This is a genomic window from Paractinoplanes brasiliensis, from assembly GCF_004362215.1.
Lineage (GTDB): Bacteria > Actinomycetota > Actinomycetes > Mycobacteriales > Micromonosporaceae > Actinoplanes > Actinoplanes brasiliensis.
In genome coordinates, this window is record NZ_SNWR01000001.1 from 5,087,635 (window position 1) to 5,144,680 (window position 57,046).

47 protein-coding genes and 2 tRNA genes (2 of these 49 running past the window's edge) are annotated in these 57,046 nt (G+C 70.7%); 30 read left to right on the top strand and 19 right to left on the bottom strand.

All coding sequences use genetic code 11. The features are described 5' to 3' along the window. On the top strand, nt 1-35 hold the final stretch of the coding sequence (locus tag C8E87_RS23200; RefSeq protein ID WP_239079889.1) for a TetR/AcrR family transcriptional regulator. It extends 583 nt beyond the left edge of the window; 35 of the gene's 618 nt are visible here — the last part of the coding sequence; its start codon lies beyond the left edge, outside the window; its stop codon occupies nt 33-35. On the opposite strand, the gene C8E87_RS23205 is transcribed toward C8E87_RS23200, so the two are convergent. Then, nucleotides 25-663, bottom strand: a complete 639-nt coding sequence (locus C8E87_RS23205; RefSeq protein WP_133875052.1) for a class I SAM-dependent methyltransferase — start codon at nt 661-663, stop codon at nt 25-27. The two genes, C8E87_RS23200 and C8E87_RS23205, sit on opposite strands and share 11 nt — an antisense overlap. A gap of 86 nt (nt 664-749) precedes the next feature. Here C8E87_RS23205 and C8E87_RS23210 point away from each other — a divergent pair, with 86 nt between their 5' ends. Beyond that, nucleotides 750-3,785 (top strand): EAL domain-containing protein, encoded by a 3,036-nt coding sequence (locus tag C8E87_RS23210; protein ID WP_133875053.1) that lies wholly within the window; start codon nt 750-752, stop codon nt 3,783-3,785. A 168-nt stretch (nt 3,786-3,953) separates the two neighbouring features. On the opposite strand, the gene C8E87_RS23220 is transcribed toward C8E87_RS23210, so the two are convergent. Then, entirely contained in the window at nt 3,954-4,190 is a 237-nt protein-coding gene (locus C8E87_RS23220; RefSeq protein WP_166661215.1) for a hypothetical protein, read from the bottom strand. A 480-nt stretch (nt 4,191-4,670) separates the two neighbouring features. Next, nucleotides 4,671-5,810 (bottom strand): glycoside hydrolase family 12 protein, encoded by a 1,140-nt coding sequence (locus C8E87_RS23230; RefSeq protein WP_133875055.1) that lies wholly within the window; start codon nt 5,808-5,810, stop codon nt 4,671-4,673. A 279-nt stretch (nt 5,811-6,089) separates the two neighbouring features. Here C8E87_RS23230 and C8E87_RS23235 point away from each other — a divergent pair, with 279 nt between their 5' ends. Beyond that, on the top strand, nt 6,090-6,434 hold the full coding sequence (locus C8E87_RS23235; RefSeq protein ID WP_133875056.1) for a histone-like nucleoid-structuring protein Lsr2: 345 nt from the start codon (nt 6,090-6,092) through the stop codon (nt 6,432-6,434). Between the two features lie 76 nt (nt 6,435-6,510). Next, nucleotides 6,511-7,251 (top strand): SDR family NAD(P)-dependent oxidoreductase, encoded by a 741-nt coding sequence (locus C8E87_RS23240; protein WP_133875057.1) that lies wholly within the window; start codon nt 6,511-6,513, stop codon nt 7,249-7,251. Between the two features lie 117 nt (nt 7,252-7,368). Here the strand turns inward: C8E87_RS23240 and C8E87_RS23245 are convergent, their stop codons facing one another. The 5 genes from C8E87_RS23245 to C8E87_RS23265 all read right to left on the bottom strand — a co-directional run bounded on the left by C8E87_RS23245 (nt 7,369) and on the right by C8E87_RS23265 (nt 13,229). After that, complete coding sequence (locus C8E87_RS23245; protein ID WP_133875058.1) at nt 7,369-7,881, bottom strand: pyridoxamine 5'-phosphate oxidase family protein; 513 nt, start codon at nt 7,879-7,881, stop codon at nt 7,369-7,371. A gap of 117 nt (nt 7,882-7,998) precedes the next feature. Continuing rightward, nucleotides 7,999-9,627: an FAD-dependent oxidoreductase gene (locus C8E87_RS23250; protein WP_133875059.1), complete on the bottom strand. Its 1,629-nt coding sequence runs from the start codon at nt 9,625-9,627 to the stop codon at nt 7,999-8,001. A 117-nt stretch (nt 9,628-9,744) separates the two neighbouring features. Further along, on the bottom strand, nt 9,745-10,764 hold the full coding sequence (locus C8E87_RS23255) for a zinc-dependent alcohol dehydrogenase (protein ID WP_133875060.1): 1,020 nt from the start codon (nt 10,762-10,764) through the stop codon (nt 9,745-9,747). A gap of 123 nt (nt 10,765-10,887) precedes the next feature. Next, nucleotides 10,888-12,501: an ArnT family glycosyltransferase gene (locus C8E87_RS23260; RefSeq protein ID WP_133875061.1), complete on the bottom strand. Its 1,614-nt coding sequence runs from the start codon at nt 12,499-12,501 to the stop codon at nt 10,888-10,890. Nucleotides 12,502-12,560: 59 nt separating this feature from the next. Beyond that, nucleotides 12,561-13,229: a dioxygenase family protein gene (locus C8E87_RS23265; protein WP_133875062.1), complete on the bottom strand. Its 669-nt coding sequence runs from the start codon at nt 13,227-13,229 to the stop codon at nt 12,561-12,563. Between the two features lie 335 nt (nt 13,230-13,564). On the opposite strand from C8E87_RS23265, the gene C8E87_RS23270 reads away from it, so the two are divergent. The 5 genes from C8E87_RS23270 to C8E87_RS23290 all read left to right on the top strand — a co-directional run bounded on the left by C8E87_RS23270 (nt 13,565) and on the right by C8E87_RS23290 (nt 17,904). Continuing rightward, nucleotides 13,565-15,661, top strand: coding sequence for a TRAP transporter permease (locus C8E87_RS23270; RefSeq protein WP_133875063.1), 2,097 nt, complete (start codon nt 13,565-13,567; stop codon nt 15,659-15,661). A gap of 1 nt (nt 15,662) precedes the next feature. Further along, nucleotides 15,663-16,667: a TAXI family TRAP transporter solute-binding subunit gene (locus C8E87_RS23275; protein ID WP_133875064.1), complete on the top strand. Its 1,005-nt coding sequence runs from the start codon at nt 15,663-15,665 to the stop codon at nt 16,665-16,667. Nucleotides 16,668-16,731: 64 nt separating this feature from the next. Then, nucleotides 16,732-17,538, top strand: coding sequence for a DUF6745 domain-containing protein (locus C8E87_RS23280; RefSeq protein ID WP_133875065.1), 807 nt, complete (start codon nt 16,732-16,734; stop codon nt 17,536-17,538). Between the two features lie 104 nt (nt 17,539-17,642). Then, a tRNA-Trp gene (locus C8E87_RS23285) sits at nt 17,643-17,715 on the top strand. A 117-nt stretch (nt 17,716-17,832) separates the two neighbouring features. Next, nucleotides 17,833-17,904, top strand: a tRNA-Met gene (locus C8E87_RS23290). Between the two features lie 63 nt (nt 17,905-17,967). On the opposite strand, the gene C8E87_RS23295 is transcribed toward C8E87_RS23290, so the two are convergent. Further along, nucleotides 17,968-18,651: a TetR/AcrR family transcriptional regulator gene (locus C8E87_RS23295; RefSeq protein WP_133875066.1), complete on the bottom strand. Its 684-nt coding sequence runs from the start codon at nt 18,649-18,651 to the stop codon at nt 17,968-17,970. 27 nt (nt 18,652-18,678) lie between these two features. On the opposite strand from C8E87_RS23295, the gene C8E87_RS23300 reads away from it, so the two are divergent. Further along, nucleotides 18,679-19,509 carry an alpha/beta fold hydrolase gene (locus C8E87_RS23300; RefSeq protein ID WP_133875067.1) on the top strand — a complete coding sequence of 277 codons (831 nt, stop codon included), beginning with the start codon at nt 18,679-18,681 and terminating at the stop codon, nt 19,507-19,509. Here the strand turns inward: C8E87_RS23300 and C8E87_RS23305 are convergent. Both C8E87_RS23305 and C8E87_RS23310 read right to left on the bottom strand, forming a co-directional pair. Continuing rightward, nucleotides 19,493-20,278 carry an SDR family NAD(P)-dependent oxidoreductase gene (locus C8E87_RS23305; RefSeq protein ID WP_133875068.1) on the bottom strand — a complete coding sequence of 262 codons (786 nt, stop codon included), beginning with the start codon at nt 20,276-20,278 and terminating at the stop codon, nt 19,493-19,495. The genes C8E87_RS23300 and C8E87_RS23305 overlap by 17 nt on opposite strands. Before the next feature lie 57 nt (nt 20,279-20,335). Next, nucleotides 20,336-21,328 carry a fatty acid desaturase family protein gene (locus C8E87_RS23310; protein ID WP_133875069.1) on the bottom strand — a complete coding sequence of 331 codons (993 nt, stop codon included), beginning with the start codon at nt 21,326-21,328 and terminating at the stop codon, nt 20,336-20,338. A 101-nt stretch (nt 21,329-21,429) separates the two neighbouring features. Here C8E87_RS23310 and C8E87_RS23315 point away from each other — a divergent pair, with 101 nt between their 5' ends. Both C8E87_RS23315 and C8E87_RS23320 read left to right on the top strand, forming a co-directional pair. Next, entirely contained in the window at nt 21,430-22,725 is a 1,296-nt protein-coding gene (locus tag C8E87_RS23315) for a sensor histidine kinase (RefSeq protein ID WP_133875070.1), read from the top strand. Continuing rightward, nucleotides 22,677-23,312 (top strand): response regulator transcription factor, encoded by a 636-nt coding sequence (locus C8E87_RS23320; RefSeq protein WP_133875071.1) that lies wholly within the window; start codon nt 22,677-22,679, stop codon nt 23,310-23,312. Before C8E87_RS23315 ends, C8E87_RS23320 begins: the two co-directional genes overlap by 49 nt. On the opposite strand, the gene C8E87_RS23325 is transcribed toward C8E87_RS23320, so the two are convergent. After that, nucleotides 23,297-24,229, bottom strand: a complete 933-nt coding sequence (locus tag C8E87_RS23325; RefSeq protein ID WP_133877019.1) for an LLM class F420-dependent oxidoreductase — start codon at nt 24,227-24,229, stop codon at nt 23,297-23,299. The genes C8E87_RS23320 and C8E87_RS23325 overlap by 16 nt on opposite strands. Before the next feature lie 263 nt (nt 24,230-24,492). Here C8E87_RS23325 and C8E87_RS23330 point away from each other — a divergent pair, with 263 nt between their 5' ends. Together C8E87_RS23330 and C8E87_RS23335 are read left to right on the top strand one after the other, a co-directional pair. Then, nucleotides 24,493-25,473: an ABC transporter substrate-binding protein gene (locus C8E87_RS23330; protein ID WP_133877020.1), complete on the top strand. Its 981-nt coding sequence runs from the start codon at nt 24,493-24,495 to the stop codon at nt 25,471-25,473. A gap of 65 nt (nt 25,474-25,538) precedes the next feature. Beyond that, the gene (locus C8E87_RS23335; RefSeq protein WP_133875072.1) at nt 25,539-26,366 is read left to right on the top strand and encodes an ABC transporter permease; all 828 of its coding nucleotides are present in this window, start codon (nt 25,539-25,541) and stop codon (nt 26,364-26,366) included. 14 nt (nt 26,367-26,380) lie between these two features. Here C8E87_RS23335 and C8E87_RS23340 read toward each other — a convergent pair whose 3' ends face one another. After that, complete coding sequence (locus C8E87_RS23340) at nt 26,381-28,078, bottom strand: alpha/beta hydrolase (protein WP_239079890.1); 1,698 nt, start codon at nt 28,076-28,078, stop codon at nt 26,381-26,383. Nucleotides 28,079-28,399: 321 nt separating this feature from the next. Here C8E87_RS23340 and C8E87_RS23345 point away from each other — a divergent pair, with 321 nt between their 5' ends. From C8E87_RS23345 to ligD, 3 genes are read left to right on the top strand one after another with little or no spacing between them, the layout of a single operon-like run. Then, entirely contained in the window at nt 28,400-30,187 is a 1,788-nt protein-coding gene (locus C8E87_RS23345; protein WP_133875073.1) for a sensor domain-containing diguanylate cyclase, read from the top strand. 42 nt (nt 30,188-30,229) lie between these two features. Further along, on the top strand, nt 30,230-31,963 hold the full coding sequence (locus tag C8E87_RS23350; RefSeq protein WP_166661216.1) for an acyl-CoA dehydrogenase: 1,734 nt from the start codon (nt 30,230-30,232) through the stop codon (nt 31,961-31,963). A 9-nt stretch (nt 31,964-31,972) separates the two neighbouring features. Further along, nucleotides 31,973-32,944 carry a non-homologous end-joining DNA ligase gene (gene ligD / locus C8E87_RS23355; RefSeq protein ID WP_133875075.1) on the top strand — a complete coding sequence of 324 codons (972 nt, stop codon included), beginning with the start codon at nt 31,973-31,975 and terminating at the stop codon, nt 32,942-32,944. On the opposite strand, the gene C8E87_RS23360 is transcribed toward ligD, so the two are convergent. Then, on the bottom strand, nt 32,933-33,484 hold the full coding sequence (locus tag C8E87_RS23360) for an antibiotic biosynthesis monooxygenase (protein ID WP_133875076.1): 552 nt from the start codon (nt 33,482-33,484) through the stop codon (nt 32,933-32,935). The genes ligD and C8E87_RS23360 overlap by 12 nt on opposite strands. Before the next feature lie 83 nt (nt 33,485-33,567). Here C8E87_RS23360 and C8E87_RS23365 point away from each other — a divergent pair, with 83 nt between their 5' ends. Then, on the top strand, nt 33,568-34,605 hold the full coding sequence (locus tag C8E87_RS23365) for a beta propeller repeat protein (RefSeq protein ID WP_203720448.1): 1,038 nt from the start codon (nt 33,568-33,570) through the stop codon (nt 34,603-34,605). Here the strand turns inward: C8E87_RS23365 and C8E87_RS23370 are convergent. Continuing rightward, complete coding sequence (locus C8E87_RS23370; protein ID WP_133875077.1) at nt 34,602-34,940, bottom strand: hypothetical protein; 339 nt, start codon at nt 34,938-34,940, stop codon at nt 34,602-34,604. The two genes, C8E87_RS23365 and C8E87_RS23370, sit on opposite strands and share 4 nt — an antisense overlap. Further along, nucleotides 34,937-35,320 (bottom strand): OsmC family protein, encoded by a 384-nt coding sequence (locus tag C8E87_RS23375; protein WP_133875078.1) that lies wholly within the window; start codon nt 35,318-35,320, stop codon nt 34,937-34,939. Before C8E87_RS23375 ends, C8E87_RS23370 begins: the two co-directional genes overlap by 4 nt. A 106-nt stretch (nt 35,321-35,426) precedes the next feature. Between C8E87_RS23375 and C8E87_RS23380 the strand changes: the two genes are divergently transcribed. Further along, nucleotides 35,427-37,235, top strand: a complete 1,809-nt coding sequence (locus tag C8E87_RS23380; RefSeq protein ID WP_133875079.1) for a penicillin acylase family protein — start codon at nt 35,427-35,429, stop codon at nt 37,233-37,235. Between the two features lie 15 nt (nt 37,236-37,250). Here C8E87_RS23380 and C8E87_RS23385 read toward each other — a convergent pair whose 3' ends face one another. Further along, entirely contained in the window at nt 37,251-38,414 is a 1,164-nt protein-coding gene (locus tag C8E87_RS23385; RefSeq protein ID WP_133875080.1) for a hypothetical protein, read from the bottom strand. A gap of 222 nt (nt 38,415-38,636) precedes the next feature. On the opposite strand from C8E87_RS23385, the gene C8E87_RS23390 reads away from it, so the two are divergent. Continuing rightward, nucleotides 38,637-40,319 (top strand): alpha/beta hydrolase, encoded by a 1,683-nt coding sequence (locus C8E87_RS23390; protein WP_133875081.1) that lies wholly within the window; start codon nt 38,637-38,639, stop codon nt 40,317-40,319. 21 nt (nt 40,320-40,340) lie between these two features. Here the strand turns inward: C8E87_RS23390 and C8E87_RS46400 are convergent, their stop codons facing one another. After that, entirely contained in the window at nt 40,341-40,463 is a 123-nt protein-coding gene (locus C8E87_RS46400; RefSeq protein WP_275408936.1) for a hypothetical protein, read from the bottom strand. Between the two features lie 93 nt (nt 40,464-40,556). Between C8E87_RS46400 and C8E87_RS23395 the strand changes: the two genes are divergently transcribed. The 7 genes from C8E87_RS23395 (at nt 40,557) to C8E87_RS23425 (ending at nt 49,550) form a co-directional block, all read left to right on the top strand. Next, nucleotides 40,557-41,516: a GlxA family transcriptional regulator gene (locus C8E87_RS23395; RefSeq protein ID WP_133875082.1), complete on the top strand. Its 960-nt coding sequence runs from the start codon at nt 40,557-40,559 to the stop codon at nt 41,514-41,516. A 30-nt stretch (nt 41,517-41,546) separates the two neighbouring features. Further along, the gene (locus C8E87_RS23400; protein ID WP_133875083.1) at nt 41,547-42,947 is read left to right on the top strand and encodes a glucose-6-phosphate dehydrogenase; all 1,401 of its coding nucleotides are present in this window, start codon (nt 41,547-41,549) and stop codon (nt 42,945-42,947) included. A 178-nt stretch (nt 42,948-43,125) separates the two neighbouring features. Further along, a complete protein-coding gene (locus tag C8E87_RS23405; protein ID WP_239079891.1) occupies nt 43,126-44,757 on the top strand; it encodes a ferredoxin reductase family protein in 1,632 nt (543 codons plus the stop codon). A 16-nt stretch (nt 44,758-44,773) separates the two neighbouring features. Beyond that, nucleotides 44,774-45,289, top strand: coding sequence for an FMN-binding protein (locus C8E87_RS23410; protein ID WP_133875084.1), 516 nt, complete (start codon nt 44,774-44,776; stop codon nt 45,287-45,289). Nucleotides 45,290-45,321: 32 nt separating this feature from the next. Then, nucleotides 45,322-46,050 (top strand): FAD:protein FMN transferase, encoded by a 729-nt coding sequence (locus tag C8E87_RS23415; RefSeq protein ID WP_133877024.1) that lies wholly within the window; start codon nt 45,322-45,324, stop codon nt 46,048-46,050. A gap of 231 nt (nt 46,051-46,281) precedes the next feature. After that, nucleotides 46,282-47,847, top strand: coding sequence for an ABC transporter transmembrane domain-containing protein (locus C8E87_RS23420; protein WP_239079916.1), 1,566 nt, complete (start codon nt 46,282-46,284; stop codon nt 47,845-47,847). Next, nucleotides 47,844-49,550, top strand: a complete 1,707-nt coding sequence (locus tag C8E87_RS23425) for an ABC transporter ATP-binding protein (RefSeq protein WP_133875086.1) — start codon at nt 47,844-47,846, stop codon at nt 49,548-49,550. The genes C8E87_RS23420 and C8E87_RS23425 overlap by 4 nt, the downstream gene beginning before the upstream one ends. A gap of 140 nt (nt 49,551-49,690) precedes the next feature. On the opposite strand, the gene C8E87_RS23430 is transcribed toward C8E87_RS23425, so the two are convergent. Then, entirely contained in the window at nt 49,691-50,176 is a 486-nt protein-coding gene (locus C8E87_RS23430; protein WP_239079892.1) for a TetR/AcrR family transcriptional regulator, read from the bottom strand. A gap of 417 nt (nt 50,177-50,593) precedes the next feature. Between C8E87_RS23430 and C8E87_RS23435 the strand changes: the two genes are divergently transcribed. The 3 genes from C8E87_RS23435 to C8E87_RS23445 form a co-directional block, all read left to right on the top strand. Beyond that, nucleotides 50,594-52,237: a CocE/NonD family hydrolase gene (locus C8E87_RS23435; RefSeq protein ID WP_133875088.1), complete on the top strand. Its 1,644-nt coding sequence runs from the start codon at nt 50,594-50,596 to the stop codon at nt 52,235-52,237. A 342-nt stretch (nt 52,238-52,579) separates the two neighbouring features. After that, nucleotides 52,580-56,806 (top strand): LamG-like jellyroll fold domain-containing protein, encoded by a 4,227-nt coding sequence (locus C8E87_RS23440; protein ID WP_133875089.1) that lies wholly within the window; start codon nt 52,580-52,582, stop codon nt 56,804-56,806. A 14-nt stretch (nt 56,807-56,820) separates the two neighbouring features. Continuing rightward, a protein-coding gene (locus tag C8E87_RS23445) for a polymorphic toxin-type HINT domain-containing protein (protein WP_133875090.1) crosses the window boundary here: on the top strand, nt 56,821-57,046 show its 5' end (the start). 6,506 nt of this gene lie beyond the right edge of the window; 226 of the gene's 6,732 nt are visible here — the first part of the coding sequence; it begins with the start codon at nt 56,821-56,823; the stop codon falls past the right edge of the window.

Here is a 57,046-nt window from a genome sequence, read left to right on the forward strand (position 1 = left end):
GGGTGGACATCTTCCTACGCGGGATCAGCGGTTGATCAGCTGCCAGACCTTGGTGTGGCGGGCCGGGACGCTCTCCAGCGAGACCGGCACCGGGATGTCGTACGCGGCCCGCTCGATCAGGCCCGAATCGGGCAGGTAGGCCCGGCCCGGGTCGCCCACCAGCACCAGGGCGCCGCGGCCGGCCGCCCGGCGCAGGAAGGGCAGCACGCGGGCGGCCATCTCGCGGCTGTAGAAGACGTCGCCGGCCAGGATCACCCCGTACTCGTCGTTGGCCGCGTCGAGGATGTCCTCCTCCAGCGCGATGACGTCGACGTTGTTGGCGGCGGCGTTCGCGGCGGCCGCGGCCAGCGAGTACGGGTCGATGTCGTTGGCTGTCACCGGGTGGGCGCCGGCCACCGCCGCGGCCACGGCGACCAGGCCCGAACCGGTGGCGAAGTCGAGCACCGATCGGCCCGCGACCAGCTCCGGGTGGTCGAGCACATGCCGGGCCAGGGCCTGACCGCCGGCCCAGGCGAACGCCCAGAACGGTGGCGGCTGGGCCACGCCGGCGGCCTCGGTCTTTTCCCAGAGCGCTATCGGCTCGTCCGCCTGAAAAAGGGTGATCTCGGGGACGAACGGGACGGGGGCGGGGGTCGTGTTGCCGCGAATGAACTCCAGGAGCACCAGACGATTGTGCCCGGTTCCTCAAGCCGGGCCGCGCCGGACCGATCAGATGACACAGCAGGTCACCCCACGGAAAAGGAACCCCCATGCCGGCTCGCTGGGCCGCCGCCCTCTTCGGCGGCTGGATGGCGGTGCTCGCGGTGCTGTTCGTGCTGGTTCCGGCCGGCGCGCAGACACCGGTGCGCCTGCTCGCCGGGATCACCGCCGCGGTCGTGGTGACGCTCGGGGTACGCCGGAACCGGCCCGCCCACCGCTTCCCGTGGGTCATGCTGACCACCGCGATCACCCTCTCGGTGGCCGGCACGGCGATGTACCGCGCGCCCGGTTCGGTGCACGCCAGCCTGCCCGGCCTGGCCGACATCGGCTCGCTGCTGGTGCTGGCCGGATACCCCGCGCTCGCCGTCATGCTGGTGGCCTTCCTGCGCCGCCGCCCCGGCGACCCCCGCGATCGGGCCGCGGTCCTCGACTCGCTCACCGTCACGGCCGCTGTCGCGCTGCTCACGTGGAGCTTCCTGATCGGCCCGAACGTGCAGGCGGCGACGGCACCGGCCTGGCAGCGGATCGCGTTCCCCCTCGGCGACCTGGTGCTGGTCGGCATGCTGGCCCGGTTCCTCGTCAGCGGCGTCACCGCCCGCGCCGGCCGCCTGCTCGGCGCGGGGCTGGTGCTCCTGCTGCTCGGCGACATCGGGTACGAGATGTCGCTGCTCGACGGCCCCACCACCGTGCTCGGCCTGGGCCGGATCGCGCTCTACGCCGCGGCCGGCCTGGCTGCCCTGCACCCGTCGATGGCCGAGCTCGACCGGCCCGCCGGGCTGCCCGTGGCCCAGCTCGGCCGGGGCCGTCTCGCCCTGCTCGGGGTCGCCTCGATGGTGGCGCCGGTCGTGCTGGTGGTGCGCATGGGGCGCGACGGCGAGGTGCCCGACCTGACCGTCGTGGCCACGCTCAGCGCCCTGACGTTCCTGCTGGTGCTCGTGCGGATGGCCGACATCATGGCCGGCCACCGGCAGGCGCTGGCCCGGGAACGGGCGCTGCGCGGGGCGTCGGCGGCGCTGGTCTCCGCGGCCGACACCGACCAGGTCGCGGACGCCGTCCGTACGGCGGTGGCTCATCTGCTGCCCCCGGACACCGGGCATGCCGTCGTGCTGGCCGTGACCATCGCCCAGCACGGGCCGCTCGCCCCCGAGGCGGCCCAGCAGGCGGCGATCGACAGGTCGGCCGGGACAGCCGCGCGGATGATCCCCACCCGCGACGTCGACTGGGCGGTCTCGGTGCGGCTGGCCAACTTCCCGATGACGCTGCGCTGCCCGCTGGTGCTGGCCGACCGGCCGACCGGTGACCCGCTGCTGGGCGTGCTGCACGTCGCCGCCCCGACACCGGCCCTGTCCGGGCTGTCGCGCTCGATCGAGGTGCTGGCGACCCAGGCCGCCCTGGCCCTCGAACGGATCGGGCTCAGCCAGGAGGTCATCCGCCGCAACAGCGAAACCTATTTCCGTACGCTCGTGCAGAAGACCTCCGACGTGATCCTCATCGTCGACGAGGAGGACCTGGTCCGGTACGCGAGCCCGTCCGCCACGGCCGTGCTGGGCGGGGACCCGACGGGGCTGCTGCTGCCCGCCGTGATCCACCCGGCCGAGCGCTCCCGCCTGACCGAGGTGCTGGCTTCCCTGCGTACGGGGGAAGGTTTCAAGGAGGGTCTGGATTTTCACGGCCTGGCCGACGTCGTGCTCGAAATGCACGGCCAGGACCTGCGCTCCGACCCGACCGTGGCCGCGCTCGTGATCACCCTGCGGGACGTGACCGAGCGGCGCCGGCTCGAGGCCGAACTGACCCACCGGGTGTTCCACGACGCGATGACCGGGCTGGCCAACCGGGTGCTGTTCCACGACCGGCTCGGCCACGCCCTGGCCCGCGGCGCCCGCGACGGCTCGGTGGTGGGCGTCCTCTTCATCGACCTCGACGACTTCAAGAAGGTCAACGACACGCTCGGGCACGCGGTCGGCGACCAGCTGCTGATCGGCGTGGCCAACCGGATCGCGGGCGCGCTGCGGGCCGACGACACCGCGGCCCGGCTCGGCGGCGACGAGTTCGCCGCGCTGGTCGAGAACGTGCAGGACCCGGGCGCGGTCGAGGAGACGGCCCAGCGGATCCTGGCCGCGATGGCCGAACCGATCGTGCTCGACGACGGCTCCGAGCTGACCGCGGTCGCCAGCATCGGCATCACCACCACGCCCGAGGCCGACACCGCCGATGAGCTGCTGCGCCAGGCCGACCTGGCCCTGTACGTGGCCAAGGGCGCCGGCAAGAACCAGTGGCGCCGCTACCAGGCCCACCTGCACAACGCGATGGTGGCGCGGCTGGAACTGCGCTCGGCCCTCGACCACGCGGTGCACGAGGGGCACTTCCTGCTGGCGTACCACCCGGTGGTCGACCTCACGACGGACCAGGCGGTGGGCTTCGAGGCGCTGGTGCGCTGGCACCACCCGACCCGCGGGATCATCGCGCCGGCCGAGTTCCTGGAGGTCGCCGAGGAGAGCGGGCTGGTCGTGCCGATGGGCCGCTGGGTGCTCGACCAGGCCCTGCACACGGTGGCGCAGTGGTGGCGCACGCTGCCGCGCAGCCGGCGCCCGTACGTGAGCGTCAACGTCTCGGCCCGCCAGTTCCGCGACGGCGCCTTCGTCGAACAGGTCAAACAAGCGCTCGCGTACGCCGGTGTGCCGCCGCAGGCCCTCATGCTGGAGCTCTCGGAGCACCTGCTGGCCGGCGAACACGACGCGATCTGGGAAGATCTGGCCGTGCTGCACGACCTCGGCGTCGGCATCGCGATCGACGACTTCGGCACCGGCCACTCGGCCCCCGGCGACCTGCGCCGCCGCCCGCTCGACGTCGTGAAGATCGACAGGACGTTCCTGGACGACAAGACGCTGGTCACCGGGCTCGTCACGCTCGCGCGGTCGCTGGGTCTGACCGTGATCGCCGAAGGCATCGAGGACACCGCCCACCGGGACACGCTGATCGAGCTGGGTTGCCTGCTGGGGCAGGGTTATCTGTTGTCGAACCCGCTCGACGGCACCGAGGCGCTGAGCCTCATGACCGGGGGCAGCCCGCTTCCGCTGGTCGCCTGATCCGGGTCTTGCCGGTCGCGCTCTGCCGGTCGCCTCTTTGCTGGTCGCCGGCTTCCTGGGACGGACTACAGCGCACAAGTCCGCCAGGATGCGTGCCCTGATCGCCGCCCGACCATGGCTACGCGTCTACCGACTGCCCGGCTACGCCCCGGTGACGTGACCGGCGGGTCACGTCCACAGGTCGCGGGTTCGGTACACCCGGGAGCCGGTGGCGGTGTGCACGATGATGTGCACGGCGTCGGCCTGTCCGGCCCGGCGGCCCGGCCACCAGACGGCCCACCAGCCGGCGGAGGTGCTGGCCTGGATGGTGCGGCCGTCGGGCAGGACCACGTCGACCCCGGTGACGGACGGGTCGGCTCGCCCGATGACGTCGCGCCCGCTGCCCACCAGCGACGTCTCGACCATCCTGCCCCTGAGCCGCCGAGCTGGAGGCATCCAGGCCCACAAGATCATCCTGCCGACCGCCGGGCGCGGCTTCGAGTTGTCCACAGGGTCCTGCTTGTCCACAGGGGACAAGTTCTTCGATGGCGTGAGCGCAGCTTCGACTGCCAGGATGCCCGGCGTCAGCGACGAGGCCCTGTCGCGGCGTTGGCGAAGGTGCGGCGTGAACGGGGTGCGGCATGAGTGCGATGCGGTGTGAGTGGGAATGCGGCGTGAGCGGCGATGCCGTGTGAGTGGGGACGCCGCGGGTTGGGGTGCGGCGCGAGCGAAGTCTGTGCGTCGAGCGGGCCGGTGACGAAGCGGCTGAGTGTGCGGCAGGCCGAGGGGAAAGTGAAGATCAACTGCGGGAATGGACGAACCGCCCCGGCACCGGAGAATCGGCGACGAGGCGGCTCGGGATCGCGGTGATTCAGTGGGTCACGCGGTCGTACGCCGGGAATCGGGTTACGCGGTCGTGCATCGGGAACCGTTCAGGGTGAAGGTGGACGGTGCCGCGGTCGAGCCGCTGTGGGTGGCCTGGAAGCCGAACGACGTGCTGCCGCCGGGTGGAATCGCGCCGTTCCAGGCGATGTTGCGGGCGGTCACCGCGCCACTTGTGCCTGTCAATGCGGCGTTCCAGGAACTGGTGATCGACTGGCCGGACGGCAGTGTGAACGCCAGCTCCCAGCCGTTGAGTGCGGTCGATCCGGTATTTGCCACAGTGACATTGGTGGTGAGGCCGGTATTCCAGGTGTTGGTGGCATAGGTGACGCGGCACGAAGCCGTTCCTCCGGGCGGCGGCGTCGTGGGCGCCGTGGTCGGAGGATTACTCGGAGTGGTGCCTCCGCCGCCGTTCACCTGCGCGCTGAAATCGGTCACGGCGAGACCCGCGCCGCCGATCCAGGGCTCGAATCCGGCCTGAATGCTTGTCAAATACCAACTACTTGTGATCGCGCCGCGATTCTGCACGTCCCGGATGAAGTCGAGGACGCTGAAGCTCCAGCTGGTGATCGCCGACGAGGCGACGTAGGAGACGACGCCGTTGGAGCCGTTGCTGCCCTGCCACACCTGCCACGTGCGGCCGCCGATCGTCGCGTTGCCGACGGCCGAGCCGATCGGCTGGATCGAGCCCTGGCGGTTGAACCAGATCATGATCTCTTGCTGGTTCACGCCGTCGCGCTTGGGCGAGGGGTCCAGCCAGATGTCGTACGACGCGTTGTAGGTCGCGCCCGAGACGTACCGATAGTTGATGCTGCTGGTCGCGCTCGAGATGTCGCTGACCCGCATCGGCAGGTTCGTGCCGGGGGAGCAGTTGGTGTAGTGACAGCCCAGGTAGACGGCTGGATACGACACGGGGGCGCCGTTTGTGCTGCTCGTGCCCTGCTGGCTGGTGATCGAGAATCCGGTGCTCGTGACGTCGATGCACTGCTGGGCCGTGGTGCCCCAGCGGTTGTTCATGACGACGTAGCGGCCGCCGATCGTGGTGCTGCCGTACTGCTCGCAGATCTCGGCATCAGCGGCAGCGGGGCCGGCGAGGGTGAGGGTGGTGGCGCCGGCGGCCACGAGCAGGCCGGTGGCCAGCGCGGCGCGGAGAAGACGTCGCATTTCGTCAGCTCCTTGAAGAGGGGATCCCGCGGGGACGGGGCTGGGAGCGCTCCCACGACACGTTACAGGACATTCACGAGCGTGAAAAGACTGTGTTGCGGGGCCTGCGCGACGGGCCACCCGCAGGGCGTAACCGGGGGCTGAATTGCGACATGCGGAAGGGGCAATTTGCACTGAGAGTTATCGCAAGCCAGAATGAAAGCGTATCGACATTCCACGGCGATGCCGCACGCGCAAAGTCGTGGCTCAAATGACATCGTGGTAGGAGCGGGGCACACCATGGCCAAGCAGGTAATAACCCTTCTGACCGACGACCTCGACGGTGGCGAGGCAGATCGCACCGTCGAGTTCGGACTGGACGGTGTGAACTACACGATCGACCTCTCGGAGAAGAACGCGGGCAAGCTTCGTAAGGCGCTCGACCCGTTCCTGGGGGCCGCCACCCGAGTGGGCCGCACCGCTGTCGTGTCGCCGACCCGCCGCGTCGCCCCGGCCGGCACGGGCCGCGCCAGCCGCGACCAGAACCAGGCGATTCGCGAGTGGGCGAACAAGAACGGCTACGAGGTCTCCGAGCGCGGGCGCATCCCGAGCCACATCGTGGAGGCGTACCACAGCAAGCGATAGGTTGATCCCGCACGCGCGGAAATGACGGCGTCGCCGATCCACGGCGGCGCCGTTTCTTCGACAATGGGGTGAAGCCATGCCGGTGGTAATCGTGACGGGCGCGTCGAGCGGAATCGGTCGTGTCACCGCGGAACGGCTCGCTCGCAACGGCGCCACGGTGGTGCTCGCGGCCCGTCGCGCGGACACAATCGCGGCCCTCGCCGAGCAATTGCCCAACGCCGTGGCGGTGCCCACCGACGTACGGGATCAGGAAGCTCTCGACCGTCTCGTCGAGCGCGCCATGGCGGTGACCGGGCGCATCGACGGCCTGGTGAACAACGCGGGCGTCGGCGGGGTGGCGTCGGTGCTCTCCGAGGACTCCGCCGCCGAAGGCATGATCCAGGTCAACCTGCTGGCCCCGATCCGTCTGATGCGCGCGGTCGTGCCGATCATGCGCGCGCAGGGCGGCGGCTCGATCGTCAACATCGGCTCGGTGGCGGGCGAGGTCGGCATCAGCGGCGTCTACTCCGCGACCAAGTTCGCACTGCGGGGCATGACCGATTCCGTACGCCGGGAGCTGGTCGGCACCGGCATCGGCGTGACCCTGATCGAGCCCGGCTACATCGCGGGCGACGCCAACAAGAACCGCTCGGGGCTTCCGGGGCCCGAGATCGTCGCCGCGGCGGTCGAGAAGGCCCTGCGCCGGCCGCGTCGCCGCGTGATCGTCCCGGCCAAGTATCGGGCCGCCGTCATGTTCGCCAACCTGTTCCCGGCGGTCGCCGACCGGATCTACGCGGGCAAGGCGGCCGGGAAGGGCGACGTCAAGGGCCGGCTCTGACGTCTCTTCACGCGGGGAGGGCGGCTCCACGGCAGCGGAAGGGCGACTTCACGGCTGCGGGAGGGCGACCTCATGGCGGCGGGGAGGGCGACTTCACGGCTGCTGGGAGGGGCGACGTCAGAGCACACGGGCCCGGTGGTCCACCGCCAGGCCGTGCAAGGGGCAGGCCTGACGGGGCTCGCGCGGGCACAGGACCCACAGCTCTGAGGCGCCGGCCTGATAGAAGCGCCACGGTTCGTCGCCGGTGACGTCGGAGCGGGTCAGGGCGGCGCCGCCGCGCGACGGCGGGCCGGGGTAGTGCGGGAGCGCTTCGTCGAGGTCTTCGAGCGGCACCTCACGGGCCTCGCCCACGGCGTACACAGCGCGGCCGTGATAGGCGGGAACGGTGGAGTCGAAGACCGAGATGCTCACGGCGGGACGGTCCAGCAGGTTGAGCGAGTGCTGGGCCTCGGCCGACGACACCCAGTAGAACTCCCACATGCCGCCTTCGGCCGACCACGAGAAATAGACCGGGCTCGTCCAGGGCCGGCCGTCGGGCGAGACCGTGCCCAGCGTCAGGTAGCGGTTGCTCTCCAGCAGCTCCCGCGCGTGCGGGGCGAGGCTCGCGTCGGGTTCATCGAGGTTCGTCATGCGCCAGAGCTTAGGAGCGCGGGCGCGGGGCCACCCGGGCGCACGGAGGTTTCAGGGCCGCGGACGCAGGGCCGCTGGGCGTGGGCGCGGACGCAGGGCCGCTGGGCGTGGGCGGTTTCAGGGGTGCGGGCGCAGGGCTGCTGGGGCGTGGGCGGGCACGGCGGGGGTGGCGGGCGCGATCGGGGCCAGACGTTCGTACGGGGAACCCAGCGGTGGGCGCGGGTCGGCCGAACCCTTGTTGGGCCACAGCGAGACGGCCCGCTCGGCGAGGGCCGTGATGGTCAGCGACGGGTTGACGCCCAGGTTGGCGGGGACGGCCGAACCGTCGATCACATGCAGACCCTCGTACCCGAAAACGCGGTGATAGGCGTCGATCACGCCGGTGTCGGGGGTCGCTCCGATCGTCGCGCCGCCGAGGATGTGCGCGGTCATCGGGATGTTGAAGATGTCGCCGACGCTGCCGCCGGGGAAGCCGCCGATCCGGTTCGCCATCCGGCGTACGGCGTCGTGCCCGACGGGGATCCACGTCGGGTTGGGGGCGCCGTGCCCGGGGCCGGTGGTCAGGCGGCCGCGGCGGGTGCGGCGCACGGTCAGCGAGTTGTCGGCCGTCTGCATGACGAGCGCGATGATCGTGCGTTCGCTCCAGCGCCGCACCGACAGGGAGCGGATCAGCACGTACGGGTGGCGCAGCGCCTGCCCCATGAAGCGCGCCGGCCGTGGCAGCCGTCCGTCGCCGTCGACGAGCATGGTGGTGAGCAGTCCCATGGCGTTGCTGCCGGGGCCGTAGCGTACGGGCTCGATGTGGGTTGTCTCGTCGGGGTGGAACGACGAGGTGATCGCCACGCCGCGTGAGAACGGCTCGGCGGGGACGCGTGCCGTTTGCGCTCCGAGCAGCGCCTCCGAGTTCGTACGGGTCAGCGAGCCGAGCTGCGGGGACAGGCCGGGCAGGACACCCCGGTCGCGCATCGCGTGCAGCAGGCGCTGGGTGCCGAGCGCGCCGGCCGCGAGGATGACGTCCCGGGCGGTGAACGTGTCGTTCAGGATCCAGCCGTTGCCGTCGCGCCGCAGCGACGTGACCTCGGTGGACGGGTGCACCTCGACCCCGGCGCGCTCGGCGAGGTACAGGTAGTTCACGTCGAGCGCGTTCTTCGCCCCGACCTTGCAGCCGATCATGCAGTTGCCGCACTCGGTGCACCCCGTACGGGCTGGGCCGGCGCCGCCGAAGAACGGGTCGGGGACCGTTTTGCCGGGTTCGCCGAAGTAGACACCCACCGGCGTACGGCGGAAGGTCCCACCCACCCCCATCTCGTCGGCGACCTGGCGGATCACCACGTCGGACGGGGTCGTCGAGGGCTGTTCGGTCACGCCCAGCATGCGTGAGGCCTGGTCGTAGTGGGGTGCGAGCTCGTCGGCCCAGTCGGTGATGCCGGCCCAGTGCCGGTCGGTGAAGAACGTGGCCGGCGGGCGGTAGAGCGTGTTCGCGTAGACCAGCGAACCGCCGCCGACGCCCGCCGCCGACAACACCAGGATGTCCTTGAGCAGGGTGATCCGCTGGATGCCGCGCAGCCCGAGGCGTGGCGCCCACAGGAAGTTGCGCAGGTCCCACGACGTCTTCGGCAGGGTCTCGGGGGTGAAACGCCGGCCCGCCTCGAGCACGCCGACCCGGTAGCCCTTCTCGGCCAGGCGCAGGGCACTCACGCTGCCGCCGAACCCGCTGCCCACAATCACGACGTCGTAGTCCCGCATGGCCCCACTCTGCCATTACCGATCGGTAACTTAAAGGTGCAGGGGCCATCCCAAACCCCCACCCACCACGGGGAGAGCGAGGCAGAACTCTACGCTTTGTCAAGGGGGCAAAACGGGTTATCCACAGGCTCCCGTCAGCAGAACTTTCAGATGGCGCCCCGAAGCCGCGTCGGCGAACCCGGCAGCGGCCTTGTCCAGCGAATGCGTCGCCGTCACCATCCGCGAAACGTCCACCTCGCCCGAACCCAGCAACCGCATCGACTCGGCAAAATCGGCCGGCAGATACGTCGCGCTGCCCTGAATCCGCAGCTGAGCGTCCTGAATCAACGGCAACGGCACCCGTACGCCGGCAGGCGGCACCCCGACCACGACAACCGTCCCGCCCTTCATCGCCATCGCCAGCGCCTGCTCGGTCGTGGGCTGCTCGGCCACGCAGTCGAACACCACGTCGGCGCTTTCACCCAGCGCCGTCCGCACCTCGTCCGCGCACTTCGGCGACAACGCGTCGATCGCCGCGTCCGCCCCGAACTCCAGCGCCCGTTCCCGCGAAGCCGCCGAGCGTGCCGTCACCACCACCCGCCGAGCCCCGTACGCCCGCGCCACCTGCAGCGTCAGGATCCCGATCGTGCCCGCCCCGAGAATCGCCACGGCCTTTCGCCGTACGCCCTCAGCCAGCCCCACGGCGTGCACGGGAGTGCTCAGCGGCTCGATGAACGCCGCACGCTCCCACGACAAGCCGTCCGGGATGACGTGCAGCCGCCGCTGGTCGACAGTGAAGAGGTCGGCCATTCCGCCCTGATCGTGGGCGCACCCGAAGAACCGCAGCCGCTCGCAGATGTTCTGCCGCCCGGCGCGGCACTGCTTGCACTCCCAGCACGGCAGGAAAGGCTCGAGCGTGACCCGTTGACCCACGCCTACGCCGGTGACGCCCGGCCCGGCCGCCTCGACCGTGCCGCACACCTCGTGACCCGGCGCGTAGGGCAGCTCGATGAACGGGTGCAGCCCGGCCAGCGCGTGCGTGTCCGACCCGCAGATCCCGGCGACGGCCGTGCGCACCAGCACCTCACCGGGCCCGGGTTCCGGCGCCTCGGCCGACTCCACCGACACCCCGCCACCCGAAACGATCACTCGACGCATGCCCAGACCCTAGCCCGCGTACGCCGTCATGGGTGATGCTGCCCACATGGAGGCCTACGCCTCGGGTGTCCCGGACCTGCCCCCGCCAGGCGATCGCCGTGCCCGACGCCGGCGGGCACGGCTTCAGCGGCGGTAGATCGTGAACGAGTAGCCGACCTGGTCGATGGGGGTGCTCGAGTCGATCAGCTGCTTGAGGCGGTTGCGGGCCAGCGCCACCCGGGAGTCGGAGACGACGATCAGGCCGCGCACCTCGTCGATCGGGACGGTCAGGGGGTTGCGGCCCTCGATGCCGTAGTAGGCCGGCACGCCCGCGCCCTTGTAGACCAGCCAGACCGGCTGGCCGGGATACTTCGCCTTGAGGTGGGCCGACAGGCGAGGCAGGTCCTGGCCCCAGTCGACGTTCGAGTCGTGCAGGTTCTCGTGGGTGCGGGCGGTGCCGCCGAAGGCCTCGTTCGAGTAGGGCAGGTAGTAGGGGAACGTCAGCAGCGAGCTGACGGCGGCGAACCCGGCCAGCGCGGCCACCGGGGTCCACGCCCAGCGCCACCGGAGCAGCACGACCGCACCCGCCACGACGGCCAGCATCATCGGCATGAAGATGACGTAGCGGGTGCCGTAGTCGCGGTTCCCCGTCATCGCCACCAGCATCAGCACCCCGGCCGGCACGAGCAGGTAGAGCGCGGCGACCCACTTCTTGAGCAGCAGCGTCACCGTGCCGGCGAGCCAGAGCAGCAGCATGCCGATCGGGGTCTTGATGAGCAGCGCGGCCGGCAGGTAGTACCAGAGCGACCCCCGGTACGCCTCGCCGAGCAGGAACCCGTTGGTGATGCGCCGTTCCAGCCGGAACTGGATCAGCACCCCGTCCTTGTACGACGGGGGCAGCGGCAGCAGGTCGACGGCGAGCCCCTTGAGGCCGCCCGGGTTGCTGAGCCAGGGCGGGGTGGTCCAGCGCAGCCGCGGGTCGACGATCACATAGACGAGCCACACCACGGCAACGGCGATCAGTCCCACACCGATCGCCCAGGCCACGCGTTTGCCCAGCCCCATCCACCCCGTACGGGATCGAAGGGAGGACCACGCGGGAATGGCCGGCGCCGGGGCGAGCAGGGCGAGAAGCAGAGCCACCGGCACAGCGGGGAGCGTGCTCATGCGGGTGGCCAGCGCCGCGCCGAGCGCCAGCCCGGCCAGCGGCAGATAGAGCCGTGGATTGTCGCGGGCCCGCCACAGCATCCAGAACGTGACCAGCACGAAGCCCGCGGCCGGCACGTCCAGCGTGGCCAGCGAGCCGTGCGCGATCAGGTCGGGCGAGAACGCGTACAGGGAAAGGGCGATCAACCCCGCCCACCGCCCGGCCACGTCGCGGGCGAAGAACAACACGGCCAGGCCGAACAGCAGCGTGAGCACGATGATCGGCAGCCGCGCGGCCAGCATCAGCTCGAACGGGTTGTTGCCGCTCTCATAGAGGAAGTGCCGGCCCAGGTTCGTCTGATTTCCCCGGTACGCGGGGTCGAGCGCGGCGTCGGTGAAGGCGAGCCCGGCCGCCATGAACAGCTTGGCCAGCGGCGGATGCTCCGGGTTGTAGAGCACCTGATGCTGGTCGAGGTAGAACTGCGCCGTGCCCACGTAGACCGGCTCGTCGATGGTCGGCGACTGCTGCACGGCCGCGGTGACCATCGCGAACGCCATCTGCCCCAGCAACAGCACGACGGCGAGCGGATAGAGCAGTCGCCGCAACAGCATCGCGCCACGATAGCCCGGCGATCATCCCCGGGTGCCGGGCGGCTGCCGGAGTCCCCCGATCAGATGCTGATCGTGCGCACCGCCGCGAAGCCACGCTCGAGGTCGCCGGTGACCGTGGCCATGGCGAGTTCGCCGCCGTCGTCCGCGACCGGGCTGGCCAGGGCCAGGTGAGCCGCGTTCTCCGCGTACGGGGTGGTGGTGTAGACCTTGACGCAGGCGTCCGCGGGCAGGCCGACCTGGCCGGCGCGCTCCGGGGCCGCGGCCACCGCCGGGCTGATCTCGTAGCTCAGGTGCGGCCAGCGGCCCTCGCTCGTCCCCGGGAAGATCGTCGAGAACATGACCCAGCCCTGCTCGTCGCTGACCTGCAGGCCGCGGAGGTAGTTCTGGTCGTCCAGGCCGGGGGAGTGCAGCGAGTAGGCGCCGTCCCGGTCGGCGTGCCACAGATAGAGGGCGTGCCCGGCCAGTGGCCGGCCCGAGTTCGCGCTGACCAGCCGCAGCCGCACCGTCAGCGGAACGCCGCGGGCGACGCCGGACGCCGTGCCGAAACTACGCCGGATGTCGTCGCGCACGATGCCCGAGCGGGTCAGCGCATCCGAGTCCGCGCCCGCCAGGGTCGCCACGGTGACCCCGTTGACCAGCCCCATCATGCGGCGGCGGCGCAGCACCGGGAAGTCCACGGCCAACCCCGCCCCGTGGTGCTGCCGTTCTTCCTTCACCTGCGTGGTCATCTCGGCCCCCTCCGTCGACGATCACGTCCATTAGGCCGCCCGCAGGTTGCCGTTGTCGTTCGCCCACGGTTGCGGGACGGTTGCAGGGCTGTCCCGAGCTCGGCCTGTGGACATCTCGTTCCAGCTTCTCGGCCCTGTGGACAACGAGCACCCGCCGGCTTGACAACCGCGTAAGGTCCCCACCCGACGCCCCCCTGGGTGGGTGGTTGGCGGTGGGGGGCAGAACTACTACGCGCGCGACAACACACCCGTGCGATTTCGTAACGCGAGCAGCAATTGAGGCGTTATGAGACGTGCGGTTACCAAGTGCCTCCCCAGCCGGTACTGTCCGTTCCATGGGCGAAGATCGATCTTCCGTGGTCCGGGAGCGGTCTGAGACGTCCACGCTGGACGCCCTGCACTACGACGACGAGGAACTGCCCGCCCGTGACCTCAGGGGCCCGATCGGCCGGGGTGTCGCGGTCGTCGCCTTCGCGGTCGCCGTCCTCGTGCTGTGGCAGGTGTTCCGCCCGCTGTCCCGCGGCAGCCAGTACTACCTGATCATCTTTCTGGCCGGCACGCTCCCGCTGGTCTTCCTGGCGTACCGGTCGCGCCTGTCCCGCAAGAAGAGCGACACCCCCACGATCGCCGACTGGGTGCTGGCGGCCGGGGCCCTGGTCGTCTGCCTCTACCCGATCAGCCCGTTCGGCGGCGGCTACGACGGGTTCCTCAACCGGCAGGGCCTGCTCGAGCCGGTCGACGTCGCGTTCGGTGCTGTCCTGCTGATCCTGGTCGTCGAGGCGTGCCGGCGTACGACCGGGTGGGCGCTGCCCGTCGTTTGTCTCGCTTTCCTCGCGTACGGCTATTACGGCGGTCTCTTCCCCCAGAACTGGTCGATCGCCCACGCCGGGCTCGACTTCTCGCAGATCGTGGACGCGCTCTACAACTCGGGCAGCGGGTTCTACGGCACCCCGCTCGACGTGGCCGCCACGTACATCGTGCTGTTCACCATCTACGGCGCCGTTCTCGACCTGTCGGGGGCCAGCCGGTTCTTCGTCGACCTGTCGGTGGCCGCCTTCCGCAAGTCACGCAGCGCCGCCGGCCGTACGGCGGTGGCCGCGGGCTTCCTCCTCGGCACCGTTTCCGGCTCGGGCACGGCCACCGCGGTCAGTGTCGGCGCGGTCACCTGGCCCATGCTGCGCCGCGCGGGTTATCCGGCCGAACAGGCGGGCGGCATGCTGGCCGCGGCCGGTGTCGGCGCGATCCTCTCGCCACCGACCCTGGGCGCGGCCGCGTTCATCGTCGCCGAGTACCTCGACGTCTCGTACCTGACCGTGCTCGGCTGGGCGATGATCCCGACCGTCCTCTACTACCTGGGCATCCTGCTCGCGGTCGAGATCGACGTACGCCGGTTCCGTGTCCGCTCGCTGGAGACACCCCAGGTCAGCACGTTGCGGCTGCTGGGCCGGTTCGGATACCACTTCTCGTCGCTGGTGCTGATCGTGGTGCTGCTGGCGCTGGGGCAGAACGCGACCCGCGCGGTCGTCTACGCCACGCTCGCGGCCTTCGTCCTGTCCTTCCTCGACCGTCGTTCCTGGCTGACCCCGCAACGGTTGTTCATCGCCCTGAGCGCGGGCGTCCGCGGTGTGCTGCCGGTCGTCGCGGTCTGCGCCGCCGCCGGGATCATCACCGCCGTCACCACGAAGACCGGGCTCGGCGCGCAGCTGGCCTCCTTGCTCGTACGGGGTGCGCAGGCAGTCACCGACAATCCCACGGTCGTGCTGGGCCTGACCGTCGTGCTGGCCGCGATCGCCCTGTCCGTCCTGGGCCTGGCGGTGCCGGTGACGGCGAGCTTCATCATCGGCTGGGTCATCATCGGCCCGGCGCTGCTCGCCCTCGGGGTGCCGGCCCCCGCCGCGGCCATGTTCGTCTTCTATTACTCCGTGCTCTCCGAGGTCACCCCGCCCACGGCCCTGGCCGCCGTGGGAGCGAGCGCCATCACGGGCGGCCGCGCGATCCCGACGATGTGGCAGGCCCTCAAGTACGCCCTCCCCGCTTTCCTCGCGCCGATCGCGTTCGTCCTCACGCCGGCCGGCTCCTACCTGCTGGCTCGTGGCCCGTTCCTCGACATCCTCTGGGCGTCGGCGGCCGCGATGCTGGGCGTGGCGGGCCTGGCCGTCGCCACGGGCGGCTGGGTTCTCGGCGTGGGCCGCGCCGGCGCCGGCTCCCGGGTCTTGGCTGCCTTGGCCGGCCTGCTCCTGCTCTACCTCGAGCCGTTGACGATCGCCCTCGGCATCCTCCTGCTGGCCGCCTCCGCGACATGGGCCGCGGTGGACAGACGCCACGCCGTCAAAAGCGTTGACGACGACAGCGCAATGGACGGCCGTACGGGTGGAAGCGGCGCTGACGAAAGCCGCGCTCAGCAGGTCACACACATCGACGAACGGGGTTGATATGAGACGAATGGCAGCAGCGGCCGGGTTCGCGCTCGTGCTCACCGGCGCGCTCACGGCCTGCGGCGGACGGCAGGACACCGCCTCGACCGACGCCGGTGGGGAGGTGACCTGCGACGTCGCGAACGAGACCCGGATCGGCATCGCCACCGGCAACGCGACCGGTGTCTACTTCGCTCTCGGCAACGCGTACGCCGAGCAGATCGGCGCCGCCGGCGGCAAGGTCAAGGCCACCGCGTCCGAGACCGGCGCCTCGGTGCAGAACATCCAGCAGCTCGTGGCCGGCACGTACGGTGTCGCGTTCTCGCTGGCCGACACCGCCGCCGACGCGGTCAACGGCTCCGGCAGCTTCGACAGCAAGCAGCCGATCGCCGCGCTGGCCCGCATCCACACCAACTACACGCAGGTGATCGTGCGTAAGGCGGCCGGCATCAAGGACGTGGCCGGCATGAGGGGCAAGCGGGTCTCCACCGGCTCGCCCAAGTCGGGCACCGAGGTCATCGCGAATCGCCTGCTCACCGCGGCCGGGCTCGACCCCGCCGAGGATGTCAGCGCCCAGAAGCTCGACCTCACCAAGACCGTCGACGGCATGAAGGACGGCTCGATCGACGCGCTGTTCTGGTCGGGCGGGCTGCCCACTCCCGGCATCACCGACCTGCTCACCACGTCGGGCGGCCAGGTCGAGTTCCTCGACATCACGCCGCTGCTGCCCGAGATGCAAAAGATCAACGAGGTGTACGAGGAGGGTTCCATCCCGGCCGCGACGTACAAGCTGGCCGCCGACACCAAGACGATCGTCGTCCCGAACGTGCTGCTCGTGAAGAACGACCTGGACGCCAACGTCGCCTGCACGCTGACCAGGACGCTGTTCGACCGCAAGCCCCAGCTCGAGCAGGCCAACGCGGCCGCCAAGGAGATCAGCCTCGACCAGGCCCGCAAGACCGAGCCGGTGCCGCTGCACCGCGGCGCCACGAAGGCTCTCGACGACCTGGGCGCCCCGAAATAGCGGTTGCGGGACCCGCGGGGGAGGGCCATCATGTGCGCATGATGACCTTCTCCCGGAAGGGCGCGTGCGCCCTCGCGCTTTGATCGCGACCGCGCGGCGACAGGCCGCGCTCTGGTCCCAGGCGACTGAGATTCGCCAGGAATGGTTCGACGTCGGCACCTCCACGAAGCCGGTCGACCACCACATCACCGAAGAGGCGATCGCCTCGATCTACGCCCGGCACGGCCGGCGGCGTCCCGAGTTCGTCCGGGTCACGTCCCCTCGCGCCGCGCTTGCCTACCTCGACGGGCTGCCGGCCCACGAGGATCTGCTCACCGATTCCCGTCCCCGGCCGGTCGCCAGTGACATCGCGGCCGGGCTGTCCCGCCTGCGGTCCTCGTTGGAGGCCGACTTCACCGAGCCGCCGGCCGAGCGGCCCCGGCCCAAGCGCAAGAACGGCGAGCGCTGGCCCCGGATGACCCCCGAGCAGGCCCTCGACGCGGGGCTGCCGTTCCATGAGGTGCTGGTTCAGGGCGTACGGGAGGAGCTTCTCCGTCGTCTGTCCGGGATCTATCTGCCGATCCGGGCGGCGCTGGGCCCGGTGCCGGTCGGCTGGTACGGCCATCAGGACGCGTACTGGGTCGCGTTCGTGGACGTGTTGCGGAGGACCGGCCTGGCCCCCGTACGCGAGGAGCGGGAGTTCGAGGTGTGGGCCACGCTGACCCGGTCGGGCGGCTGGTGGTGGCCCGGCGACCATCGGTGCGTGCTGGTCGAGCGCCCGGTGACGCTGCGCACCGACCCGCTGTTCGTCGAGTACGGCGACGGGTGGTCGGTGGGACAGGCGGCTCAAAATGAATTGCGGGCTCACCGGGCCGGTCCTACGGTTTGGTGAGTCCGCCGGAGCTCCCACACGAAAGGGGAATGAGATGAAACGGCTCTACTCCCTTGGTGTGAGCCCCGTGATGTGGCGCCCCACCTGCATCTAGAGCAGGTCTGATGGGCGTAGCTCAACGGGAAGAGCTCCGGTTTCCAAAGCCGTGAGATGCGGGTTCGAATCCTGCCGCCCGTGCTTTCATCCGGCAGTTCACAAAAGGGCGCGGCGGCTCGCGCGGGCCGGCTTCGGCTGGCCGGAGGGGACTACTTGCGCTACCCCGCCAACGCGCGGCCGCCGCCCTGATCGTCACCAGTCGTCGTAGCTCAGCGGGAGAGCGCCGCCCTCATAAGGCGGAGGCCGGTGGTTCGAGACCACCCGGCGACACCGTTATTCGTGGGCGAGGTCTGGCGGGGCGCGTTCGACAGCGTCGAGGCGTACCCGAAGACCTCACGTTCCTGAGCGCAGGCCGGCTGTCAGCAGGTCGACGGCGGCCATCAGACCCGCGTACGGCGCGTCCCGCCAGTTCTCTGTCTGCGGGGTCAGGGCGGCGGACAGCGGGTAGCGCGAGGCGAAGTCCGGGACGGCGGCGGCGCGGGCGAGCCAGGCGGCCTCGTCGGCGGCGGTCAGGCGTTGATAGGCGGCCGCCGTCTGGGCCGTGGCGCGTGTGGTCGCGTACAGCATCGTGACGGCCGGCGCCCGGTTCGCCGCGACGGTGTCGAGCCCGTCGAGGATCGTGAGCAGGGCCTCCATCCAGTCCTGCTCGTTCGGGCCCTGGCTGCCCTGCGCCCAGGACCGTTCGGTGAGCCAGGGGTGGGCCAGGTAGAGCTCGAACAGCGCCGTCGCCCACGCCCGCAGGGTTGCCGGGGCGGGTGCGGGTATCGCGCTCGCATGGTCCTGCATCAGCGCGAGCAGGTTCTCCTTGTCGCCCACGTACGGGTAGAGCGCCATCGCCGTCTTGTCGAAGCGCGCGGCGACGGCCCGGGTGGAGACGGCGTCGAGCCCGGACGCGTCGGCGATCGCGACGGCGGCGTCGAGGATGTCGTCGAGGTCGAGCTGCTGGCGGGGTCCGCGGCGGGGCGTGGGCAGTGTCGCCCCACGGTGCCGCCAGAGCCGCCGAAGGTGAGCGTCCATAACTCCTGACAGTGTATAGTGTTTTGCATGCCTACCGCGCGACTTCACGACGGATCCACCATCGACGTCAAGGTCCAAGGCAGTGGCCCGGCCGTGCTCACCCCCGTCAGCACCCGTCTGATCGAGGGGGAGCAGGCCGAGGCGATGCGGGCCTGGGGCGCCGACCCCCACCTCGGGCACCATCTGGCGACCGGTCTCGCCGAGGCCGGCTTTCAGGTGATCACCGCGGATTACGAGGGCCACCGCAACGAGCACCCCGCGCCGCTCACCCTCACCGCCGACGCCGTCGCGGCCGACCTGCTGGCGATCGCCGACGCGGCCGGCGCCGACCGGTTCGCCTACTACGGCTATTCCTGGACGGCGCTGTCCGGGCTGCAGCTCGCCCTGCGCACCGAGCGGCTCACCGCCCTGGCCATGGGCGGTTTCCCCCCGCTCGGCGGCCCGTACGCGGCGATGCTCGCGGTCACCGGCTCAGCCCACCGCCTGGCGCTCGACCCGCCGCCCCCGCCCACCGGTGACGCTGTGCCGGGTGACTGGGATTCCGTGGCGTTCACCCAGACCCCCGATCAGACCCGGCAGTTCGTGACGCTCTACGAGTCGCTGCGGGACTTCGACGACTCCACGGTGCGTCTGAGCATTCCGCGGCTCGCCTTCGCCGGCGAGAACGACAACATCCAGTACGGCCCGGCGTGGGACAACGCGTACGTCGCCCTCGCCGAGCCGCTGAGGAAACATCAGAGCGAACTGACCGCGTACGGGTGGGAAGTGTCTTTGATCCCCGAAGCCGATCACCTGGTGGCCATGCAGGCCGCGCAGGTGCTGCCCCTCCTGATCCCGTTCCTCAGGTCGTCACTTTGAGCCAGCCGCCGTCGACGTAATAGGTCGACCCGACGGAGTAGGCGGCCCGTTCCGAGCAGAGGAAGACGAAGAAGTCGGCGACCTCGTCCGGGGTGGCGAACCGGCCGATCGGGGCGTTGTCGTCGGCGATCTTCTGCAGGTACTGCTCCCAGGTCTGCTCGGCGCCCTCGGTCAGCGACTTCGCGGTCTTGATCCAGTCCCCGGTCATGACCAGGCCCGGGTTGACCGCGTTGACCCGGATGTTGTCGCCGATCAGCTCGTTGGCCAGGCACTTCGAGAACATCACGAGCGCGGCCTTGGTGGTGTTGTAGATCGGCTCGTAGCCCAGCGGCTGGGTGGCGCAGATCGACGCGTTGTGCAGGATCACGCCACCGCCGCGGGCCTTCATGCCCGGCGCGATCGACCGGGCCAGCCGTACGGCCGCCATCACGTGCAGCTCCCAGAAGAACTGCCACCGCGAGTCGGGCGCGGTGAGGATCGTCTCCTCGCTCCCGGTGCCGGCGTTGTTGATCAGGATGTCGGCCCCGCCGAACTCCGCCTCCACGGCCGTGGCCACCCGCTCGGCGGCGTCGGGCTCGGTGAGGTCGGCGGCGACGGTCAGGACCCGTACGCCCTCGATCGACGCCGCCACCTCGTCGAGCCGCTCGGCGTCCCGGGCCACGAGCACGACGTGCGCGCCCTCGGCGGCCAGCCCTCTGGCGATCGCCGCACCGATCCCGGCGCTGCCCCCGGTGACGACGGCCACCCTGTTGGTGAGACGCAGATCCATCCCTGACTCCGTTCGCGCGCTTCGAGTACCTCACGCACCCTCGCACAACGGCGAGCCTCAGCGCCGCAGGTCGGCGCCGACGTCGTGCAGGTGGGCCAGGGCCTGGCGGTACGAGTCGGTCAGGCTGGTCATTTCGTACGGGACGCCGATCTCGGCGCAGTACTGCTGCACGATCGGCTGGGCCTTGCGCAGGTTCGGGGTCGGCATGGCCGGGAACAGGTGGTGCTCGATCTGGTAGTTGAGCCCGCCCAGCGCCGCGTCGACGAGGCGGCCGCCGCGCACGTTGCGGGAGGTCAGCACCTGCTTGCGCAGGAAGTCCTCGGTGCCGTCGGGGTGCGGCATGCCCTTGTGGTTGGGCGCGAACGTCATGCCCAGGTAGACCCCGAAGATCGCCTGGTGCACCACGAGGAACGCCAGCGCCTGCAGCGGGCTCAGCACCGTGATCAGCGCCGCGGCGTAGCCGACGAGGTGCACGGCGATCAGCGCGGCCTCCAGCGGGTTCTTCTTCTCGTTGATCCACCGCAGGCTGTCCCGCTTCAACGACAACCCGAGCAGGGTCAGCAGCGGGAAGAAGAGGTACGCCTGATACCGGGTGAGGAACCCCTTGCCCCGCGCCGCCTCCCGCGACCAGACGAGCACGCCCGGTCCCACGTCCGGGTCCAGGTCGTCGTGGTTGGGGTTGGCGTGGTGCTTGGTGTGCTTGTCCATCCAGTAGCCGTACGACATGCCGATGGCCAGGTTGCCCGCGATCAGGCCGGCCCGGGAACTGGGCTTGTTGGTGCGGAACACCTGGCGATGGGCCAGGTCGTGGGCGACCAGCGCGGTCTGCGCGAACGCCACGGCCAGGAACCCAGCCACCGCCAGCGTCCACCACGAGGCGCCGATCAGGAAGAACGCGCTCCAGCCGAGGATCAGCGCGCCCGCGACCAGGCTCAGCCGCAGGGCGTAATACCCCGGCCGCCGGCGCAGCAGGCCCGCCTGGTTGATCCGCCGGCCCAGTTCCGCGAAGTCGCTTCCGGCCGTGCGCGGCCGCTCTGCCATCGTCGTCATGCGTCCAGCACACACCGCGGACACCCGCTACGTCAGGAGTGCAGGATCCCCCCGCGTTGGTGGGGCTAGCACTACCGATTTGACCGTCCCAGTGGTTCAGGATGGGGGGCGTGGAGACCAGAGGCTGGATACGTGACGGGCTGCGAGCGATGGCGGCCGGGTTGCTCTCGATCGTGCTCGCGGTCCTGAACTTCCCGCTCTTCGTGCTCTTCCTGGTGTCGCTCGTGCTCACCCCCGTCCTCGGCATCGGGCTGGTGGCGCTGCCCGCCGTGACCGCCCTGATCCGGTTCAAGGCCAACCTGGCCCGCCGGATCGCCGGCTGGCACGGGGTCACCATCAGCCGCCCCTATCGCCCCAAACCGGCCGACGTCGGTCCGGTCGGCTGGAAGCGCTACCACTGGGTGATCACCGACCCGGCCACCTGGCGCGACTTCGCCTGGCTGCTGCCGGGCGCGATCGGCGGGCTGGTGCTCGGCACCCTCACGCTCGCCCTCCCGGCGTACGGGGTAGAGGGCATCGTCCTGCTCCCGCTCTGGATGTATCTGGCCGGCGAGTGGTCCGGCTACGGCGTGAACTGGCCCGTCGACAGCGTCGGCGAGGGTTTCCTGTCGATGCCCCAGGGCCTGGCCTTCCTCGCGCTGGGCCTGGTCGTCGCGCCCCACCTACGCCGTATCGAGGGGTTGTGGAGCAAGCTCTTCCTGGCCCCGACCCGCGCCGCCGAGCTGCGCCTGCGGGTCACCCAGCTCACCACCACCCGGGCCGACACGGTCGACGCCCAGGCCGCCGAGCTGCGCCGCATCGAACGCGACCTGCACGACGGCGCCCAGGCCCGGCTGGTGTCGCTCGGCATGACGATCGGGCTGGCCGAGGAACTGGTCGAGCGCGACCCCGAGACCGCTCGCAAGCTGCTGTCCGAGGCGCGCGAGAACAGCTCCACCGCCCTCGTCGAGCTGCGTCACCTCGTACGGGGGATTCATCCGCCGGTGCTGGCCGAGCGCGGCCTCGACGGTGCGGTCCGGGCACTCGCGCTGACCTCGCGCATCCCCACCACAGTGGATTCCGACCTCCAGGGCCGGCTCGAGACCCCGGTCGAGTCGGCGGCCTACTTCGCGGTCGCCGAGGCGCTGGCCAACGTGCAACGGCACAGCGCGGCCACGTTCGCCTACGTGAGCATGCACCGCCACGGCGACCTGCTGCGGCTCGAGGTCGGCGACGACGGACGGGGTGGCGCCGACATGGCCAAGGGCACGGGGCTCGCCGGAATGGAGCGACGTCTCGCCGCCTTCGATGGCACGATGTCCGTGTCCAGCCCGCCGGGCGGACCGACCATCGTGACCATGGAGTTGCCGTGCGCGTCGTCATCGCCGAGGACCATGCTCTCCTCCGGGACGGACTGACCCGGATTCTGGAGGCGTTCGGCTTCGAGGTCGTCGCGGTGGTCGATCGCGGTCCCGACGTGCTGCCCACGCTGACCGAGTGCAAGCCCGACGTGGCCGTGCTCGACGTGCGCCTGCCGCCCACCTTCACCGACGAGGGGCTGCAAGCCGCCATCGCCGTACGCCGTGAGGTCCCCGGACTGCCGATCCTGGTGCTCTCGCAGCACGTCGAGCCGCTGTACGCCCGCGAGCTGCTCTCCGACCGCCGCGGCGGGGTCGGTTATCTGCTCAAGGACAGGGTGTCTGACGTGGCGCAGTTCATCGACGGCGTACGCCAGGTGGCCGCGGGTGGCACCGTCATGGACCCCGAGGTGGTGGCACGCCTGCTCGACCGTTCCCGCCCGCTCGACGTGCTCACCGCGCGCGAGCGTGAGGTGCTGGGCGAGATGGCCGAGGGGCGTTCCAACGCGGCGATCGCGGCCCGCCTGTTCGTCACCGAGAAGGCGGTGAGCAAGCACATCAACAACATCTTCACCAAGCTCGGGCTGCCGCCGTCGGAGGACGACAACCGGCGGGTGCTCGCCGTCCTGGCCTATCTGGACAGCTGAGGCAGCACCTCGGCGGCGATCAGGTCGAGGTGGTCGAGGTCGTCCATCTCGATGATGCGAAGGTGCACCCGGGTGGCGCCGATCTCGCGCATCTCGTTGATCCGCTGCACCAGCCGGGCGGGCGGGCCGACCACCGGGTCCTCCGGCGGCAACACGCTCTTGACGTGCAGGGGAGCGGCCCGGCGTTCGGCCTCGGCGTCGCTGCGGCCGATCGCCACGACGATGCCGGCCGACAGGGTGGGCGGCTCGGCGCGGCCGATCCGCTCGCACGCCCGGCGGACGCGGTCGAACGCCGCGGCGGTCTCGGCCACGGACTTGAACGGCATGTTGTACTCGTCGGCGTAGCGGGCCGCCAGCTCAGGCGTACGGCGTGGGCCTTTGCCCCCGACGATGATCGGCGGATGCGGCCGCTGCGCCGGGCGCGGCAACGCGTGGGCGTCCACCAGCTGGTAATGCTTGCCGTGGAACGAATAGGTTTCGCCCTCGTCCGTGCCCCACAGTCCGGTGAGGATCTCCAGCTGCTCCTCGAGGCGGTCGAAGCGCTCACCTACCGGGGGGAACGGGATGCCGTACGCGGTGTGTTCGCGCTCCACCCAGCCGGCGCCCATGCCCAGCTCGACGCGGCCGCCGCTCATCTGGTCGACCTGCGCCACGATGATCGACAAAGGACCCGGCAGGCGGAATGTGGCTGAGTTCACCATCGTGCCGATACGCAGGGTCTTCGTCTCGCGCGCGAGGCCGGCCAGCGTCACCCAGGCGTCGGTGGGGCCGGGCAGCCCCGGGTCGGGGGTCAGCGCTCGATAGTGGTCGGCGCGCAGAAGTCCCTCGTAACCAGCGTCTTCGGCGTGCCGCGCGAACCTCGATTGGGTGTCATAAGAGGCACCCCGGTGTGGCTCGATGAACAGACAGACGCGCATCATCGACCCCAATTAACGCTGTTCGGACGCATAGCGGCTCATCATGATCCATCGTAGGGAAGGCGTCTACATCGGGGTTTGAGACGAACTTGTCATCGATGCCTGTGCCAGTTTGCCCTACGATCCCCGGTCGGGGCACCCCTGTCCCACGTTCGACCCCTAAGGCCTCGTCGCGCCATTTGCCTCGATGCCAGTTTGGAAGGATCACGGTGCACAGAAGGACCCTCGTTCGTTCCGTTGTCGCCGGCGCCCTCGCTCTCACCATGAGCGCCGCCGCCGGGTGCAGCGACGACTCGACAGACGGCGACGGTGGCACCGGCGCCTCGCTCGAAAAGATCACTTACCTGACCTCGTTCGGTACGTTCGGCCGTGACTCCTACGCGTACGTGGCTCTCGAGAAGGGCTACTTCAAGGACGCGGGCTTCGACGTCACGGTCAACCCGGGCAAGGGCTCCGGTGAGAACATCAAGTCGATCGTGTCGGGCCAGGCCCAGTTCACCCCGATCGACCTCACCGGTGGCCTGATCGCGGCCGGCGGCAAGGACAAGACCAGCGGCTTCGTCGCGGTGAGCGCCATCCAGCAGCGCACGATGGCCGCGATCATCGCGCTCGAGGGCAACGGCATCAACTCGCCCAAGGACCTCGAGGGCAAGACGCTGGCCGACGCGCCCGGCTCGGTCGTCCGGACGCTGTTCCCGACCTACGCCAAGCTGGCCAACGTCGACGCCAACAAGGTCAAGTTCGTCAACGGCGAGGCGCAGACCCTGATCGGCACGCTCGCCTCCGGCCGGGTCCAGGGCATCGGTCAGTTCGTCGTCGGCAAGCCGACCGTCGAGACCGTCGCCAAGGGCAAGAAGGCCGTCGTGCTGCCGTACAGCGACGTCCTGCAGGACCTCTACGGCAACGTGCTGATCACCTCGAGCAAGTACGCGCAGGACAACCCCGAGAAGGTCAAGAAGTTCACCGAGGCGCTGCTCAAGGGCCTCAACGACAGCATCACGAACCCCGACGAGGCCGGCAAGATCACGCAGAAGTACGTGCAGACGGCCAAGCCGGAAGGCGTCGCCGCCGAGCTCACGGTGATGGGCCCGTACGTGAAGTCGGCCGCGGCCGGCATCCCGGTCGGCGCGCTCGACGCGGAGCGGGTCGCCCGCTCGATCGCGATCCTGCAGGGCTCCGGCCAGATCCAGCCGGGCCTCAAGCCCGAGCAGGTCATCAACTTCGATCTGACCCCGAAGGCCTGACCGTTCTCTACAGTGACGGGGGTACGCCGGCGACGGCGTGCCCCCGCCCTTTTCGAGGAGCACCGGTGCAAGACACCCTGACGCCCCCGTCGGAGGCCGCTGTGGCCCGTCCCGCCCGCCCGGAGCGGCGCATCTCTGTCTCGGTGGTTGCCTGGCCGGTGTTCGGTGTCGTCCTGACCATCGCGCTCTGGTGGGCGGTCGTCGAGATCTTCGACGTCCAGCCGATCATCCTGCCGTCGCCGCTCGACGTCGCCGACAGCTTCAGCACCTATCCCGACCTGCTGCTCGCCACCACATGGGACACCGTCCGGGTCACCCTGATCGGCTTCGGACTGTCCATCGTCATCGGTGTCGCGCTCGGCACGGCCATCGCCGCCTGGAAGCCGTTCGAGCGGGCGTTCGGCCCGCTGCTGGTGGCCCTCAACGCCGTCCCCAAGGTCGCCATCGCCCCGCTGATGATCGCCTGGTTCGGCTTCGGCACCAAGCCGGTGCTCGCGATGGCCTTCCTGCTCTGCTTCTTCCCGATCGTGCTGTCGACCGCGACCGGCCTCACCAGCACCCCGGCCGAACTCGCCGAGCTGGCCCGGTCGCTCGACGCCGGCCGGGTGCAGACCTTCCTGCGCGTACGGGTCCCGGCCGCGCTGCCCCAGATCTTCGTCGGCCTGAAACTGGCCATGCCCCTGGCCGTGATCGGAGTGGCCGTCGGTGAGATGCAGTCCGGCGCCGTCGACGAGGGCCTCGGCACCATCATCGTGCAGACCGCGGGCCAGGGCGACACCGCCACGGCGTTCGCGGCGCTGACCCTGATGGCCGTCGTCAGCATCATCCTGTACTACGCGATCGTCGTCGTCGAACGGCTGGCCCTGCCCTGGGTCCGCGGCACCACGGCCTGACCAGACGGACGCCTCTAGCTGTCGAGGAGGGCGCGCAGCCGTACGGTGTCTCCGACGGTCCAGCCAGGGGGTGGGGCCAGGGCGGCCCAGCCGTCGACGGCGCCGGACTTGTAGACGTGGCCGTGGCCGACCGGGGCCTTGTTGGCGAACAGCAGGTCGACCGTCGTCTGCCAGAAGGTGATCACCGGGTACCAGTGCATGTCGGGGGTGACGTGCGGGCCGCGGGTGCCTTTCAACCATTCCGGCTGGTGCCACAGCAGGCTGGGGCTCCACCACACGACCGGGTCCGACGAGTTCTGCATGTAGACGACCTTGCGGTGCGTGCCGGCCAGCTCGCGCAGCTCGTGCGACTCGGAGGCGAACTCGACCGGTAGCCCGGGGTACGACGGGTCCCACACCGGCGAACCGGGCGCGCGGCCCGCGGTCAGCTCCCGGTGCACCGGGTTGGCGAACATCGGGCCCTCGAGCAGGATCCCGTCGGCGCCCTCGACCATCGCGGCCGCCGTGCCGAAGGTCTTCTCGGTCCCGTACGTGCCGAGGCTCTCCCCGAAGATCAGCAGCTTGGGGCGGTCGCCGGCCGGCAGCAGGGCCAGGCGTTCCCGGACGGCGCCGATCAGCGCCGAGGCGGCCTCGACGACCTTGGAACGGTCGACCGCGAACGAGATCCAGCTCGGCAGGTAGCTGTACTGCATCGAGACCAGAGCGGTGTCGCCCGAGTACATGTATTCGAGGGAGCTCGGCACGTCGTTGTCGACCCAGCCGGTGCCGGTGGGGGTGAACACCGCGATCACCGAGCGGTCCCAGGCCCGTGTACGGTCCATCTCGCGCACCACGAGGGCCGCGCGGTCCTGAACCGTCTCGGCCGACGAGAGCCCGGCGTAGATGCGGATCGGGTCGAGCGCCGCCCGCCCCGAGAACCCGGCCAGCTCCGCCACCGGGGGCGCGCTGGTCACGAAGTTGCGGCCCTGGCGGCCCAGCGAGTCCCAGGTCACCAGCGAGCCCCGGCTGCCCGAACGCAGCGCCGAGGCCGGCTGCACGACACCGTTGCCTGTCCCGCTGTCGGTGATCGCGGCCGACCGGTCGGCGCTGGTGTAGAGCTTGGTGACGAGCAGGCCGTCGAACGCGGTGTAGCTGAGCACGGTCACCACGACGAAACCGGCGCAGTACGCGGCCGACTCGGGCACCAGCCGCCCGAACAGCCGGGCCAGCCCGTGCGCGGCCAGGCGCAGGCTGCGGGCCAGCAGCAGCAGGACGCCGAAGGTCAGGATGCTGATGCCGACCGTACGCATCAGGTCGTACTCCTGCTGCGGTGACATGCCCAGCCGCACCCTCAGGTCGCGTTGCCAGCGGGTGCCGAGCCAGAGGAACAGCAGGATCAGGGGCGGGACCAGGACCAGGAGCACGCGCCAGGCGATGCGTTCGACCCGGCGCGACGGCCACCATCTCAGGCGCACCACCGCCCCGATCGCTGTTCCTCCGGCGTACCCGAAGGAGGCGGTCAGGCCCGCCACGACACCCTGCAGGAGCCAGGGCCTCGGCAGCAGGGACGGGGTGTAGGCGAGGCAGTAGAAGACCGCACACAGCCCGACCCCGGTCACGCTGAGCCCGCAGCGCATGACCTTGCGGCTGCTCACCACGGTCGGGGCGGCCACCACCTCACGGACTCGCCGCTGGGCCGGGATCAAGGGGGCGGCGACCACCAGTTTGCGCATGCGCTCCCCCTGCTCCCGGCACGGCCGACGGCGCGTGACGCCAGCGCCACCGGCGGTCACGTCGACCCGATGGCAGGATCTTCCGTTCGCACGCGGGCCGCAAGCACGTTCGAGGCCCCCGGCTTCCCATCTTCGACCGTCGGTGCCACCGCTCGGCCCGGTCACCCGGTCAGGCATGCCCGTTCTGCCCGATTCGTGGTGGCTCTGCCGACCGTCGGATCGTGCAATCACCGAAAACTCGGACTATCCGCACCAGACCCCGGATTTCGTTTCAGTCGCCGCCCTCCCTGCCGATCACAACCGGCGAGGAGGGGCGAATTCATGCGGCTGCGCAACTGGATCGCCGTGGTGGTCGGCGTGGTGCTGCTGGCGGCCGCGGGAGCAATCGGTTTTGCGGTCAACCGGTCGGCGCTCAGGGCGGCCGACGACGTGCACAAGGCCGACTCACGTGCGCTCGCCGTCAACAACGCCACGCTGGTCGGGCAGATGCAGCTGCTGTACGCGGGCGACCTGGGCGAGTTCCTCGCCGAGAACTCCCTGCATCTGGGGACCGGCAGCGCCGCCGACCGGGCCGCGCTGACCGCCTTCGCCGCCAAGAGCCCCACATTCTCGTACGGAGCTCTCCTGATCGGCCTCGACGGCGGGGTCCTCACCAGCTCGCGTACCGCAGGGCTGCCCGCCACCGGTGACCCGGGCTGGCGGCCGCTGCTCGCCGCGCTCAAGTCCGGGCAGAAGGCCGGGTTCTCGTCGGTCATGGCGGTCAACGGCACGTACCTGCAGGCCGTCGGCGTGCCCGTGCTCGTGAGTGGCAGCCCGGCCGCGATCCTGATCGGCCTCAACAACGTCCCCACCACTTCGCTGCAGCAGTACACCGCCACGCTGAGCTCGGGCGCGCACCTGACGGCGATCGCCGACGGCGCCGGCACGATCGGCGCGACCAGCCGGAAGGAGTTGCTCGGCAGCCGGATCGACCCCGCCCTGCAGCGGGCGATCACCGGCAGCGACCGCGAGTTCATCGAGTACACCACCGCCGCGGGCACCCGGATGATCGCGGTCGTGGTGCGCGGGCTGCCCGGTGGATGGTCGTACGCGCGCATCCAGACCAAGAAGTCGTTCGACGGCGCCGTGCACGCCAAGAGCCAGACGCTGAACCTCACGCTCGGCGCCATGTTGCTCATCGGCGTGCTGTCGATCAGCGTGCTCGGCTACCGCACCCAGATCCAGCGCCGCCGTGCCGACGAACGTTTCCAGGCCCTGTTCCAGCACGCCCCGGACCTGGTCTCGGTGCTCGACGCCACCGGACGGATCGAATACTCGAGCCCGAGCGCGGCCGCCGTGCTCGGCTTCGACGAGGGGCGGCTGGTCGGCAGCAGCGTGTTCGACATCGTGCACCCCGACCACCGTGAGTACATGCTCGAGCAGTTCTCCGTGCTGATCGCCCGCCGCGACGCCGTGCTGCGCCTGCAGTGCCTGGTGCGCTCGGGTGACGGCGATTACCGGTGGTTCGAGTTCACCGCGTCCAACCAGATGCACAACCCGTCGCTGCACGGGGTGGTCATCAACGCACGGGACATCTCCGAGAACCGCGCCTTCCAGGAAAGGCTCGCCCACGAGGCGCAGCACGACGCGCTCACCGGCCTGCCCAACCGCCGCCGCATGCAGGACGCGCTCGGCCACAGCCTGCGCGAGGAGCCGGTCGCCGTGCTCTTCGTCGACCTCGACGGGTTCAAGCCGGTCAACGACGCCCACGGTCACGAGGCCGGCGACGAACTGCTGCGCCAGGTCGCCGAGCGGCTCAGCGCCTGCGTCCGGGAACGCGACGTGGTGGCCCGGGTCGGCGGCGACGAGTTCGTGATCCTGATGCCCGGCGTGTCCGAGCCCGCCGACACAGTCGCGATGAGCGCGCGCATCCGGCACGCCCTCGACGTGCCGTTCGTCATCGACGGGCATGAGGTGCAGGTCGGCGCCAGCGTCGGCGAGCACCTGGCCCCCGGGGCGAGCGATCCCGACGAGGCCCTGCGCGCGGCCGACCACGCCATGTACACGGTCAAGCGGTCGCGCCAGAGTTATCCACAGCAGCGGCCGGGGAGGCACCGCGCCGAGGACTGAGCGGGCACACTAGGGACCTGACCCCTCCTCGTGAGAACGGCGGTGCCGGCAGTGTCCAAGATCCTTTCGCGTCGAGACCTCGACTTCCTGCTGTACGAGTGGCTCGACGTCGAGGCGCTCACGGCCAACGAGAGGTTCGCCGACCACTCCCGCGACACGTTCGACGCGTTCCTCGACGTCTCGGCCCAGATCGCCGAGCGTGACTTCGCCCCGCACAACCGCCGCTCCGACCTCGAGGAGCCCACCTTCGACGGCGTACGGGTGTCGGTGATCCCCGAGGTCGCCGCGGCGCTCAAGGTCTTCAACGAGACCGGGCTGCTCAGCGCCACGATGGACGAGTCGGTCGGCGGGTTGCAGCTGCCGCACGTGGTGGCCCGGGCCTGTTTCGTCTGGTTCCAGGCGGCCAACCTCGCCACCTCGTCGTACTCGCTGCTCACCGCGGGCAACGCGAGCCTGCTGCTGACGTACGGCTCGCCTTCGCAGATCGATCGTTTCGTCCGCCCGATGCTTCAGGGGCGTTTCACCGGCACCATGTGCCTGTCCGAGCCCCAGGCGGGTTCGGCGCTGGCCGACGTGACGACCAAGGCGACCCCGGCCGGCGACGGGACCTATCGGGTCACCGGCTCGAAAATGTGGATCTCGGGCGGCGACCACGAGCTGAGCGAGACGATCGTGCACCTCGTGCTGGCCCGCGCGGCCGGCGCCCCGCCCGGGGTCAAGGGGCTGTCGCTGTTCATCGTGCCCAAGCACCACATCGAGGCCGACGGCACGGTGGGCGAGCGCAACGGGGTGTCGTTGGCCGGGCTCAACCACAAGATGGGCTACCGCGGCACGACCAACGCCGTGCTCTCGTTCGACGACGCCACCGGCTATCTGGTGGGGGAGGAGGGCAAGGGCCTGGCCTACATGTTCCACATGATGAACGAGGCCCGCATCGGGGTCGGCTCGGGCGCGGTGGCACTGGGCTACACCGGCTTCCTGCACGCCCTGGACTACGCGCGCTCCCGGGAACAGGGCCGCCCGGTGGCCGACAAGGACCCGTCGGCGCCGGCCGTGCCGATCGTGCGCCACCCCGACGTACGCCGCATGCTGCTCGCCTCCAAGTCGTACGTGGAAGGCGGCCTGGCCCTGATCCTGTACGCCTCGAAACTGCTCGACGAGCCGTCGGAGGAGAACGACCTGCTCCTCGACGTGCTCACGCCGATCGTCAAGGCGTGGCCGTCGCAGTGGTGCCGGCTCGCCAACGACCACGCGATCCAGGTGCACGGCGGTTACGGCTACACCCGCGAATACCCGGTCGAGCAGTTCTACCGCGACAACCGGCTCAACTCGATCCACGAGGGCACCGACGGCATCCAGGGCCTCGACCTGCTCGGCCGCAAGGTGGTCATGCGGGGCGGGGCAGGGCTGCAACTGCTGATCGGGCGGATCGTGACCACGGCCGTCGCCGCCCCGGCCGAACTGGGCCAGCCGGTGATCGCCCTGTGCGACCGCCTGGCCGCCACCACCCGCAAACTGTGGGCGGCGGGCGACCCGACCTCGGCGCTGGCCAACTCGACGGCGTATCTGGAGGCCACCGGTCACCTGGTGATCGCGTGGCTCTGGCTCGCCCAGCTCAACGCGGCGGACGGCAAGGAGGGCGCCTTCTACGACGGCAAGCGGCTGGCCGCGCGTTACTTCATCACGCACGAGCTGCCCCGCATCGGCCCGCTGCTCGACCTGCTCGACTCGGGCGACACGCTGCTGGCCGACATGGACGACGCGGTTCTGGGCTAACTTGATCGCATGGCCTCTTCGAGCAAGAGCCCGGCGACTTCGGTGGAGGTCGGCGACTTCACCGTGCGCGTGTCGAACCCCGACCGCGTCTACTTCCCCGAGCTCGGGCTGACCAAGCTCGACCTGGTCAACTACTACCTCTCGGTGGGTGACGGCATCGTGCGGGCGCTGCGGGAACGCCCGTGCATGCTGCACCGCTTCCCCGACGGGCTGGCCGGCGAAAAGGTGCACCAGAAAAGGGTGCCGCACGGCGCGCCGCCCTGGCTGGAGACCGTACGGGTGACGTTCCCGCGCTACAACCGCCACGCCGACGAGCTGTGCGTGACCAAGACGGCCGACGTCATCTGGGCCGTGCAGATGTCGACGGTCGAGTTCCATCCGTGGAACTCGCGCCGCGCCGACACCGAGCAGCCCGACGAGTGGCGCATCGACCTCGACCCGATGCCCGACTGCGACTACGACCGGGTGCGGCGTGTGGCCGGGGTCGCCCGTACGGTCCTCGACGACCTCGGCATCACCGGCTATCCGAAGACCTCCGGCGGGCGTGGCCTGCACATCTATGTGCGCATCGAGCCGCGGTGGGGCTTCTCCGACGTGCGGCGGGCCGCCCTGGCCTTCGCGCGCGAGGTGGAACGCCGCGCCCCTGAGGACGTGACGACCACGTGGTGGCGCAAGGACCGCGACCCGGCGAAGCTGTTCGTCGACTACAACCAGAACGCCCGCGACCACACGATCGCCAGCGCCTACTCCGTACGGGGTGTGCCCACAGCCACGGTCTCGACCCCGCTGACCTGGGACGAGATCCCCGACGCCGACCCGCGCGACTTCACGATCACGACCGTCCCCGCCCGCTTCGCCGAGCTGGGCGACCTGCACGCCACCATCGACGACGAACACCACTCGCTCGAACCCCTGCTCGAATGGGCCGAGCGCGACGAAAAGGCAGGCCTCGAAGGCCCCGCCGACCCGTCAGCGGCGTAACCAGGGCTGCAGCGCCCTCGTCACCTGCGGCAGCACCAGGTAGGTCATGACCGGGGTCAGGCAGAGGGTGCTGATCAACGTGCGCAGCACGACGTTCAGGTCGACCAGCAGGTGGTTGAGCGTCACCGCGGCGAGCAGGCTGACCGGGAAGAAGCCCAGCCAGATGGTCACCGCCTGCTTCCAGCGCGCCGGCGGCTTCGGGGTGGCCTCGCTGATCTCCCGATCCCGCGGTGGGTCGAACCACCCTTCGATCCCCGTACGCCGTTCCGTGCGCGTGTGCTCGACGAAGCCCTCGGCCGACGACAGCCACCAGCGTCGCTGCGGGGACTCCTCCCAGTTGCGCAGCGACTCCTCGTCGCTGAACCGATAGAGCATGTGCCACTCGTGGGACCGCTGGTCGGGTCGCACCCAGCCGGTGCCGAGGAAGCCGGGGAAGTCCTCGGCCAGCGTGGTTCCGGCGTTCACCCAGGCGATCATCTCGGCGTTGCGGGACGGGTCGGCGCGGCGGGTGATCGCGACGGTGACGGCGGGAGACTGCATGTCTCACATTCTGGTATCCCGTCGTTTCCGGCACGCCGCGCTTCCGGTTTCCGTGCCGTGGCCCACACGGTAAGTTCCGCGACATGACCTTGCAGCGAAAGTTGTCGATGGCGGTGGCCGCCGTCGCCCTGCTCGCCGTGACCCCGTCACCCGCCCAGGCCGGTGGCCGCGACCTCGGATGGAAGCTCACCCCCACCGGCGCCGAGGTCCGGTTCCGCGGTTTGGCCCCGATCAGCGGTTCGACGGCGTGGGTCGCCGGTTCGGCCGGCACGATCCTGCGCACCGTCGACGGCGGCCGCAGCTGGACGTCGGTCGGCCCCGCCGGGGCGTCCGAGCTCGAATTCCGCGACATCGAGGCGTTCGACGCCAAGCACGCCGTGGCCCTGACAATCGGCGAAGGCACAGATTCCCGCCTGTACGCCACGTCGAACGGCGGCCGCACGTGGACCGAGACGTTCCGCAACGAGGACCCGGCCGCCTTCTACGACTGCATCACGTTCCTCGACCGGTGGCACGGCCTCGCCCTGTCCGACCCGGTCGGCGGCAAGTTCCGCATCCTCGCCACCCGCGACGGCGGCCGCAGCTGGAAGGTGCAGCCCACCGCCGGCATGCCCGACGCGCTGCCCGGCGAGTTCGCCTTCGCCGCCAGCGGCACCTGCCTGGTCTCGGCCGCGGGCAAGGCCATGTTCGCCACCGGCGGCGCCTCGTCCGCCCGAGTCTTCACATCCCGTGACTTCGGCCTCACCTGGTCGGTCACCGGCACCCCGGTGCCCAGCGGCCCCAGCGCCGGCATCTACAGCCTGGCCGTACGCCCCGACGGCAAAGCCATCGCCGTGGGCGGCGACTATGTGACCCCCACAGCGGCCCCCGACGGCGCCGCCTACCTGCGCGGCCGCACCTGGACCGTGTCGGCCCAGGCCCCCGGCGAATACCGTTCCGGCTCAGCCTGGCACGGCCACACGGCGCTCGCGGTCGGCCCCACCGGCAGCGACATCTCACACGACGGCGGCCGCACCTGGAAGCGCTTCGACACCGGCAGCTTCGACGCCGTCGAATGCACCCCCACCGGCGCCTGCTGGGCCTCAGGCGAAAAGGGCCGCGTAGCCGAACTGACCCGTTAGAAGGGCTCGTCGCTCCAGCGCCACCACGCCTCGCCGCCCTCGAGGTGCAGCAGGAACTCCGGGACGTCGTGCCCCTCCGGATAGCGGAGAGTCACGGCGTCCCGCACCCTGTCGTAGGCCGGATCGAATTGCCCACCGTCGTCCGCCAGGCGTAGCTGCTCGGCAAAGAGCGGCCGCACCGTATCCAGCCCGTCGTGCGCCACCACGCGCGCGTTGAGCCACGGGAAGTCGCCGTCGGTCACGACGAGTTCGGCCAGCAGTTGCCCGTCCTCCCGCCGATGCAACGTCCACGTCCCCGCCGTCACCGCTCCTCCGGTGTGCCTGTCTTTTGTCATCGCCGCTGCACCGGGGCGCCGGCTCGGATCGCCCGCGGGATCTCAGCCACCCGGTCGACCTGCTCGATCAGCGCCGCCTGCTGCTCCGCCGACGCCGGCGAGTCCAGTTCGATCCCGTACGCGATCCCGGTCGAGGCCCAGCTCTCGGTGTCGAACCCGCCCGACGCCGTCACCCGCACCCCGTCAAGTCGAACCCCCAGCCCGGCCGCCTCGCGATACAGATCGTTCAGCACACACCCGGCGGCCGCCAGATGCAGCAGATGAGCCCCGGTGAAGTCCGCCCCGACGCTGACCCCTTCCGCAGTCCACCGGTGCGGGAACCGAACCCCGCCCTCAACCCGGAACGACCCGGCCCCCACCACCACCGCGAACCCGTCCACCGCGCCCTCCTGACTCCGATCGGTTCATTCTTCATCACCTGTTGCCGCGCAAGCGGTAACGGGTGTCCGGGTCGCCCGAGGTGGCGGGCGTCGGTAAGGATGGGGGATGCGGGTTTTTCGGGACGGGTACGGGGTTCCGCATCTGCGGGCCGACTCGGTGGATGAGCTGGCCTTTCTGCAGGGGCGGGTGACCGCCGCCGATCGGGGTGCGCAGATCGAGGTGGAGCGGCGGCGTTCCGAGGGCCTGCTGTCCGAGACGCTCGGCCCGGCCGGTCTGGGCTGGGACAGCTTCGCCCGCCGGGCCCGGATCGATGACACCGCCCGCCGGGCGTTCGCCAAGCTCGATTCCCGTACGAAGCAGTGGCTGCGGGCGTACGCGGAAGGCGTCCGCGCCGGCGGGGTCACGTGGCATCCGTGGTCGTCGCTCGGGGTTTTCCTGGCCCGGCACATCATGTTCGCCAGTTTCCCCGGCAAACTGTGGAATTCGCATGTCGAACGCACCCTCGGCCCGCACGCCGTCGCCTGGTTCCTGGCGGACGCCGACACCGGTTCGGGCAGCAACGCCTGGCATGTGCCGGGGCAGATCGCCGGTGACCCGCATCGGCTGATCGAGTTGCCCGGCGTCTACCAGCAGATCCGGCTGTCCTGCCCGGAGTTCGACGTGGCCGGGCTGACCTTCGCGGGCGTCCCGGGTGTGCAGCATTTCGGGCATGCGGGCGGGGTGGCCTGGGCCGTCACCAACGCGATGGCCGACTATCAGGACCTTTACGTCGAGGAGTTGCGCCGCACGCCGTCGGGTGTCGAGGCGCGTGGCCCGCACGGCTGGGAGCCGGTCGCCGTGCACACCGAGACCATTCCCGTACGGGGTGGTGGCAGTGAACTGGTCGAGGTGGTCGAGACGGCCCGCGGCCCGATGATTGACGACGCGCTCAGCCTGCGTACGCCGACCCGGGCTGGACTTGATCTCGGCTTCTCGGCGCTGCTGCCGCTGCTGCACGCGTCCACCGTGGACGACGTCGCGGCCGCGCTCGAGAGGTGGGTGGAGCCGGTCAACAGCATCCTCACCGCCGACACCAGCGGACGCGCCCTGCAGTTGACGGCCGGCAAGGTTCCGGTGCGCGACGCTCGTAACGGCCGCGTGCCGGTGCCGGCGTGGGACCAGACGTACGCGTGGGAGCCCGGTTACCGCCCGATGACGCGGGTGGAGGTGACGGGTGTCGTCGTGAACGCCAACGACCGGCGCCCGGACACCGAGGCGTACGGGAACGCTTTTGCCTCGAAGGCCAGGGCGCGCCGGATCCGGGAGCTGATCGACCAGGGCGTGCCGGCTCAGCGCATCCACATGGACACTCCGATGCCCGCGGACAGCGTCGAGGCCGGTCGGCTCGCGGCGTGGCGGTTCGAGGTGGCGCGCCGGCTGCACGAGCACCCGGCGCTCAAGCCGCTTCTGCAGCCGCACGGGTTCGACCCGCTTTTCGACGCGTGGACGGATCCGCGGGTGAGGATCGGCGTGATGCTCGACGGGGTGCTGGCCGGGCTCGGGTTGACGGCCGGGGAACTGGTCGATCCGGCCACGATCGAGTCGGGCCCCTGGGGTTCGAGGCACCTTCTTGATCCCGTACGGCTTCCCGGGTCGACCGCCGGGATCCCGCGCACCGAACTGGGTGGTGAACGTGAGTCAGTGCTCTGCCTCAGCAGCGTCCCCGGGGTGACCGACCGGTGTTCGCGCGGCCCGGTCGGTCGTTATGTCTGGGACATCGCCGATCGGCAGCGCAGCCGCTGGGTCGTGCCGTTCGGCGCGTCCGGCGACCCGGCTTCCCCGCATTTCGCCGACCAGTTGCCGTTGTGGCAGCGCGGGGAGCTGATTCCGCTGGTCACCGACTGGCCGGCCCTGATCGAGGAGCGGCTGGACTGAGCCGGCGGACCGCGGTCAGGCCGGGCGGAAGGCCACCTCGGGGTCGAGCAGCCGCACCCAGGCCGGTCGCCACTGCGGGGCCCGGCCGTTCATCTCCTCGAGCAGGTTGTCGCGCCACGGGCCGGTGACGCCGTCGTCGGGCCACCATTTCGGCCACGAGTCGTAGCGGCGTTCGACCAGGATCTCGGTCGGGGTGGTCTGCACGCGCAGGAACAGCCACCGCCCGTACCGGGGGTCGGACTCGGCCTGTCGCAGCGCGCGCAGCAGGTCGCTGAGCTGCCGCGTGGCGCCGGTCTGGTCGGCGCGCACGCTCACGCTGGTGGCGTCGGCGTAGGCCAGGACGCTGTGGCCCCCGTGGGCCCGCATCCACGCGGCCAGCGCTTGTAGTTCGGCTGTGTCGGGCGGGCCGGGCCGGTTGAGCTCGGCGGCGTCGTGCATGGCGGCCCAGACCAGGCGGTTGTGCTCGCCTTGGCTGAGCCGGCGGACCCGGCGCAGCGGCGGGCGTTCCCCGGCCGGGATGCGCGGCGGGCGGGTGCCGGCGGTGATGCCGCCGCGGCCGGCCGCGAACAGGGCCGCCCGCAGGTCGAGCGTGGGCTCGGTGAGCCGGCCGAGCAGCCGCTCGAACGTGGACCCGGTGACCTCGCCGCGGACGGCCGCGGTCAGCAGGTCTTCGCTCGCGTCGCGCACGTCGTCGCGCTCGGCCGGGGTGCGCAGCTCGTGCCGGCCCCACTCGGTGACGATGTCGGACAGTTCCCGCAGCGTGTTCTCGTTGCTCAGCACCGGGCCGACGGTTTGGGTGAGGCCGTCGGCCACCCCGTCGCGGTAGCGGGTGCGTGACCAGCGGCCCTCGGCGTGCCACACGACGAAACCGAGCCGGTCGGCCTCGGCCAGCGCGGTCAGGTCATGCCAGGGCAGCCAGTCGGGGGCGTCGGTGAGCAGGTCGACCGGAGGGTCGGCCGCCGCTGTCGCGCTGTGGTCGCGGTCGTAGCCGAACAGTACGGCGCGGGCACGGTCGACGAGGGCGAGACGGGCCCAGCTGCCGCCGTGGTCGTCGTGGTGGGCGCCGCGGTCGTCGACGAACCACACGTCGGCGTAGCCGATGCCGGTCATCGCGGCGGACAGCGTCGCCCAGCGGGTCCACAGCAGTCCCGGGGCGGGCAGGTCGACATCGGTGCGCATCCGTCCACTGTGCCAAATGCATCCGCGGGCTTCACCACCCCCTTCGGCCCCGGGCAGCTGATCACCAAAAGTAACTCCCGGGCTGATCTACAGCGTCGATCCGAGGGGTTTTCGTCAGGTATGAGGCAGTAGTGATGATCACTGCGTGTGCATCGACTCTCTACAATGCCTGGGGTCGCGGCATCGCCGCCGCGATCCCACTCGTCAGAAGGGGTCTTCCGTATGCCACGAAAGACGCACCGACTACTGACCTCGGCGCTCGCCGGCACCCTCGTGATCGGCGCGGCCGTAGCCGGCGCCGCTCCCGCGTCCGCCGGCAGCGCTTCATCGGAAGCTCGGCTCGTCGACGCTGTGCCTACGCCGAAGCTCGACTGGTACAAGTGTTACGAGATCGCCGAGTGCGCCACCGTCCAGCTGCCGCTCGACTATCGCAAGCCCCAGGGCCCGTCCACCGAGATCGCCGTGCTGCGGGTCAAGGCCCGCAACCAGGCCCAGCGGGTCGGCAGCCTGTTCGTCAACCCGGGTGGTCCGGGTGGTTCGTCGACGCAGTTCGCGCTGGCCGCGCCCGACTTCCTCAGTGCGGCGCTGGTCGATCGGTTCGACATCGTCGGCGTCGATCCGCGCGGCGTCGGCGCGAGCGAGCAGGTCAAGTGTTTCCCGTCCGTGCGCGCGCAGACCGAGGTGTTCAACCTCATGAACGTGCCGTTCCCCGTCACCGCGGCCGAGGAACGCGACTACGTGACCGGTTCGAAACGGCTGGGCCGGGCCTGCTCGGCCACGGGCCGCCCGCTCACCGCCCACGCGTCCACCGCCGAGGTCGCGCGTGACATGGACGTCGTACGCCGGGCCGTCGGCGACAAGAAGCTCACCTACCTGGGCTTCAGCTACGGCAGCGCGCTGGGGCAGTACTACGCCAACATGTTCCCGGACCGCTTCCGGGCCCTGGTCGTCGACGGAGTGCTCGACCCGGCAGCCTGGGTCGGCAACACCCGGCAGATCCTCGACCAGCGCCTGCGTTCCAGCGCCGGGGCGTACAAGGCGCTGCACGAGATCCTGGTCCGCTGCGACAAGGCGGGCGAGTCGAAGTGCGTCTTCGCCGAGGGCGACCCGGTCAAGCGCTTCGACCAGGTGGCGAACCGGTTGAAGACCGACCCGCTCGAGTTCCCCGACGGGGCCGGCGGCACGATCCAGGTCACGTACGCGGTCTTCATCAGCGCCGTCCTGGGCACGCTCTACAGCACCGACGCAGGCGCCGGGGTCACGCAACTGGCGGCCGAGATCGCCCAGGCGCAGGAGGGTGGCTCGACCGCGCCGCTGCTCAAGCGGGTCAACGCGGCCAAGGCCGCCCGGGCGTACGACTTCCCGTACGAGAACGGGTTCGAGGCCGCCAGCACGGTGATCTGCACCGACGGCAAGCACCCGGCCGACGCGTCCTCGTGGCCGGCCGCCGTCGAGCGCCGCGACCGGGAAGCCAGGTACTTCGGGCGTCCGTGGGGCTGGATCGACAGTCAGTGCGCGAACAAGACCTGGACGGTCCAGGATCGCAACGCGTACACCGGGCCGTTCACCAACCGTACGGCGGCCACGTTCCTGATCGTCGGCAACTTCTGGGACCCGGCGACGGCCTACCACGGCGCTGTCTCGGCGCGGGCGCTGGCGCCGAACGCGAGCCTGCTCTCCAGTAACAACTGGGGACACACCGCGTACGGCTCCGGGGTCTGCGCGACCACGACGATCGACACCTACCTGCTGACCGGCAAGGCCCCGCAGGACGGCAAGACCTGCACGGACGCCGCGCAGCCGTTCACGTCGCCGGCGCCTTCGGCCACGGTGCGGGCGGCGACCGCCGGGCAGCGGCCGCCGGTGGCCACGATCCGTCCGGATTCGGTGTTGCTGACGCATTGACGGGCGGGGCTTCCGCCGCGCCTAGGTGCGGCGGAAGCCCTCGTTCGACGGCTTCCAGTCGGCGCTGTCGCGAGTGTCCACAGTGTGGCCCGTGACGGCGGCGGCGAGGATGAGCAGGAAGAAGATTGCGATTGCGATAGCCATGACACAGAGCTTCGTCCTGCTCGCCCCGGGTCGACAGTGGCAGTGATGCCATACCTCTTCAAAATCCTGCCAAGTGGCCGTAGGCTCCGTCACATGCTGCGCAACGTCGCCGTGATCGCCCTTCCCGAGGTGGCCGTCTTCGAGCTCGGGGTCCTCTGCGAGCTGTTCGGTTACGACCGCACGGCCGAGGGGCTGCCCGGCTACGACTTCGCCGTGTGCTCGCTCGACGGCGGTCCCGTGGCCAGCCGGGCCGGTTTCGACATCTCCGTACGCCATGACCTCTCCCGCACCGACGAGGCCGACCTGGTCGTGATCGCCCCGTTCGACAACCCGGAGTTCGTGCCGCCCGAGCCCGTGCTCGACGCCCTGCGCCGCGCCCACGAGCGGGGCGCCTGGGTGATGAGCGTGTGCACGGGCGCGTTCGCGCTGGGCGCGGCCGGCCTGCTCGACGGCCGTCGCTGCACCACCCACTGGCTGCACACGGCCCGCCTGACCCGGCTCTACCCGGCCGCCGTCGTCGACCCCGACGTGCTCTACGTGCAGGACGGCCGCGTGCTCACCAGCGCCGGCACGGCCGCCAGCATCGACGCCGGGCTGCACCTGATCCGCCAGGAGCACAGCACGGCCGTGGCCCGCATGCTGGCCCGGCGCATGGTGGTGCCGCCGCACCGCGAGGGCGGGCAGGCGCAGTACATCGAGACCCCGCTCAAGGCCGTCGAGTGCGCGACCCTGCAGCCGGTGCTGAACGCCGTGCTCGCCTCGCTCGACCAGCCGCACACCGTCGACACGATGGCCGGGCTGGCGCACATGGCCCCGCGCACCTTCGCCCGCAAGTTCCGGGACGAAACCGGCGCGACCCCGCACGACTGGCTCATCAGCCAGCGCATGCTGCTCGCCCGCACCCTGCTCGAAGACTCCGACCTGGGCGTCGACGCGATCGCGGCGCGGGTCGGGTTCGGCAGCGCGGCGACCCTGCGGCACCACTTCGCCACGCGGCTGGCCACCACCCCGCAGGCGTACCGGGGAACGTTCCGGTCGTCACAGCCGGTGTGAGCGCGTCACCGGTCGGGCACACCCCGGGTCATGACGAAGACTCCTGGTCCGACGGTGTTCGTGCTCTTCGGGGCGACCGGTGATCTGGCTCGGCGGATGGTGTTGCCGGCCTTCTACACGCTGGCGATCGAGGGGCTGCTCCCGTCGGAGTGGATCCTGGTCGGCAACGGCCGTGGGGACGTCTCCCACGAGAACTTCCGTCAGCACGTACGGGAAGCTCTTGAGGAATTCGGCCCGAAACCGGCGCAGGGACCGTGGAAGGAGTTCTCGTCACGGCTGCGGTTCGCCGGCGGCGGCTTCAACTCCGACGATCCGGGCAGCCTGCTCGACGTGATCGCCGAGGCCCGCTCGCAGCTCGGCGGTTCGCCGCAGCTCGTGCACTACCTGGCCATCCCGCCGGTGGCGTTCGAGGAGACGACGAAGGCGCTGGGGGAGCACGGGCTCGCGTCCGGCGCCCGGGTGGTCTTCGAGAAACCGTTCGGCACGTCGCCGGCGTCGTTCCGCTCGCTCAACCGGCTGGTGCACCGGGTGCTCGGCGAGGAGCAGGTGTACCGGATCGACCACTTCCTCGGCAAGGAGGCGACGCAGAACCTGCACGTCGCCCGGTTCGCCAACGAGGCGTTGTCGGCGGTGTGGAACCGCGACCACATCGAGAGCGTGCAGATCGACGTGCCCGAGACGCTCGGGGTCGAGCAGCGGGCCGCCTTCTACGACGCCACCGGCGCCGTGCTCGACATGCTGGTCACGCACCTGTTCCAGGTGGCCGCCGAGGTCGCGATGGAGCCGCCGGCCAGCCTCGGGTCTGCCGACCTGCAAGCCGCGCGCGAACGGGTGATCCGGGCGTTCCGGCCGCTCGACCCGGCCGAGGTGGTGCTCGGGCAGCACACGGGCTACAAGCAGATCAAAGGCGTCGAACGGGGCTCCGCCACCGACACGTACGTGGCGGCGAAGCTCTGGATCGACAACGCGCGCTGGCGCGGGGTGCCGTTCCTGCTGCGTACGGGCAAACGTCTGGCCGAGAGCCGGCAGGTGGTGAGCCTGGTGCTGCGCACGCCCGCCGGGCCGTTCGCCGCGCTCCCGCCGCAGAGCAACGTGCTCACCTTCGACCTGGCGGGGGACGGCACCATCGACCAGTCGCTGCTGGTCAAACGGCCCGGGGTGGCGACCGAGCTGGAACCCGCCTCGGTGCGGCTGCCCCTGGACAACGTCTCCAACGGCGAGCCACTGCCGCCGTACGCCCGTCTGATCCACGACGTGCTGCTCGGCGACCGTGCCCTGTTCACCCGGCCGGACGGGTTGAGCGCGACCTGGAAGACGATCGAGCCGCTGCTCAGCGACCGCCCGAAGCCCTCCTCGTACGCGCCGGGCTCGTGGGGGCCGGCCGCTGCCCGCAGGCTGGCCGCGCCGCATCGGTGGCTGCTGGGTCAGTGAAGGCGGAACGGAACGCGGCCGGGGTCGAGGGCCGCCCGCACCCCAATTAATTCCGCCCAAGGTTGAGCGAAGCCGGGGCCGGGTGCGTACAACAGCCCGACGGCCTCCCGAGAAGGGTCGTCACGTCAGCCGCAGGGGGTGGCAGACGCCGAAGACGACCGCTGAACGGGTGAGGACCATGGCGCAGGGACCGCCGACGTTCCAGACCTTCAAGGATCAGCGCCTGCAGGCCGACGAGGATGCGCAGTTCTTCGCCGACCTGCGTGCCGCACCCAGCTCCGATCCGTGGGGCGAGCCCGACGACGACCGCGGGGCGTCAAGCGGCTGGGGTGTGCGCGAGGTCGACGACGGGCGTGATCCCTGGCCCGACGACCCGTACCGGGACGACCCGTACCGCCGCAGCGACCTGGTCGTCGAGTCGAACACCGATCCGACCGGCTGGAAGGCCTCCGGCCCGGTGCAGCCGCCGATCCCCGACGACCGCCCGCCGGCCGAGGCCATCTCGGGCAACCGCCTGCTCACCGTCCTGTTGTTCTTCGCCGGCCTGGCCACCAGCGTCTCGCTCTGGCTGTTCGAGACCCAGGCGGGCGACGTCAGCGACACCGCCGGCCTGATGCTCGCGGTCGGGCGGGTCACCGGGCTCATCGGTGGTTACGTCCTGTTCGTCCAGCTGCTCATGATGAGCCGGGTCAGCTGGCTCGAGGAGTGGGTCGGCGCCCGCGACCTGCTGCGCTGGCACCGCTGGCTCGGCACCTCGCTGTGCTTCTTCGTCCTGGCCCACGCCGTCTTCATCGTCTACGGCTACGCGCTCACCGCCGAGACCGGCATCGTCGACCAGGGCGTCACGATCATCACGACACTGCCCGAGATGCTCAGCGCCACCGCGGCGACGATCATCCTGGTGGTCATCAGCCTGATCTCGATGCGGGCGGCGAAAACCCGCCTGCCGTACGAGTTGTGGCACCTGATCCACCTCACCGGTTATCTGGTCCTGCTGCTCGGCTACGGCCACCAGGTCGCCACCGGCGCCAACCTCAGCGGCCCGTTCGCCTCGATCTTCTGGCCGGCCCTGACCGCGCTGGTGATCTCGGCGCTGGTCTGGGGCCGCCTGGTCGAGCCGGTGTGGCTCAACCTGCGCCACCGGTTCGAGGTGGCCGAGGTGGTCTCCGAGGGCGGCAACACGTTCTCGATCTACATCGACGGCAAGAATCTGCAGAGCCTGCCCGCGCAGGCCGGCCAGTTCATGCGCTGGCGGTTCCTGACCCGCAACGGCTGGTGGCAGTCGCACCCGTTCTCGCTGTCGGCCGCGCCGAACTCGCAGTGGCTGCGCCTGACCGTGACCGCGGTCGGCGGGCACACCCGGCGCCTGGCCGACATGAAGCCCGGCACCCCGGTCTGGGCCGAGGGACCGTTCGGCACCTTCACCGCCCAGCGCCGCACCCGCCGCCGTGCCCTGCTGATCGCCGGTGGCAGCGGCATCGCACCGATCCGGGCCCTGCTCGAGGACATGCCGCCGGACACCATCGTGATCTACCGCGCCAGCCGCCCCGACGAGCTGGTGTTCCGCGGGGAGCTCGAAGACCTCGCCGAGCAACGCGACGCCTGGGTCCGCTACATCGTGGGCGGCCGCAACGATCCCGGCCCGCGCCGGCTGTTCACCCCCGAGGGCCTGCTCGGCCTGGTGCCCGACGTGAGCCGCCGCGACGTCTACCTCTGCGGGCCGCCCGGGCTCGTCGAGGCGGCGGTGGGCACCCTGCGCGAACTGGACGTCCCGGACAGCCAGCTGCACCTCGACCCGTTCGAGTTCTGACAAGGAGTTACTCGCCATGCGACGTAGTACCGCAGCCGCCGTCGGCACCCTGACCGGCGCCGCCCTGATCATCGGGGTGCGACTGAGCGTGACGCCGCCCGAGGCCCCTGTCGCGCAGGCGCCGGTGTCCAACCTGGAAAACGGCACCCCCTCCAAGAAGCCCGCTGCCAAGCCGACCACCAAACCGGCCGGCAAGGGGGCCGGGAAAGAGGACGAGAAGCAAGAGGAGAAGCAGACCGAGAAGCCCAAGAGCGGCCTCAAGGACGGCGTCTTCAAGGGCGACGCCGCCGCGAACCCGTACGGGAAAATCCAGGTCAGCATCAAGATCGAGGGCGGCGAGATCACTGCTGCCGAGGCGACCTACCCGACGGCCAACGACAGCGGCACGATCAACCCGCCCGCCATCGCCGCGCTCAAGGAGGCGACGCTTCAGGCACAGAACGCCGACGTCCAGGCCGTCTCCGGGGCCACCTACACCAGCGAGTCCTATGTCAAGTCACTGCAAGCAGCGCTGGACGCCGCAAAGGCGTAGGGTCACGCTCTGTGCGCCATGTTGAACATGTGATGGGAACGACGGTCAGCATCGAGCTGGCCGACGATCGGCCCGACGACGAGCTCGGCCGGCTCATCGCGGGCGTGTGCGACTGGCTGCACGAGGTGGACGCCCGGTTCAGCACCTACAAGGCGGACAGCGAGGTGTCCCGCTTCGGCCGCGGCGAGCTGCGGCTGGAGGACGCCTCGGCCGACCTGCGGCACGTTCTGGAGGTCTGCGCCGACCTGTGGCGCGACACGGACGGTTACTTCGACGCGTACGCTTCGGGGTCGCTCGACCCGTCGGGTTACGTGAAGGGCTGGTCCGTCGAGGTGGCGTCGCGACGGCTGGCCGAGGCCGGGTCGCACGACCACTACATCAACGCGGGCGGCGACATCCGCATGCGCGGTCACCACCCCGAGGGCGGGCCGTGGCGGGTCGGCATCCGGCACCCGTGGGAGGCCGACAAGGTCAGCTGGGTGCTCGCGCTGACCGACGGGGCGGTGGCGACCTCGGGGACGTACGAGCGGGGTGATCACATCATCAACCCGCGTACGGGTCAGGCCGCCAAGGGCTTGCGCTCGGTCACTGTCGTCGGGCCGGATCTGGCGGTGGCCGACGCGTACGCCACGGCGGCGCTCGCCATGGGGGAGGCCGGCATCGCCTGGCTGGCCAAGCGGGCGGCGGACGGTTACGACTCCGCGGTGGTGACCGATGACGGGCGGGCGTTCAGCTCGGCGAACCTCCCCGCGGCCGTCTGATATCACGATTCTAGTCGGGCTACGGCCTCGTCCACAGGCCGGCCGGTCCGTCCGTGCGGTTATCCACAAGCGGGTGAAACTGGGCGGCGTTCATCGACCGGTTTGCGGCAGCATGGCGGCGTGAACTTACGGGGACCGGCACACTTTCTCTTCTGGTTGGGACGCACGAACAAGGGCCGGGTGGCGCTGGGCGCCTTCTTCGGATCGGTGTGGTTCCTCAGCCTGGCCGCGATGCCGTGGCTGATCTCGCAGGCCGTCGACCACGGCCTCGCCGCCCGTGACCGCGGCACCTTGATCGGCTGGTCGGCCGTCGTGCTCGTGGTCGGCGCGGCCAGCGCGGGCCTCGGCATCATGCGTCACCGCAGCATGACCAAGCTGCGTCTGGCCGCCGCCCTGCAGACAGCCGACCTGGTGATGACCCACGCGACCCGGCTCGGCTCGGCCCTGCCCCGGCGCGTCACGGCCGGCGAGGTCGTCACCATCGGCATCTCCGACGTGTGGACGATCGGCCGCGCCATGAACGTCGGCGGCGTCGGCGTGGCGGCGACCCTGGCGATCTCGGTGGTGGCCACGATCCTTTTCCGCACCTCACCCAAGCTGGCTCTCGTCGTGCTGATCGGCGTGCCGGTGCTGGCGTTCTTCGTCGGCCCGCTCCTGCACCGCAGTCAAAAGGCCGGCCTCGGCTATCGCGAGCAGCAGGGCGAGCTCAACGCACGCCTGGTCGACGTGCTCGGCGGCCTGCGCATCCTCAACGGGCTCGGCGGCAAGCAAACCCACCTCTCCCGGTACGATCGGCAGTCCGCGCGACTGCGTGACCAGGGGTATCGCGTCGGCGGCCCGTCCAGCTGGATCGGCGCCCTCGGCGACGGGCTCCCGGTCGTGTTCCTCGCCGTGGTCGTGTGGCTGGCGGCCCGGCTCGCCGCGTCCGGCGAGCTGACCGTGGGCCAGCTCATCGCCGTCTACGGCTACACCGCCATGCTGGTCATTCCGGTCAACGTGCTGATCTTCTGCTCGTTCGACGTCACCCGCGGCCTGGTCGCGGCCCGCCGCGTGGTCGACTTCCTGCGCCTGCCTTGCGACGACCTCTCCGGCGCGCCCGGGCCCGACCGCCCGGCGGTGCTGCACGACCCGGCGTCCGGGGTGACCGCGGAACCCGGCCGCCTGACCGCGCTGGCCGGGGCCCGCCCCGCCGACGCTGCCGAGGTGATCGACCGCCTGGGCCGGTACGGGCCGACCGACGCCACCTGGGGCGGCCGCCCGCTGACCGAGATCGCCCAGCCCGAGATCCGCGCCCGCATCCTGGTCGCCGAGCCCGGCGCCGACCTGTTCGCCGGCCGGCTGCGCGACGTGGTCGCCGGTCGCGACGACCCCGACGACGATCGTGTCCACGCCGCGATCACCACCGCCGTCGCGCACGATGTGGCGTCCGACCTGGCCCGCCCGATCGAATGGTCCGGCCGCAACATCTCCGGCGGCCAGCGCCAGCGGGTCCGCCTGGCCCGAGCCGTGCACGCCGACCCCGAGATGCTGCTCGCCGCCGAACCGACCTCGGCCGTCGACGCGCACACCGAATCCGCCATCGCCGAACGCCTGACCGCCGCCCGCCGTGGCCGCGGCACGGTCGTGGCCACCACCTCGCCGGTGCTGCTCGACCGGGCCGACGTCGTGCACTACCTGGTCGACGGCCGGGTCGCCGCCACCGGCACACACCGCGAGCTGCTCGACTCCTGCCCCGGCTACCACGCCCTGGTCACCCGGGTCTTCGGCGAGGACGAAGGCGAAGGGGACGACCGATGAGCGCCACCCTGCCCGTGGCCGACCAGCGCATGGTCGCCCGCGCCGCCCTGCGCCTGATCACCGCCGACCGCCGTGCGGTCACCGTCCTGACCGTTCTCAACGTGCTGGCCGCCCTGGCCGGGCTGGGTGGGCCGTGGCTGCTCGGCCGCATCATCGACACGGTCGCCGCCGGTGCGGGCGCCGGCGCCGTCGACAGGCTCGCCGCGGGCGTGCTGGCCTGCGCGATCGCCCAGACCTTGCTGGCCCGCCAGTCGCTCGCGATCGCCTACCGCTTCGGCGAACGCACCGCCGCCCGCATCCGTGAGGGGTTCCTGCGCCGCTCGTTCGCCCTGCCCGCCGCCGTGATCGAGCGGGTGCCGGCCGGTGACCTCGCCGCCCGCGGCACCACCGACGTCGACGCGGTCGCCACCACACTGCGCGACATCCTGCCCAACATCCTGATCGGCGTCGTGCAGATCGTCTTCATCGTGGGCGCCGTGCTGCTGCTCAACCCGCTGCTCGGCATCGTCGGCGTCCTCGGGCTGTCCGGCATCTGGTTCGCCACCCGGTGGTATCTGCGCGTCGCCCGCCCGGCCTACCTCAAGGAGGGCGAGGCCAACTCCCGCCTCGCCGACGAACTGGCCGCCACCACCTCGGGCGCCCGCACCGTCGAGGCGTACGGGCTGGCCCGGCGCCGCCTCGACGCCGGCCGCGCCGCCATCGCCGAAACCCGGCGCACCCGGCTGGCCACTCTGGGCCTGCGCAGCGTCTTCTTCCCATCGGTGGAGATCTCGTACGCGGTCCCGAGCGTCCTGGTCCTGCTGCTCGGCGGCTTCCTCTACTTCGAGGGCCACGTCACGCTGGGCACCGTCGGCGCGGCGGTGCTCTTCCTCCGCCAGCTCGTCGGCCCGCTCGACATGATCCTGATCTGGATCGAGTCGTTGCAGAGCAGCAGCGCGTCTTTCGCCCGCATCGAAGGGCTCGCCGCCGTCCCGGCCGGGCCGCCGGTGTCGACGAAGCTTCCCGAGGGCGACCGCATCGAGATCTCACACGTGCGTTACGCGTACGACGAGGGCCGCGACGTCCTGCACGACGTGACACTGACCGTGCGGCCGGGGGAGAGGCTCGCGATCGTCGGGCTGTCCGGCGCGGGCAAGTCGACGCTGGGCCGCCTGATCGCCGGGGTCGACCGCCCGTCGTCGGGCTCGGTCGCCGTGGGCGGGGTGCCGGTCGCCGACCTGCCGCCCGACGAGCTGCGCCGTCAGGTCGTCCTCGTGACCCAGGAACACCACGTCTTCCGCGAATCCCTGCGGGACAACCTCATGATCGAGGCCCCCGACGACGAGCTGCGCCGCGCGCTCAAGACGGTCGGCGCAGACTGGGCCGACGACCTCGACCGTGACCTGGGCGAACACCCGCCTGACGGGGCGCAGGCCCAGCAGCTGGCCCTGGCCCGGGTAGTGCTTGCCGACCCGCACACGGTCATCCTCGACGAGGCCACGGCGCTGCTCGACCCGACCGCGGCCCGGACGGCGGAACGTGCCCTGGCCGCCGTGCTCCACGAACGTACGGTGATCGCAATCGCCCACCGCTTGCAGACGGCGCACGACGCCAACCGGGTGGTCGTGATGGAGGACGGCCGCATCATCGAGGTCGGCACGCACGACGCCCTGGTCGAGGCGGGCGGCCCGTACGCCGCCCTGTGGCGCTCCTGGCACAGCTGACCACGTCCCTCCGCGCACGGCCGGTTGACGGGGGCTGCGTCCTCGGAGCGGTGGGCTGTGTTCCGTGGCGGGGCGTGTTGCATCGCTCGGCAGGGCGGGTTGCGTTCCATGGCGGGGCCGGTCGCGTTTCTCGGGCGTGGCTACGTTCGGAAGACGCCGTCGAGGGCGAGGTCGATGGTGCGGCCGGCGGCCGCCCGGGCCTCGACCTCGCCGTCGAGGGTGCCCTCGAGCACGCCCTCGACCATGGTGAAGATCAGCACGAGGTCGCCGGGTTCGAGGTCGCGGCGGACGTGGCCGTGCTCCTGGGCGCGGCGCAGCGGCTCGGCCAGCAGGGTGACGATGCGGCGCAGGTATCGGCCCTGCACCGCGGGTTCGAGCCGGCGGGCCAGGCGTACGAGCGGGCGCATGGTGACCTGGGCGCGCAGGACGGCGTCGAGCATCGGCCGGAACGCGGCGGGCTGCTGACGGGTCGCGGCGACACAGGCTTCGAGACGCTCCACCTGATAGGCGATGACCGCGCTCGTCAGGGCGTGCCGGTCGGGAAAATGCCGGTACAGGGTGGCCTGGCCGACGCCGGCCCGGCGGGCGATCTCGGGCATGCCCACGACGTCGCGCTCACTGGTCATCAGGTCACAGGCCGCACGAACGATCGCATCCCGATTGCGCTGAGCATCCCGCCGTCGCGGCGCCTGCACCCCGTACAGCATCGACAAACCTCCCGCCCGCACTGCCTTCGCCGCTTCGCTACCGTGCCGGACCCGCTCGCGCCGGACCCCCTTCCCTGTCTCTGCGGCCCGTTCGTGGCTCAGACCGAAGGCCACGCTGAGGACTGCGGGTTGATCGCCCGCCGCCGCTCCCGAAGTGACCTACGTTACTTGCCAGTAACGATAATGTCATGAAGTTCAATTTCTCGGAACAGGCTCTTACGCTGCCGAAACTGGAGCGCTCCAACCCCTCCCACTGACGAACCCCTCTCGGGCGGACGTGCCACCCGCGTCCCCCGTACGGGGTCTCGTCGTCTTTGCTCCGCATGAGGAGAGCGCATGGAGCTCCGTCGTAACATCCTGCTCAGCGTCGCCGTATCCGCCGGTCTCGTCCTGTCCGGCGTGGCTGTCACCCCGGCCTCGGCCGCACGCGTTTCCGCCGCGCCCCTTCACGCCGCCGCGTCCAGCGCTCTTTCCGCCGCCGCGCCTGCTTTATCCGCGGCAGTTGTTGCGCGTGCGGCTGCCGTCCCCACCACCGGCCACAAGTTCGTGGACATTTCGGGCGCCGGTGTCACGCTCAAGGCGAACGTGATCGCTCCGGCCGCCGCGGGCCGCTACCCCGCCGTGATCCTCCCCGCGAGCTGGGGCCTCAACGACCTCGAATACCTGGCCCAGGCCAAGAAGCTGGCCGAGGGCGGCTACGTCGTCGTCTCGTACACGCCGCGCGGCTGGTGGTCGTCGGGCGGCGAGATCGACACGGCCGGACCGAAGGACATGGCCGACCTGTCCAAGGTGGTCGACTGGACGCTGGCCAACACGCAGGCCGACCCCGCACGTCTCGGCGCCGCCGGGATCTCGTACGGGGCCGGGATCAGCCTGCTCGGCTCGGCTTTCGACAAACGCATCCGCGTCGTGGCGATGATGAGCGGCTGGACCGACCTGGTGTATTCGCTGTACGGCGACTCGACCCGGCACCGCCAGTCCGCCGGCCTGCTCGAGCTCGCCGCCGCGCTGCTCGGCAACGCCGGCCCCGACCTCAGCGGCAAACTGTCCGACTTCAAAGCCGACCGCAACATCGCCGAGGTGATGGCCTGGGCGCGCGTCCGTTCCCCGGCCACCTACCTCCCGCAGATCAACGCCAACGCGCCCGCGGTGCTGATCGCCAACGCATGGGGCGACTCGTTCTTCCCGCCCAACCAGCTGGTCGACTTCTACCGGCAGCTGAACGGGCCGAAGCGCCTCGAACTGCGTCCCGGCGACCACGCTATCGCGGAGCTGGGCGGTGTCTTCGGTTTCCAGAACGACGTCTGGGCCGGGGTACGGTCGTGGTTCGACGAGCACCTGACCGGCGGCGCGCCCGTCTCACGGCAGCCGGTGCTGGTGCGTCCCGACAACGCGGCCACCGAGTCGTACGCCGACTGGTCGAACCTGAGCACGTCGACCACCCGCTACGGCCTGGGCCGCATCCGCACTCTCGACGGCACAGGCCTGCTCGGCGGCGCCCCCACCACCGGCTGGTCGAAGGCCCTGCCCACCGACAAGGACACGATCGCCAACGGCGGCGTCGTCCTGCTGACAAACGGCGTCTCCGCCTTCACCAATCAGCGCCCGTCCATCTGGCTGCCCACGGTCGACCGCGGCCGCGCCGGCGTCTGGGCCTCGTCGCGGCCCGGACAGCCCCTCAAACTCCGGGGCATCCCGCGCGTGCACCTCAACGTCGCCCAGTCCCAGGGTTCCGCGGTCGTCTACCTGTACGACCTCGACAACCTCGGCGCGGCCCGCCTGATCACCCACTCCCCGGTCACCTGGTCGGGCACGAACGAGGTCGACCTGGCCCTCTCCGCAGCCGCCTACGACGTCCCCGCCGGCCACTCCCTGACCCTGGTGGTCGACACCGTCGACCCCCTCTACTACGACTCCAACGCCCCCGGCCGCCAGATCACCATCACCGGCGGCTCCTACCTGGACGTCCCGACCCGCTGACCCCGCGGTCCTCGCAGCGTGCCGCGCCCTACGGTCCTCGCCGCCTGGCGCAGCGCGCTGTGCCGCTGAACGAATGCTGAAAGTTCGACGATCTTCTGTATTGACTGCGGTAAACATCGGCCCCTACCGTTCTGGCCACGCGCTTTGCCATACGGGGGCAGATGGGCAACCGCTGAACCCTGCGCGGAACGAACTCATCGCATGGTTCACGGGGGAGCAACACAAGTGACGATGGCGCATGCCCGCGTCGCGCAGGGCGCCGCTTTGGCGATCCTGGCGACGCTACTCTCAGTAGCTACATCACCGCACACCGCTGCTCATGCCGCGGGTTGTCCGTCCGGAGTGGCCGCCGAGAACGAGCCGGCCGCCGAGACCGAGGCGGCGGCACAGCGCCTCGCCGAACTCTGTGACAAGCCGGTCGAGGTCCTCGCCGAAGCGGACGAGACCACCAAGGTCGTCGCCCTGCCCAGCGGTGACTTCTCCATGGAGACCTACCTGGAGCCGCAGCGCATCGAACGGGACGACCGCTGGATCGCAGTGGACACGAACCTCGAGCGCGGCGCGGACGGCCGGTTCCGGCCCCGGGCCGCAGCCGACGTGTCGTTCTCGGCCGGTGGCGCCGGCCCGCTGGCGACCTACCGCGAGGGCGGCGCCGACTTCACCCTGACCTGGCCCGCACCGCTGCCGGCCGGCGTCGTCAGCGGGGACTCGGTCACGTACCCGGAGGTTCACCCGGGCGCGGACCTGGTGGTGCGGGCCGTGCCCGGCGGCTTCTCGCACGTGCTCGTGGTGAAGAACGCCGAGGCTGCCGCGAACCCCGAGGTGCGCGAGACCGCGTACACCGTCGGCGGCTCGGCGACCGTGACCGAGACCAACGGCGAGATCGTCGTGAAGGGCCCGGCCGGTGTGATCGCCGGCGCTCCCCCGGCGATGGCCTGGGACTCGACCCGGCAGGTCCGCGAGCCGCGGACCGCCGAGCTGCGCCGGCTGGAACCCGGCGGCCTCGCCCCGCTGCGGGTGGCCGAGCCGTCCACCGCCAAGGCGCCGAGCGAGTTCGCGCGCCGGTCCGGTCTGGACGTGCGGATCACCGGCAAGAAACTGGCGGTGAGCGTCGACGAGGACCTGCTGTCCGCGCAGTCGACGTTCCCCGTCTACATCGACCCGACCTACTCGAAGTACTACGCGAAGTGGATCCCGGTCAACGACTCGCGCCCGGACACCAAGTGGGTGTCCGGCAACTCCTGGCCGCGCGAGGTGATCCGGATCGGCTCCAACTATGAGAGCACCGGAGACATCTGGCGCGCTCATATGCAGTTCGACATCTCCACGCTCAAGGGCAAGCGGCTCGTCAAGACGCCCAGCGTCGACGCGTATCTGACGCACAGCGCCTGGTGCGCCGGTGAGTCGCTGGCTCTCTGGCAGACCAATGCCATCGACGGCAACACCCCGACCTGGAACGGGATGAAGGGCAAATGGCTGCACGGCAAGGCCCTCCACACCAAGACCGTCAAGGTCAACAGCGGGTGCAGCGGGCAGAAACCGGCCTGGGTCAAGTTCAACGCCAGTGGCGTGAAGACCCACGTGCAGCGGCACGCGGACGCCAACTACAACAGCATCACGTTCGGCCTGCGGGTGCCCACCGAGAGCGGGGGCCACTGGGTCAAGGCCGAGCGCGGCAAGATCAAGCTGGTCGCCGAGTACCAGTCGAAGCCGACCTCGCCGACACCGGTGCGTACGTCGCCGGGTGGTAACTGCGCAGCCTCGCCCGGTCCGTGGATCAACGACAGCACGCCGGCCCTGTACGCCAAGGCGACCGACGCCGACAACTCGGTGCGGCTCGTCTTCGACGTGAACGGTCCGACCGTCCCGGCCGACTACACCTCGGCCGCGGTGGCCTCGGGCAAGGAGGCGAACTGGACCACGCCGGTGCTCAAGGACGGCAGCTACAACTGGAAGGTCTACGCCACCGACGGCACGGACAAGACCGGCTGGAGCAAGACCTGCTACTTCCGGCAGGACCACACGCCGCCGACCCTGCCGGTGATCACGCGCAAGGCCGGCACCCCGGCGCCGGAGCTCGGCAAGCCGGTGACCCTGACCTTCTCGTCGACCGACGCGCTCTCCGGCGTCGGACGCTTCGACTACGGCATCGGTGTCGACGCCAAGTCGTCGAACGTCAACGCCTCGTCCGGCAAGGCTGAGGTCACCTTCACCGCGGACAGCGGCCGGACCCAGATCTACGTATGGGCCCGCGACAACGCCCTCAACTATTCGTCGCGAGCGATCTACAACATCTTCACCGGACGCGTCACCCCGATCGAGCCGATGGCCGTCTGGCGGATGACCAGCAACCTGCGCGACGACTCCGGGACCATCGACGACGAGGGCAACACCGACGAGTCGGCCACCCAGAAGGACCTGCGATGGACGGTCGCGGCCACACCGACGTACTCGGCCGACCGGTTGAACCGGGGCAGCACGGCGCTCAACCTCACCGGCACGGGCTGTGCCACCACCATTCCGGTGGTGCGCAGTGACGCGCCGTTCACCGCGGCCGCCTGGGTCAAGCTGACCAGCAAGGCGGCGGGCTCGAACCGCACCGTGCTGGCCATCGCCGGCGCCAACGCACCGGCCTTCGTGCTCTCCTACCACCAGGCCACCGATCGCTGGGAGACGGCTGTCACCAACGCCGACTCGGCGACGGTGACGTGGACGATCGCGCGCGGCACCACGTCGCCGCCGCTGAACGGCTGGCAGCACGTGGCGGCCACCGTCGACCCGGTCGGGAAAACCTTGCGGCTCTACGTCGACGGCCAGGTGCAGGCGACCACCGCGATCGATGCCCTGCCGTGGCGTGGCGCTGCCCGTACGCTGGTCGGCTGCGGTGGAACCGCCACCGTGACCAATGCGCAGCTGATCGGTGCGGTGGATCACGTGGCGGTCTGGAGCGGCCTGCTCAGCGATGCGCAGATCAGCGCCGCACGTGACGAACTGCCGGCCGCCGGACTCGCCGCGGCCTGGAAGCTGCGCGGCACCGGCGACGACGCCAGCGACCACGGCCACCAGCTGACCGTGCCCGCACCGGCGGTGCCGCCGACCCCGGAGCCCACCCCGGAACCCGAGATCACCGACGACCCGGCCCCCGAGCCGGACCCGTCCGGCACCCCGATGCCGGAGCCGACGCCGGACCCCACCGAGACCGGCGACCCGAACGAGCCGGAGCCGACCGGCAGCCCCGAGGTGCCCGAGGAGACCGAGGAGCCGGCGCCGGACCCGACCGAGGAACCGACGCCCGACCCGACCCCGGCGCCCACTGTTCCGATGGAGTGGACCGACGACGCGTACGGCCGGCCGGAATCCGCCTGGTACGTCAGCGGGGACCGGTGTGCCACCACGCAGCACAACGTGATCCGCAGCGACGAGTCGTTCACGCTCGCCGTCTGGGCCCGACTGGACGACGCGAGCGCGATGAACCAGACGATCATCGGCACCGACGGCAACCGGGTCAGCGGCTGGTTCCTCGGCGCCCGCGCGAACGGCCAGGGCGTGCCGTTCTGGTCGCTCATGATGAAGGCGTCCGACCTGGAGACCTCGGCCTCGGAGTGGGTGGGCGGCACCACCGACGCTTTCGCCGCGACGGTCGGCAAGTGGACGCACCTGACGGCCACCTACAACGCCACCACCAAGACCATGGCGCTGTTCGTGAACGGCGTGAAGGTGGGGTCCGCGGTGCGCTCGACAGGCGCCAACTGGAGTGCCTCCGGAGCGTTCAGCCTCGGCTGCGCCAAGTACGCCGGCGCGCACAGCGACTTCTTCCGCGGAGCGATCACCGACGTGAAGGTGTGGCGCGGCGCGCTCACCGACGCCGGGGCGGCCGCGGTGAAGAACGCCAACCCGCCGGTCACCGTCGAGGGCTGGTATCCGCTGGAGGGCCCGGGGGCCGAGGAGCCGACCAACCTGGACGACCGCTCGGGCAACAGCCGGCACCTGACCATGGCCGCCGGCGTGCCGCACTGGGAGAGGGACCGGTTCGCCAGCCGCAACGGCGCGCTGGGTCTGGCACTCGACGAAGGCTCCTGTGCCGAGTCGGCGACCCCGGTGGTCCGGGCGAACGAGTCGTTCTCGGTGGCCGCCTGGGTCTCGCTGGACGACCTGACCGGCAACCGCACGATCCTGTCGCAGTCCGGCAGCGTCCGGCACCGCTTCCTGATCGAATACGTCGCCGGCGCCGACCGGCTGCGGGTCGTGATGGTGGGCGGTGACCAGGCAGGCGCGCCGGCCACCGAGGTCCGGTCGCTGGCCGCCCCGGTGCCGGGCACCTGGACGCACGTCGCGGCGGTCTACAACGCGGTGACGAACGAGCTGTCGCTCTATGTGGACGGTGAGCCGCAGGGCGAGGGCGCCGCTGTGGCCGGCCCGCTGTGGCCGGGCTCCTCCCCGTTGCGGGTGGGTTGCGCCGCCCTGAACAGCGGCGCCCGCTCCAACTATCTGGGCGGCCTCGTCGACGACGTCCGCGTCTGGACCTCGACGGTCGATCCCGACCTCTTCGGCACCTTCGCGCACAGCTGACCCGGAGACCTGTGATGACTGAGAAAAAGAAGTTCTTCTCATCGGGCCGGCGCGGGTTCGCCCTGGGCGCCTCGGCTCTGGTACTGACCTCGTTCCTGACCTACACCTGGGTCGAGCAGATGCTCGACGGCGAGCGGGACGTGCAGTCGGTGGCGGCCACCGACTTCGGCACCGTCAAGGTGAAAACGGTTCCGCTGCCCGCCGACGGCGGCGCCTGGAAGGGACCGGAGAAGGGCCGCT

What these genes read in the sequence shown, in the direction of transcription:
- C8E87_RS23315 (WP_133875070.1), top strand. Translation starts at nt 21,430, where the DNA reads ATGGGGGGCGTGGAGACCAGAGGCTGGATACGTGACGGGCTGCGAGCG.
- C8E87_RS23270 (WP_133875063.1), top strand. Translation starts at nt 13,565, where the DNA reads ATGGGCGAAGATCGATCTTCCGTGGTCCGGGAGCGGTCTGAGACGTCC.
- C8E87_RS23250 (WP_133875059.1), bottom strand. Translation starts at nt 9,627, where the DNA reads ATGCGGGACTACGACGTCGTGATTGTGGGCAGCGGGTTCGGCGGCAGC.
- C8E87_RS23360 (WP_133875076.1), bottom strand. Translation starts at nt 33,484, where the DNA reads ATGCAGTCTCCCGCCGTCACCGTCGCGATCACCCGCCGCGCCGACCCG.
- C8E87_RS23230 (WP_133875055.1), bottom strand. Translation starts at nt 5,810, where the DNA reads ATGCGACGTCTTCTCCGCGCCGCGCTGGCCACCGGCCTGCTCGTGGCC.
- C8E87_RS23390 (WP_133875081.1), top strand. Translation starts at nt 38,637, where the DNA reads ATGCCACGAAAGACGCACCGACTACTGACCTCGGCGCTCGCCGGCACC.
- C8E87_RS23400 (WP_133875083.1), top strand. Translation starts at nt 41,547, where the DNA reads ATGACGAAGACTCCTGGTCCGACGGTGTTCGTGCTCTTCGGGGCGACC.
- C8E87_RS23330 (WP_133877020.1), top strand. Translation starts at nt 24,493, where the DNA reads ATGAGCGCCGCCGCCGGGTGCAGCGACGACTCGACAGACGGCGACGGT.
- C8E87_RS23380 (WP_133875079.1), top strand. Translation starts at nt 35,427, where the DNA reads ATGCGGGTTTTTCGGGACGGGTACGGGGTTCCGCATCTGCGGGCCGAC.
- C8E87_RS23305 (WP_133875068.1), bottom strand. Translation starts at nt 20,278, where the DNA reads ATGGATCTGCGTCTCACCAACAGGGTGGCCGTCGTCACCGGGGGCAGC.
- C8E87_RS23405 (WP_239079891.1), top strand. Translation starts at nt 43,126, where the DNA reads ATGGCGCAGGGACCGCCGACGTTCCAGACCTTCAAGGATCAGCGCCTG.
- C8E87_RS23410 (WP_133875084.1), top strand. Translation starts at nt 44,774, where the DNA reads ATGCGACGTAGTACCGCAGCCGCCGTCGGCACCCTGACCGGCGCCGCC.
- C8E87_RS23325 (WP_133877019.1), bottom strand. Translation starts at nt 24,229, where the DNA reads ATGCGCGTCTGTCTGTTCATCGAGCCACACCGGGGTGCCTCTTATGAC.
- C8E87_RS23395 (WP_133875082.1), top strand. Translation starts at nt 40,557, where the DNA reads ATGCTGCGCAACGTCGCCGTGATCGCCCTTCCCGAGGTGGCCGTCTTC.
- C8E87_RS23300 (WP_133875067.1), top strand. Translation starts at nt 18,679, where the DNA reads ATGCCTACCGCGCGACTTCACGACGGATCCACCATCGACGTCAAGGTC.
- C8E87_RS23265 (WP_133875062.1), bottom strand. Translation starts at nt 13,229, where the DNA reads ATGACCACGCAGGTGAAGGAAGAACGGCAGCACCACGGGGCGGGGTTG.
- C8E87_RS23425 (WP_133875086.1), top strand. Translation starts at nt 47,844, where the DNA reads ATGAGCGCCACCCTGCCCGTGGCCGACCAGCGCATGGTCGCCCGCGCC.
- C8E87_RS23220 (WP_166661215.1), bottom strand. Translation starts at nt 4,190, where the DNA reads ATGGTCGAGACGTCGCTGGTGGGCAGCGGGCGCGACGTCATCGGGCGA.
- C8E87_RS23235 (WP_133875056.1), top strand. Translation starts at nt 6,090, where the DNA reads ATGGCCAAGCAGGTAATAACCCTTCTGACCGACGACCTCGACGGTGGC.
- C8E87_RS23240 (WP_133875057.1), top strand. Translation starts at nt 6,511, where the DNA reads ATGCCGGTGGTAATCGTGACGGGCGCGTCGAGCGGAATCGGTCGTGTC.
- C8E87_RS23365 (WP_203720448.1), top strand. Translation starts at nt 33,568, where the DNA reads ATGACCTTGCAGCGAAAGTTGTCGATGGCGGTGGCCGCCGTCGCCCTG.
- C8E87_RS23340 (WP_239079890.1), bottom strand. Translation starts at nt 28,078, where the DNA reads ATGCGCAAACTGGTGGTCGCCGCCCCCTTGATCCCGGCCCAGCGGCGA.
- C8E87_RS23295 (WP_133875066.1), bottom strand. Translation starts at nt 18,651, where the DNA reads ATGGACGCTCACCTTCGGCGGCTCTGGCGGCACCGTGGGGCGACACTG.
- C8E87_RS23260 (WP_133875061.1), bottom strand. Translation starts at nt 12,501, where the DNA reads ATGCTGTTGCGGCGACTGCTCTATCCGCTCGCCGTCGTGCTGTTGCTG.
- C8E87_RS23370 (WP_133875077.1), bottom strand. Translation starts at nt 34,940, where the DNA reads ATGACAAAAGACAGGCACACCGGAGGAGCGGTGACGGCGGGGACGTGG.
- C8E87_RS23385 (WP_133875080.1), bottom strand. Translation starts at nt 38,414, where the DNA reads ATGCGCACCGATGTCGACCTGCCCGCCCCGGGACTGCTGTGGACCCGC.
- C8E87_RS23255 (WP_133875060.1), bottom strand. Translation starts at nt 10,764, where the DNA reads ATGCGTCGAGTGATCGTTTCGGGTGGCGGGGTGTCGGTGGAGTCGGCC.
- C8E87_RS23420 (WP_239079916.1), top strand. Translation starts at nt 46,282, where the DNA reads ATGCCGTGGCTGATCTCGCAGGCCGTCGACCACGGCCTCGCCGCCCGT.
- C8E87_RS23210 (WP_133875053.1), top strand. Translation starts at nt 750, where the DNA reads ATGCCGGCTCGCTGGGCCGCCGCCCTCTTCGGCGGCTGGATGGCGGTG.
- C8E87_RS23345 (WP_133875073.1), top strand. Translation starts at nt 28,400, where the DNA reads ATGCGGCTGCGCAACTGGATCGCCGTGGTGGTCGGCGTGGTGCTGCTG.
- C8E87_RS23275 (WP_133875064.1), top strand. Translation starts at nt 15,663, where the DNA reads ATGAGACGAATGGCAGCAGCGGCCGGGTTCGCGCTCGTGCTCACCGGC.
- C8E87_RS23430 (WP_239079892.1), bottom strand. Translation starts at nt 50,176, where the DNA reads ATGACCAGTGAGCGCGACGTCGTGGGCATGCCCGAGATCGCCCGCCGG.
- C8E87_RS23415 (WP_133877024.1), top strand. Translation starts at nt 45,322, where the DNA reads ATGGGAACGACGGTCAGCATCGAGCTGGCCGACGATCGGCCCGACGAC.
- ligD (WP_133875075.1), top strand. Translation starts at nt 31,973, where the DNA reads ATGGCCTCTTCGAGCAAGAGCCCGGCGACTTCGGTGGAGGTCGGCGAC.
- C8E87_RS23245 (WP_133875058.1), bottom strand. Translation starts at nt 7,881, where the DNA reads ATGACGAACCTCGATGAACCCGACGCGAGCCTCGCCCCGCACGCGCGG.
- C8E87_RS46400 (WP_275408936.1), bottom strand. Translation starts at nt 40,463, where the DNA reads ATGGCTATCGCAATCGCAATCTTCTTCCTGCTCATCCTCGCCGCCGCC.
- C8E87_RS23435 (WP_133875088.1), top strand. Translation starts at nt 50,594, where the DNA reads ATGGAGCTCCGTCGTAACATCCTGCTCAGCGTCGCCGTATCCGCCGGT.
- C8E87_RS23310 (WP_133875069.1), bottom strand. Translation starts at nt 21,328, where the DNA reads ATGACGACGATGGCAGAGCGGCCGCGCACGGCCGGAAGCGACTTCGCG.